The following is a 43,010-nucleotide window of genomic DNA, read 5'->3' as shown; positions in this document are numbered from 1 at the left end:
ATATAACTCATTGAGATGTGTCATAGTATTCGTCGTTAGAAAACAATTATTGTGACATTATTTCAATGAGTTATCTATTTTTGTCGTGTACAGAGATTAAAATTATAAGAGTTTTAGGTTTTAGACAGCCACTCTTTAATCAAGTGTTTGTACACCACCACCATTTACAAATAAGGTTTGTCCAGAAATCCATGATGAAATAGGTGAGGCAAAGAATAGCACAGCTCTCGCAATATCTTCCGGTTCACCTAATCGTTGTAATGGTGTATGGGAGAGCATTGTTTTTTCAATCTCAGGCTTCAGTACTTTTTCTAATGCTGCGGTACGAATCGCTCCAGGTCCTACAGCATTAATACGTATATTCGGACCAAAATCATGTGCCAAATTAGCGACCATATGATTTAACGCTGCTTTTGATGATGCATATCCGCTCATAGCAGGGCTTTTGTTAATTGAACTCATAGAGCTGATATTTATGATTGAGCCGTCACCAGCTTTATTCATATGCGGTGCGACGAGTTGACACAATCGCCAAGCAGCAAACACATTAAGCTGAAAATCACGTTCTATAGTATCTACGCTAATTTGATCAGGAGATTCACGGCCACCGCCACCACCACCAGCATTGTTCACTAAGATGTGAATGTGACCAAAGGTTTCGATTGTTTTATTCACTGCATTGACCAATTGATCATCTTGCAGAATATTGCATGCAACATATTCTATGTTGCGTCCAGTCAACTTCTTGATTTCTTCAGCTGTATGTTTAGCTGCGTCTAAATTTAAATCGGCAATCATAACGTCCGAGCCTGCTTGAGCAAGAATGAGAGCGCTGGCTTTCCCAATACCTGCTGCACCGCCTGTTACAAGTGCTACTTTATTCGTCAGGGATAATAAACTTTGCGGCATCATTTTGATTTATTTCCATTTATATATTAAAACTCGAAATATTTTAATCTTCTACTGTATAGCTTTATTTTGAGTTCAAAATCCTAAGCCTACCGTATCATTTTGAATTGCAGGTATTGATAGTTTTCCCTTGTTCAACTGAATTGATAAAGCTTCCAATCAGGAATTCACTTTGTCTTAAAGAGTCACGATGATCTCCATTCTTGACTGGGTGAAAGGCAATAGGTTTTTGATTCTTACATACTTGCTGATAGTAAGCATAAGTACCACGGTAATCTACAAGCTGGTCTTTATCACCTTGTACAATTAGCAGCGGCACACTAGGTGTCATATTCTCAATTGACTGTTTTTTTAAATAATTTGTCAAATGTGTCAAATCTACATTCGGTTTAAAGACTGTTTTAGGTGCTGCCTTGAGATCAGATTGTAATTCTGACAAACAGCGATTACGTGCAGAATTAAGAATTACCCCCATGTCCGGACTAACTAAATTTGCTGGAGCAAGGCCAGGATCTGCTGCTTCTGCTCCCAGAAGCACGATTGGAAAAAATGCGGCAACATCGGTAGTGATTTGCGGATTACTGGCAACATATTCAGCAATTCCCTCATATTGATACCCACCTGGTGCGAGTGCTATTGCTCCACGCAGATTAAATTCAGGTGCGTCTTTCTGACCGTCCGCTGCAACCTTCAGAGATGCTGCACCGCCTTGGCTATGCCCCATTACATACCAGTTTTTACTAAACTTATAGGGTTGTAAATGATGGGTGGCCCGGACAGCATCCACGACAGTGTGCAGCTGACTTTGTGCATTCATATATGGATGTCCACCTGGAGTACCTAACCCCTGATAATCAGGTGCGACAACTGCATATCCACGGGCTAGCCAGGCATTTAGTGCTTTCGCAGCAATTTGTTGATAGACATGGACTGGGCCACCGGCATAATCTCCGGAAGGGGCACAAGTATCTGCTACACCAGTTGTGCCATGAGCCCAAACAAGGACAGGCCAACCTCCTTGAGGAACTTTAGCTTTAGGCAGTAAAAGATATCCTGAAGTGACAATTGGTTCAGACTGTACTCCGCGACTACGATAAGTGATTAAGAACCGCTGTGAAGCATTCGTAAATAGACCGGTATTCTCTTCTTGTATAGATAAAATTGTTCCTGGCGTTTTGCTGGAGATATTAGACGTTTGGACTTTATTGTTATTTGGAAATACAGGAGAGGCTATTACGCATGTTGAAGTTAAGCCAAGGCAGCTTAGGACCAATTTTAAAATGGGATGTTTAATTTTCATTACTGGCACCATCTTTTTTATAATATCATTTTTAATGTATCAGCTTTATCTAGCTTTCTAAACAAAGTATTAAAAATTCGGTATGAGCCTAAGTTTTATAGTGATGATTTAAGGCTTATTTTATTATGTTACTTTCATAAAGATCATAAAATTTTCCTAAAATTAACATAATACACCTTATACGAAATACTTGATATTTATCATTAAATTTCAGTATATTAGATCAAGCCGTTGTGGGGCATAGGGTACCAGAGCGGCTTTTTATTGATTATTTATGTTCCACGCTTAAAATTCGAACAATGTTTCATGATTTTTATAAGTTAAACTAAATTTAGTTGCCAATCCCAATAAGCTATTCACTAACTTGTAAATATCGGTATACCGCCTGACGACTAATCCCAAAAGCTTTTCCTAATGCCATTTTTGATGGATACTTCCCTTCCCTCCATGCTTGTCGTAAAGCTTCAGCTTGGTCAGGCTTTAGTTTATGCACCCGACCTTTGTACTTCCCCTGAGCAGAGGCGAGTTTTATTCCTTCCTTTTGCCGCTCTAAAATGATCTCACGTTCGAACTGTGCAAAAGCACCCATCAATTGCAGCATCAAATTATCCATCGGGGTGGATTCGGCCGTAAAAGTAATATTTTCTTTTACAAACTGGATGGCAATCCCTCGTTTGACCAGTTTATCTACTTCAGTGACCAAATCTTTCAGGCTTCGCGCAAAACGATCCATGGAATGTACAATCACCCTGTCCCCTTCCCGGACATAGTTCAACATTTCCTGAAATTTAGGTCGGTCAGTATTTTTACCTGAAGCACGGTCAACAAAAATCCGGTCGACTTCAATTCCCTCAAGTTGACGTCCAGTGTTTTGCTCGACAGAACTTACCCGGATATACCCTACTTTTTGGCCTTTCAATTTTTCACGCCCCAATTGGATAAAAATGAACAATTTCGTAAATTATAAATCTTTAATACTAAAGTTACATGTTATTTATGATTAAAAATCATTTAAATGATACATAATTTCATGAACTTTCAGATTGTAACTTTAGGGTATACTCTAAAGATACAGATAGTGAATTAATTTCTTCGTAGTTATCCAGTGAAAAGACGGTAACCGTTGACAAATTTTAAGTTACATTGATTTTTTATTTGAAATACAATGGAATAGTCAGTAAATTAAGCCCTGATAAGATGTTGAAATGTTTTTAAGGATAGCGTGATGAATTGGGTTACTGAACAAGAGTGTCTATCATTTCTGAAATTCTTAGAAATCTCACCCATGCTAAATAATCATGGTAACTTAAAAACACATTTTTTTTGTTTTTATATATCAGAATGGCTTTGTTGCACAAAGATTTGAAATGCAAAGCGCCCCTAATTGAGCCAAATTTAAGGCGTAATTTGGGTAAGTGGTCGACCTAATTCCGTAAATCTGTTGAGGACTGCTACACGTGCATGAATTTCATTCACCTGACTAGGAAAGCTTCTTGCCATTAATTTATCTCCTAATAATTTGATGCAATGCATCTTGGTTTCCACCAAACTGCGGCGATGATAGCCTGACCATTTTTTCCATAATGTCCTGCCTAAACGTTTAACTGTTCGAAGTAATTCATTTCGCTCTAGCGAGCTACTCTTTGTATCTTTCCATGGTTTCGCATTTTTTCTAGGTGGAATCACCGCATGTGCTTGCCGATCTGCAATGACCTGACGGCATTGCTTGGTGTCGTAAGCTCCATCGGTATAAACACAGTTAATCTGCTCATCTTGTGGAATCTGATTAAGTAAATCACCAAGCACCTGTGAATCACTGACATTATTGGTTGTGAGCTGAATAGCGCGTATTTGTAGGGTTTTGGCATCTATACCAATATGTAGTTTACGCCATTGGCGACGATGTTCAGCTCCATGTTTCTTGCGTTTCCATTCGCCCTCACCTAGAAACTTCATGCCTGTAGAGTCTACGAGTAGATGCAGCCCATCGCTACTTTTTTGGTAGCTGATTGCAATATCAATATGCTTTTGTCTTCTACAAAGCGTACTGTAATCTGGTGCGGTCCAATTTAATCCGCAAAGTTCAATCAGACTTTGCACAAAGCCAGTGACCATACGTAAAGATAGACGGAATAAGGATTTAATCATTAAGCAGCATTGGATAGCTAAGTCGGAGTAGGTTTGATTTCGCCCTTGTTTGCCTTTTGATGGAGCATACCATTGCGTAGCAGGATCAAACCAAATGGCAATATTTCCGCGATTCATGAGTGCTCGGTTATATGCGGGCCAATTGGTTGTGCGGTAGATTTTGTGTGTAGGCTTCTTCATTTGAAAATTATATCGCTGAAAAACCCTTTACAGATAGGTTTGTGCAACAAAGCCGCTCGACAATAGAAAGATCCTGATTTTTCATTCTATGATTCCTAGTAGCTTGTGCAATACTGCATTTCCCTATAACCATGTAGCATATTCACCAGAACCATGAGTTGATTAAGGTACGTACTAGGTAGCCCTTCTAGCTCAGGGAATTTTTCCCACATTAGATATTTATCTTTGTAAAGAAAGCAATTTTTCTTAAATTTCTCTTGGCCTGATAACTCAATTTTCATTTGTTCAAGCTGCTTAAAATGCTCAACCACATCATCTGGAATCGGCATATTGAGAGCTACACTTTTACCATTTAACCAATATTGGATTGGTCGGACGTTAATAGATTCATTAAAGCCTATAGCTTTGAAATAATCGCGTATCGCTTCAGGGTTGTAAAATCCCAATGATTCAACTAGCAGTTTAAAATCTGCATTTGTCATTCTTTACCGTCCTTAATCAGATTAAATTTGATTATATAGTCCACAGGTGGACAATACAAGCAATATCCCAAGTTTAACCTTCTATTGGTTTTAGTAGATTATGGACTGCCAATATTATTGTCTGGTCCATAATCTCTAAAACGTCTAATCCCGATGCTTGGATAAATGCTGCAAGCTGCAGCGTATATCCAGGCATCTATATTACCTATCTAATCTGGATCCATAGCAGATATATCAGAGCAAAGTGTCTACTTTGCGAACTGACGCAATCAGTTAAATTGTCCCTTCCCTGATTACCGTTGATTTTCAAGTGAGCTTTAAAAAGCTGTGCTTTTTAAATGGCGACCGCAGAAAATAAACTGCTCCTATTTGCCCTAGTAGCGGGATATAAAAAACACCCTTAATGGGTGTTTTCGTGGCCAAGATTATCGGGATATATCTCTATTTTTATTTCTCTCTTGAATTTTAACTTGTGGCTGCTGTACTGGCTGTTGTTTTGGAGCATTGGCATCATAAGCCGTTAATTTTGGCTTATGAAATTTCTGATTTTGAATGTCGGCATTATGTTGAATCTGAAGCTTAGTTTTATCATTTTTGGTTAAAGCTTTTTCAGTTGTTTCTTTCAATTTACTCAAGCTTTGAGCTTCCCACTTCCCTTTATTTGCCAATGTTTGAGCTATTGTACCTGTTGGCAGTCCAGTTTTAGGATCAATTTCTTTAGTATTCACTTCGACTTTGTTAGACCCTTTATAGGACAGGACAATATCATCATTCTTAATGATATTTTGCTCTTTCAAAGTACGTTCCAGATCCTTCGCCCAGATTGTATTTTTTTCACCTTTACTATTTTCAATAGTGGCGTAGTAGCTGCTGTTATTTTTAGGATCATGCTTATAAGGTGCTGCACCATGATCTACTAATTTTCCAACGTGCATTTTTTTCTGATTAAGCTGTTCAACCGCAACGTCTATACTGGCTGTACGCTGCTTTTCTGTGAAACCGTCAGCTTTCATCTTTTTATCAAAAACTGTCAGTAAAGCTTTTTCCTGTTCTGACAGGTTATTAATTTTTTCCTTCCGTTCCTGTGCTGTATCTACTTTTTCCTTCTCATTTAAAGGCTTCTCTTTCTGGCGTTCATTACCCTTTTCAATAGTATTGTGAACTACCTCTTTACCTTGTTCTTTTTTCATATCATTGAGCAAGGCTAGATCAATATCACGAGGTTCATAACCCTTTACTGTCATGCCCTTCATTGAAGCTTCAAGCCATACATTCCGTTTAAATTCTTCAGAGCCTTTAACCAGTATTGTTTCCCATTTTTTAGCTTTTGCTACCTCCACCATTGAAGCAGCAATATGTTTATCATCAATTGTGGTTTTTAAAGCTTTTCCAGAATCTTCAAAAGCTACTTTTTCAGGATTACCTTTAAAGTGATATTTGTCATCTACCACATAATATTTATTGAGCAATGCTTTAGGTATGCCTTCTTCACTCGATTCTTTACTGTCATCAGCTTTTAGCTTTTTGGTATCAGTTACCTTAGTTTCTTCAGGATCTTGATTAATACCTTTTGTGCTTTTTGAAATATCTATATTTTCAGCTTTTTCAATCGAATTGACTTCAGCTTGATTTGTTTCAAACGTCTGGCCAAGTTTGGTATGGCCTGTTTGTTCTTTATTAAAACTAGGTTTATCGACCTTGTTTGCTTCAGTCATGATCAAGTCCTTATTGATTAGAAATATTTTGGCGACGTGCTGCTTCGTCAATAATCATTTTGGTTTGAATATATTTGTCTGTTAGAAGTGCAATTTGTCTTTCAGTTTCAGTGCTTAAATCTTTATTTTGCTGATATACAGCTATGCTTTGCATATAGTTTTTTACAGTGTCGGGCTGATTAACCGCTTTAGATGAAAAGCCATTAGGACTGGTCACGGCTTTATTTGAAGTACAGCCCACAACTGAAAAAGATAGGGCAAGGCTGATTAATGTAAGAGAGATTTTTTTCATGATAGTTTCCTTATTTAGAATTAACTTGGTCTGAAAACGCCTGATAAACGTCATCAATATCTGAATTTTCTATAGATCCGTTTTGACCTTCATCGACTGCAACTAGATTTTCCACTTGTTCTGGTTCATTGACTGCAACCAGATTTTCCATTTCTGCAATCATGGCAAGAGGATCTGATTCATCGGCTGCAACTAGATTTTCCGCTTGTTCTGGTTCATCTACTGCAATCAGATTTTCCGTTTGTTCTGGTTCATCTACTGCAATTAGGTTTTCTATTTCTGCAATCATGGCCAGAGGATCTGATTCATCGACTACAACTAGATTTTCCACTTGTTCTGGTTCATCTACTGCAATTAGGTTTTCTATTGGATTTTCAGCACTAGCTTCCACCTGGCTAAAGAAGTCATCGACAATATTTTGCGCTTCAGTATCTTCTTCCCATTCAACAGCCCCAAAGAATTGATCGATCACTTGTAGACATTCTTCAGGTTGTGGATTTTCAGGATCTTCAAAAACTGTTTTATCTAACTTAAATTCAGGGATAACTAAGCTAGAAATATCTATCTGTTCAGCCTGTTCTACTGTAGTAATTTCAGTTATACGTTTTTCAATTTTTGCCTTATGCAGCTTTACGTCTAAATCAGGAATAGGAATTGAAAGTTCCAGATCCTCAAAGGCAATTTTTTCTAATTGCTTGTGAGTTGGAAAACCTTTAATTGCTTTCATGCTAGGAGAAACGGACTTTAGGCGATCCACAAAAGCACTGTCATTAAAATACTTAGCCTTTTCACACATGATAGGTTTTGTATTTTCCATAAAGATAATTTCTTTATCTTGTGACAATTCTTTTAACTCTTGAGGGAGCATTAAAGCTCGTCTTTGATCTGATTCATTTTCTGAATTAGAGCCACCTTGCCCCCATGCCATAGAACGGCTTTGGCCTTTAGATTTTGCTTTAAAAGTGAAATAGCCAAGCATTTCACTATATTCATTAGCATCTCGTTGTTCTCTAGGCGGGTAAACGATCTGCAAAGCATGGTTAGTTACAAGCCCCCTAGTTTGAGTTTTATAAACGTCCTCTAACTGACCAATAGACTGAATAATTGTTAATAAACGAATGTTATAACCCGCAATAAATGAGTTAGCGTCTGCAATTTTCGCTACTTTACCGACAGCCGTTGCTTCATCATTCACGACTAGGCACTGGTATTTCAAAGATGAATCTTGTTGTGGCAGTGTTTTTAGATTCACATCAATTAAGAGTGAATAAAACAGATTAATTAAGTTCTTAGCATCCCCTAAGCGGTTAGGTTGAACACCAAAATAAATAGACATTCTTTGTCTGCGTACATCTTCAAGTTTAAAGTCACTTGATGAAGTTGCAGCGTCCACAATCGGGTTCGCAAAAATCGTTAAAGGTGAGGTAAAAGTAGAAATGATGTTACCGAGCGTATTGTCTGGTGAACTTAAAAAACGGTTTAAAGCATCTAGGCAAGTATCACTAAGCGGTTTATCACTTTGCGCTCTTTCATCAATAATAGATCTAATATGATCCTGAATTGGCTTACCTTTACCTGAACTCTGTCTTAAAACCTCGCCCATAGTTACAGGCAGATCTTCAGTTTCAAATAGATATAGGGCTAGGCCAAGAAATAAGTTATTAGCATTGTCATTCCAGAAGTCGGTTTTAGCATCACCAGTCACAGGGTAGAAACTTCGGCCAATAGCAAGAATTTCACCTACTCTAAAATTTTCGTCATGACTAACGGTATCAAATGGATTCCATTTGTGAGATTTTAGATCTTCAGAAAATGGGCTGAATAGATAAACTTTCTGGCCATTCTTAGCACGAAATTTAGAAGTTAATAGGAAGTTTTCAAGCTTCAAATCCAGTACAACTACACTATCCGAATAGTTTAGAAGGTTAGGAATAACAATCGCTACACCTTTACCGCTTCGCGTCGGAGCAGCCAGAAGTACAAATTGCTGACCGCCAAGCATTAAATATTTATTATGATATTTCCCTACTAAAATTCCCTTATTTCCCATCAATCCAGATTTCTGAATTTCTTTTGTTGTGGCAAATCTGGCATCACCGTGTAACGACTGTTTTTTATTAAACAGACTAGCAATGACTAAAGCAGGGAGAATAAAAGTGATAAATAGTGCAGCGATCAAGGCACCTTGCAGCTTTTTCTTTTGTGCAGGTACATTGTGTGCATATAAATCCCAATAATACCCCCACGTTGTCAGATTCACTTCAGGAAATGGATTGGTCTTATTAGCTAAGTAATAAAGAACACCGGCCAGATATTTAGTAATAAAGAAACCAACGACCGCTAGAAAAATTGCAAGGAGTAGGATCAGGATTTTTTTATTCACGCCCTATCCCCTACAATAATTTCAGCATCACCAAATTGAGCCTTAACTTTAGAAACAGGATCAAATTTGATTTCAGAAATAAAGCGTTCTTTACCTATTAAATTACTTTCATCATCGTATTTTTTCTTCACTTCAACATGAACAATAATATCAATGGTTAAAGCAACTAATTCCTTTAGTGTAGTGGCATCGTAGATATTTGCTTGTTCATGTTCTTTGCACATAAAGACGTAGCGATCATAAGCTAGTGAACAGCTTTCAGCGTGATAACTTGTAATAGATCCACTGTGACCAGTTGTAAGCAGTTTCAGAAAGTCAAAAGCTTCTCCACCACGTAATTCAGCAAGTAATACACGGTCTGGCTTCATACGCATATTACTAGCGATCAGATCAGATGGAGTTACCTTAGCTTTACCTTGACCACCTTTAGAATAAAGTAGGTGAACCTTGTTTTCATGTGGAACAAAAAGTTCACGTACATCTTCAATAGTGACAAGACGTTCATCTTTAGGAATGTACTGACAAATTGCCTTCATGAAAGTGGTTTTACCCGAACCAGTATCACCAACAACTGCAATATTTTTCTTACATTGAACAGCGAATTTAAAAAATCCCTCAAGATCTTTGTTTTCTAAAAACTGGACTAGCTTAATATCTTCAGTACGTAATACAGGTTTAAAATGCTCAAACTCTTTAGATTTCCCATATCTGAAGTGGTCAAAAAAGCCTTGATCTTTATATTCCTGAAATGATCGGTTTGACTCGTCAGGAATACGGATTGTCATTGATACCGTTCCATTTTCAATGGCTGGCGGTAGAACAATCTGAATACGCTCTCCATCAGGCAATTGAGCAGATAATATAGGGTTTTCTTGGCCAATCCGTTGATTGGTATAGGTAGCAATAACATTAGCTAAAGCTGTTATTTGCGCCATTTCCAGATTTATAGAATGCTTTTCCCATCCTTTATTAGATTCCGTCCAAACTTCGTTAGGTGCGTTAATTGCAATTTCAGTCACCCCTTTAGTTTTTAAGAATTTTTCTAATGGAAGTAATAGCTGTCTAACCATTACATCCTTGCTTAAAACATTATTTTGCGCGGAGTTCATACACACCTCTGAAATCAATATCTTTTGCCACGTAAATTGAAGCTACATCACCCTGATTTTTATAAATTGTTGGCTTGATATTGATTGTTTCATTCAACACTGTTTCAGCCATTGATTTACCCATGTCTGAAGTGTTTTGAAGCATATAAGGAGTGCTATTGTTCCCGCCTGTTTCTTTAGAAATACCGTAAGCAATAGCGTCTTGAACTAAAGAAAGCATAAACGCCGCACCGATACGTGCGCCCCAACGGTTATCTACTCGACCACTTAAACCACCTGTTCCTAAATGGTCTGCTGCGGGAGAATCAATATCGACAATAACACCATGCGGAGTTTTTAAGCGTGACCAGATGATACCTAAACGTCTTTGACCTTGTGCTGCAATACTTTTGTATTCTCCAATGACTTCAGATCCCGCTTCAGCAAGGACTACACGACCATTATCAGAATAAACAGGTTGTGGAAGGACACATGAAGCCATACCGCCAATTTCTGAAACGACTTTAACTGACAGGTTGCAACGGATTACACGACCTTTAGCAATTAAGTAATTTCGATCCCCAATAAACCTAGCCTGGACTTTATTAGAGGAATGACTAGCCGTGTTAGTTGTAGCTTGTTGTGGCTGATGCTGCTGCATAGGTTCATCATCATGCGCTAAAGACATCAAACCAGATCCAGAGAAATTACCAGAACGGCTATTACTATTCTGATCCTGTTCAAACTGTTTCATCATGCCTGTTACTTGGTTATAAGCTGCTTGATGATTCATGCTTGACGGCTGGCCAACCGCCCCGCCTTGTTGTGAAGGATTAACAAAGATCCCGCCACCGTAACGGCTTCCATTATTTAAAGGTACATATTGAGCTTGTTGTTGTGGCTGTGGCTGTGGCTGAATTACTACAGGTTGTTGATTTGCTGCTTGCTGTTCAACTACTGGCGCAGCTTCAGGCTGTCTTAAAATCTGCTGACCATTTTGGCATTGAAAAACCAACATGCCGTTATAAGTTAAAGCATTGCCATTATTGTCTGTTAGCTGTCTAGGAATACTTTGATCCTGACAGGCATCTAGGCTTTGAAATTGAGCATTTTGACCCGCATCCATTGGCATAGGATCAGTATTAGTAAAATCTCTTCTTTTAGCTGAAGCATCTAGGCTTGGATCTATCTGATTTTCTTTTAATTGGGCTGCTTCTTCAGCATCACTACTATCTGAAAAGAAGTTATAGGCAAAGACCGCTATAACAGTAAAAAGTACCGCCATAACTGCAATAAACGCTATTTTTTTACCTTTTCCATCTTCCTGATCCCCACGTTCATTGACAGACACAATGCCATTTTCTGATTCGTTAAATTCTTCATCAGGAGCTTGTTGATCATCTAATGGTTTTTGATCATTAATATTCATTAGTTCATATCCCCAGTAATGACACGTTTAACACCCTCTACAGTAGTGCCATCTTGAGGAGCAACACCGACAGGATCATAAGATTCATTGAAAATGCTCACTACGCCTTTTCCTTGACGTAAAACAAATTTTTTAGCTAGAGCTTCAACAATTAAAAGTTTTGGATCTTCTTTACTGATATGGAAATTAACTTTTTCTTCCCCTTCCGTACCTTCAATAAATACGACTGGAATATCAGTATTTCCTTTAAATCGCATATAGGTAAAACGACCGTCATCAAATAGCATTTCAGGAACAAAATGCTTCCCTTTGCTGTTTGCAGCTTGACGATAATTCCAGTTTTTAGGGATAGGCGCAGCATTGGCTAAACGATGCTGTAAAACCAAAAATTCAGTAAGTTGGCTTTCTTCTTTTAATTGTGCTGCATAAGCGTTATAGCGTTGAGCTTCTTCCTGCTTCCGTTTTTCTTCTTCTTCTTGTGGGTATTTAAAGACAACACGATACATCGGTTTTTCTTTGGCATTATTTAGAACTTGAAAATCAAAACTATAGTCACGCTTATTAGTGCGTAACTCTAAGTTATTCCGAGTAGCCTTATCCTTTGGCTTCACCCATACTAAATTTGATCCAGTATCCGCAAAAATACACCAATTGGTATCATCCTTTTCACAGTCTGAAGGGTATCCAGTAGCAGCACCACGCTCTAAAATTCTTTCACCTTCACCTAATACAATGCGGGTTACAGTGCCTTTTTTGACAGTAATTCGATAAACATCATTAGGAACATAATTGATTGTTCTAATACGTGAATCGGTAGGCAAAGCTTTAGGCGTAATTGCTGCATAAGAGATCCCATGCACCGCCAAACCCAAAGCAAGAATTAATTTTTTCATGTAATGATCCTTTACATTCCTTGTTGAGCTTGTGGCTGAACAGCAGCCCCGCCTTGTTGAATCGGAACATAGACTTGCTGACTAGGTTCAACAACAGCAGCTTGCGCTACAGGTCTGTTAGGAGATAGTTCAGGATCGACACGATAGCCCACGACCTTAAAGCCGAATGGATTTTTAATTAGATCTTTTTCTACCAGTTTATTTAGATTGTTCGGAGCATATTCATATCGAATACTTGCAATATAATATTGTGGCTGTTCATCACGATTAGCTTCGACTGAATGCAAAGTCTTAGTGAAGCGGACACTAGCAGTAAAACCTGTTTCATCCTGATTAGTCTGGACAGAAATCACATCAACTTTTAATTCATATTTTTTGCCGTATTTTTTATCTCTTGCACTATCACCTTCATAGAGTGAAGCAAAGTCATTACCGACCTGATTACTACTCATAGTCATGACTAAATCATAATCTGGCTGTAATAACGGATAGAAATAACTCTCACGGGCGGTTACATAACGAGTAATGTTATTTTTATCAATTAATTCTTGTTTACCTTTTACTTGCTGATCATCAACAACGCCCACGTATTCAACATTTCCTTGAGCTTTATCTACTGTGAAAACAACAGGAACAGTCTGGCGCATTGGAGCTAATGTCACTAATCCAATGGCTTCTAAGACGGCCACGCCCACCGCTACTTTTGCAATAGTCCAAGCTTTACGTTCTGACTTAGCCCGCATCGCAATAAGATCTGCTTCCCAATCCATAGCTTTTTCATAGCTTTTAGCTTCTTCAGCCGCAGATACTTTTTTAAGTTTGTTCATGATAGACCCGATAGACCCTATTAGAGTTATTTCTCTAAGTATGCCAAAAAATATAAAGATCTTAAACCAAAATAATATATTTTGGTTTTATAAATTCAATGTTTTATAAAAAATTGCAAAAAAAAATACCCATTTCAAAAGAAATGGGCTTTTTTTTAAAAGTTTAGTTACCAGAGTAGCCGTCAAGAATGTTGCCTTTTTGGGCAGCACGTTTTAATCGGCCTTCAATTTCAAGCTGTTGTGCTGCATCTTTTTGAGCTTGCGCTTGCGCCTGCATCAAAGCAATTCGGTTTGCATCATTAGCAACTTGTGACTGTTCCGTTTGAATCCTAGCCTGTAACTCAGCGATAGCTTTAGCATCAGTAGTGTTATTAATCTGTTTACGCAGATTATCAATCTGTTCAGTACGCAGATCCGCAACGCCTAACGCTTGCTGATTTAAAGCCTGTGTTTGTGCATTGTTATTTAATGCAGCTTGACAGGCTTTATAGTTCTGGCCAGTTCTTGAAGCACAGTCATAAACCATTGTGGCATCACGAATGTTTCTAGCTGCTGAAGTCATACCATTGACACCGCCTTGTTGGATGCCTTTATAAATGTCAGCAACATCACTTGGAATCACGTCTTTAAGATATGGATTATTGACAGCATCACCGAAACCACGAATACCAGTAATGGAATCGTATTGCTGTTTTGCCTGTTGGATCTGGTTCACCATCTGATTGTATTGCTCACCCCAAGCCACCATATTTTGAACAGCTTGAACAAGGTTAGCACCGTCAATGACAGGAATACCTGTAGCATTGGCTTGACCACTAATAAACAAAGATGAACCTAAACCCAAAGCTAACAATTGTTTTTTCATTAGAAAAATTCCTATTTGTTTCTTTTGAGGTTAGAGAGAGTGTGTCGTTGATATAACGGCTTAGATCCTCCTGTATTCGAGCTATTGGAATTATTAGAGCTGCTAGAATTCCCTTGAACACTTCCCCCAGTGGTAGGAGTAGCTGAAGCACTATCAGATTTTGAATTATTACCGCCACGACCTTTAGTAATTGCTTGAGCTACAGCACGACCGACACCTTGAACACCCGCCCCACCTGTTATGGCTGAAGCCATCGTTGGAATGTTCCACATGATCAGTACAATAGTTCCCGCAACAATACAGAGGGAAACTACAGAAGTAAGAATGTCACCCGCATCAAAGTTATTAGCGATTTGCGTACACATGCCTGAAACGAAAGCAAAGAGCATACTGATAATTGCTGTGATAAAGCCTATGGTGAAAACATAGCTCAATGTTTGAGAAAGCCAACTTTCAAAATATTTTTGTGTAGCTGGGAACATTGCACACAGAATGAATATGGGACCAACGCCTAAACAAAGTTGCAGACTGATTTTTGCCAGTAAATATAGGCCAGTACCAATGAAGAACAATAGGAATTGAGCGACAGAAACAACAGCAGCAGATAAATACAAACCAATATCAGGGAAAACGCCAGAAGCTGATTCAGCTTCCTCACCTAATTTTTGGATTAATTCACCCCACGGAACGCTCACTTGATCCAGTAAAGCACCTAATGAAGTTTCACCACCTGGACTAACAATCTGAATTAAACCGATAGCTAATCCATTAATAGCTTCAACAACAAAGGATTGATAGACTCCAGCACTTAAAGCAATTCCACCAACAAAAGCGATCTTAAAAAACTTCCATAAAGCGGTATAAATAGAATCTTCTTGTGCACCAGTCGCAATATTGTAGCCAATGATCAGGATATAAATTGTTGCAGCAGTCAAAGCTATAGGAACAATTGCAGAAGCGATATTACTACTAACACCTGTCACGTAACTTGCTAATAGAGAATCAATTTTTGTTTCTAATGTAGTAATAATTGCCATTGCAATCCCCTATAAATCCTTAATTATTTTGAATCTGGGTTATATCCATCAAGGATGTTTCCAGAGCCTTTTTTGGTTTCTGCTTTTACTGGTTTTTGAGGTGCAGAAGGATCATATTCATCAAGAATATTGCCCTTTTGGGATGCTCTAGCCTTGCGTTGCTTCAGTTCTTCTTGCTGCTCAGCAGTTAAGTCTTGAGGTTTTAATTGTTGTGCAGCCTTCACTTCTTCTTTTAACTGCTTAACCTGTCCCTTATCATCTGAACATGCAGTTGTTAAAGTAGAAATAACCAACAAACTTGATAGTGCTAAATACTTAGTCATGACTAAGCAACTCCTTTTTCTGAAATTAATTTTTTACGTTCTGCGATCCGTTGTAAGAAAAGTTCGCCCCAATCGTTAGGATCTTCACCAACTTCATTCATGAGATTTTCGAGAAGTTCTACATTGTCCTTAGAGCCTGAAATAATCTGTAAAACGTCACGCATTTCGCCTAGATCCATTTTGCAGAGTGCGGAACGGCTACCCTGCTTAACTAAGAACATGCGTGAGTTTTCTTCTAGCTCTTTAATAATTTCAAATTCTTGCGGAGTGACCTTAAAGCCGTTTACATAGTCATCGTAATCAGCACGAGGATTAGGTAAAAAGATTTGAGTAACGCTTTGTTCAACCATTGTTTTACCAATGTCAGAATCTAAAACGTCACTTGGGGATTGCGTCATAAAGACACCTAGACCATTCAATTTACGAATAGTTTTCTGCTTATCTTTGGCAAAATCTTTGAAATATTCATCTGTTAATGGCTTCCAAAACTCGTCCATCCAGTAAATAAACGGACTACCATCAATCAATGAATCTGTGATGTGTAATAGATAAGCCATGATTGGTGTACGGACTTCAGGATCATCTAAAAATTCCGTGTAGTCATAACCAAAGATTGGCATTTTGGCTTTAGAAAAGTCTTGAGTATCGTATGGATTATCAAAGACCCAAGATAAATTTCCGTCATGATCAGCAGTGTTACACCACTTAGCTAAACGATCCTGAAGCGAATCGCCCCCGCCATTTACTTTCAGATTCATATATAAAGCTGAAAGTCTGCGGAGTTCTAACGGCATATCATCACGCATAATGGTACGAACAGCCTGACTGATTTCCAGATCTTCGGCAGCATTACGAACGCCACCTACCAGAATTTTTACAAGCTTTTCTACAAACTGAATATTTGTTTCAGTCGGTGGTAGCTGCAACGGATTAAAGCCAGTTGGTACACCACGCTCTAAGGCATAGTATTGACCCCCAATCCGTCTAATCCCAATTTCTGCGCCCCTATCTTTATCAAAGAAAACACCCTTCAGATTTTTATACTTACAAGCAAACATCATCATGGCCATGACTAGGGTTGTTTTCCCCACACCAGTTGTTCCAATGACACACGTATTACCTGGCATCTTGTCATCTGTAGAATCTTGCTTATCAGGGCTGACATGATGATTAAAGTAAAATGGTTGGCCACTTGGAGTTTTAAATAAAGCTAGTGCTTCACCCCAAGGATTGCCGTCACGCTTACCTCTTGCGAAGTTATGAAAAGGGCTTAAAGCAGAAAAATTTAGGCTTGTGAGATATGCTTCTCTTGGACGCATATTAAAGTTACCCGCTAATTGCGAGAACCATGCACATTCAGGAACAGTATCAATTACAGCCATTTTGAACCCTGCTTCATCTGATAAAGCAGTTCTGGCACTCGAAACATTCAGAGCAACTTGATTTGGTGAATCACCAAAAATCGCAAGCGTATAGTGATATTCGCCTAACTGGAAATTCCCGCTATTAGCTTCACTCATAGCCAGATCAATATCACGAATCTCTTGATCTGAAACGTCCTCTACAGAATTTAGCTGTCCTTTAATTGTTTTTAATTTATCTACAGCATCACGCTTGCCATAAACCGTGAAACTTTGAGTTTCAATGTATTCATAGTTTCCATACAGGATGGAATTGCACATTCCTGATTCTGATAAACGTGGAAATTCTTGAATATCCAGAAAGCCTACATATTTTTGCGCTTCAGGATGTTTGATCTGTAAATAGCCGTTTTTGTCACCAAAGAACAAGCGACTACTTGGAATATATTGATCAAGATTAGCTTGTCTTAAAGGGATTTCTTCCCAAACTCCATTAGTTAAGAAACCAAGCAGATTACACATTTCGGAGTAGACAAAACCTTTCTTGGTATAGGTCGCCAGACGTTCTGGATTGTAGTGATATAGACTTGCTTCAACCTGTTTGGCTACATCATCCAAAATATCCAGATCCCGCTTAATCTGCTTTTTCAGGGCTACTGGATCACGACTAGCTTTACTCTTAAAAATCTTTGTTAATCTGGAAATTTCAGGACGATAAAGAATTGTTAAATACAATTCAGTAGCCATCTGTTTATTCTTTTCACCCTGAAACTGCTGATAATATCTTTCATTAAAATCAGCAATAAAATCATTTTCATAAACGCCATTTAGACGTTCATTAACTCCCCTACGAATCTTATGCGTCCAAACAGCAAAGTGACCGCCACCTAAAGCACGATAAAAATTATTTAATCCTTCTTTACGGATTCTAATAATATCGGCTTCAACTGTTTCAAACGAAATGCCTTCTAATTTCCATGTAGCAATGTATTCACCATTTTTAAGCTTAATAACATTGTTGGAAACATGATTACCAAACGGCAGATAGTCTGAAATTGCGACTTCAGCATTTGCGCTATCTTTAACTTGCTGTTTTGAACGCATGATATTGTTATTTCCTTTTCTTTAATTTAAGTGGCGAAAATGAGATTGCTCCCCATTTTTGATGGTTCTGGATCTGTTTCCCTCTTATGCGCCACCGCATCAATACTTGCTTTAATCGTTGGTCATCTACTTTTGTTATTGCCCGCATCCAGAAGTAAATAGGCACATAAATAGCTGCTATAAATAAAGTCACATAGGCACTAAGTAGATAAAAAGACCAACCCGCTAAAAGAATTGCTACCCCCGTCACCAACAAAAAAGGCAACATTGGAACGCCAAAAAGCATGGCAGGACGAGTGCAACCCCTGAAAATTGGATCAGAAAAATTCGACATTAGTTAATCAGCCAAGCAGCGATACCCGCAGCACCACCTACCAAAATCCCCCCGATAACGATATTAGAAATGTCTGACCACTTCGCTTGTTGCCAAGCCAATTTAAAGCCAGCCCACATGATAGTGATGGTAAATACAGTTACAGCCACACCCGCTAAGACTGACTGAACATTAGCCATAACCGTATTAACTTTTGAGATTTGAGCAAAAGCAGGGCTTGAGATTAACGTCATGAACAACATCAATACGCTTGCTTTGATACCAGTCGTTTTAGTCGTTGTTATTTGCGTTTGATTTGCTTTCATTATTTTCTCCAAGTGAAGCAATTAAGACCTAGCGCATTAAGTACCAAGAACAATATTTTTGGAAAATCAAATATTATTCATTGGTACTGTATATTTAATATATTACACTAAGTTTTAAACTTTTTGAAAATATCTTAAAAGATCATAGAAGATTTTAAACTTTTTTCTTTTTCTTTAATATTTGTGCCGTTAGTTAAGAAAAATGAAGGTCGTTTCTCCACTACTGGAAGGCTTTGAAGTTCTGTATTTTCGGTATATCCATTGGAGTTAGGCATATCTGCATTAGTAGCAAAATATGCAAGCTGTTCTGAGCTATTCATAGGAGGTGAGGGAGGATTGAATTTTACAGGCATGGTATTGAGTGAACCATTAGCAAAATAATTCAAATTTCTTGATACTTTCGCTACATACCCATTTCTAAATCCTGATGAATGGTTGCCAGTGTTATAGCAAGACATAGCTTTATAAATATCTTTGCCTTTTGCCCTATTTCGGCAGTCATTAAAGATAAATTGCATTGCGCTTAGATTAGTGCAGGGATCAAAAACTTGCTCGACACTAAGATTTAATCTTTTGAAATTAGCACTATTAATTTGAGCAAAACCAACATCAATATTTCGTCCCTGGCTAATTAATCTTTTGGCCACAGATACAGCTTCTTCATAGCTAGTCGGCTGTTTTTTAAGACCTGCGGCACGATTAACCCCTATCGCAAAAGGATTAAATGAGGATTCAGATTTAACAATTGCAGACGCAATATTTACATCAACTTGTGGCGCACATTGTTGTGCCAAAACTACGAAATCAATCATTACTTTTTCACCTCAAATTTTGGCTTACCTTTTTGATCTGGATAAGTAGCGGAGCACCCATTTTTATAGTTGGTACACCCCCAAAAATAGCCATTTGCCCCATTGATCCGTCTTAAATCACTGGCACATTGAGGACATGAATAGACTTCAAGAAGTGGCTTTTTATTAACTTCAGGCAAAAAGACTTTGCAATCTGTTTCCCGATTAGGACAGAACCAGATCGGATCTTTACCTTCTTTTTTGGATCTGAATAATGGCGTTGAGCATTTAGGGCAAGGATATTTGATTTTCTCTACTGGCTGACCTTTCTTGTCATCCATCGAGTGCTTACATTCCTGATCATTGCAGATCCAAAAAAATTCTTTAGTTTGCGAATTTTGGAATTTATTTAAGCGACCTGTTTTACATTTAGGGCATGAATGAATAACTTTTTCGACTGGTTTACCCTTGTCGTCATTCATCGAGTGCTTACAGTCCTCATTGCTACAAATCCAAAAAAATTGATTGGTTTTAGTATTCTTAAATTTTTTTAACTGGCTTTTACACTTTGGACAAGGTATTGCGTTTATAGCTGTCAGTTTTGAAGCTGTACTTAGCTCTTGAGCAAGTTGAGTGTATAAGGCAGAAACAACCGAATTATATGAAGTTTCACCAGATGCAATTTTATCTAGCTGCAACTCCATCTCTTTTGAATAGTGCAGATCCAGAAAGCTAAACTTAGCTTTTAACAGACTACCAATTAGATCATTCCCTAATTTAGTTGGTTTTAAGACTTTCTTTTCTACCTCCAGAAAGCCCTTATTCAGAATATTGGCCATAATTGATGAATAAGTAGAAGGGCGACCAATCCCGCAGCTTTCCAATTTTTTAATTAGTGAAGCTTCTGTATAGCGTTTTGGTGGCTTAGTTTGTTTTGCAATAACTTCACCGCTTTCAACATCAACTACAGAACCAACTTCTAAGACCGGCACCACGCCTGAAGGCTCGTTTTCATCTTCATTCAGGCAGTCTTTACCAAAAACCATCCACCCTTTTTTTATTAGCTCACGGCTTTTAGCATGGAACTTATATTTTCCATCTTCAGACAGTAATTCCAAAGTAACGGCTTTATATTCAGCTTTGGCCAATTGACTTGAAATAGTACGTTCCCAAATCAATTGATATAAAGCTTTTTGTTCTGGTGACTTTCCTAGATCTTTATCAGTTATGTGAACAGGTCGGATTGCTTCATGGGCGTTTTGCGCCCCATCTTTTTCCTTAAACTTATTAGGCTTTTCAGGTAAAGAAAATTGATGTTCATTAGCATAAGCAAAGATTTCTTCTACACTTTCATCAGCTATGTTTAGGCCGTCAGTCCGAATGTAAGTAATTGCCCCTTGTTCAAATAATGCCTGTGCTGCTTTGGTTGTTTGTTGAGGGCTAAAGCCTAACGCTACACTAGCAGCTTGTAAAAGTAGGGCTGTAGAGAAAGGAGAAGGAGCATTTGAATACTCTGTTTTTTCAGTGCAGTTTAAAACTTTAACTTTCTTAGTTTTTGCAACTTCTTCAGCTAAGGAACGATCTAAAACATAAGGCTGATCCTCAGTTACAAATTCCGTTGTAACCCATTGCGAGATCCATTTTTTAGGCTCTTTATCAAAACTCAAATTAACGCCAAAGTGGTTAGTAACTTTGAATTTCTGGATTTCGATTTCTCTAAGGACAACGATTAAAACAGCAGGAGATTGTACCCGCCCCGCAGATGAAGGCTGACCCATAAGATTAGATGCAATAGGGGAAACTAGATAGCCCACCAGACGATCTAAAGCCCTACGTGCTTCTTGAGCATATACAAGCTGATAATCTAAACCACGCCCATTATTAATGGCTTCTTTAATAGCTTTTTCTGAAATTTCATTAAATTCTATTCGTTCAAATTGACCATCTTCCAGACCTAAACATTCTTTTAAATGCCATGAAATAGCTTCACCTTCCCTGTCTGGATCGGTAGCTAAATAAATCTTGTTTGCTTTATTCAAAAAGGCTTTTATTTTTTCAATACGTTTTTCGCCACCGTCAAAAGTTCTGTCATTAACTTTGGCATCAGGAATAAATGAATATTCCATTGCAAAATCATTGGCTATATCAATACCTAAGCCTTTTCTTGGTAGATCCCGAACATGGCCAACACTGGCCACAACTTTAAAATCAGATCCTAAAAAACTTCCAATTTTTGAACATTTGTTAGGAGATTCAACGATTACAAGATTCATGGGTTATTTCCAAATTGTGAAATTTAGGAAACTCGAAAGCCCACAAAGAAAAGATGAATATAAGAAAGCAACTACTTGAAATTTAGTGAAATCTACAAGGATTTCTAAAAGCAGTGCATCTTGTGGCATGAAGCACACAAGATAAACACATGAAATAACTAGAAAAAATTTTAAAATATTTCCATATTTATTTAAACTTATAGCCATTTTCTTAAATACCGTCTTATAGCCTTAAAGAATACAATCCAAAATATAACATATTGGAAAGGGATTTTGTATTTTTTACTTGATTCTTATTATTTTTACTTCTTCTGTATAAATTTTTTCTTTCAAGAAATCATTAAGCCTAGTCAGATCCTTAAAGATCCTAGCTTTATCTTTTTCTCGTCTTGTTGTTAAAGTCCAAACCTTTTGGCCTGACCATGCCAGTTTTGCTGTGATAAAAAATCCACCCTCAAATTCATTAATAATTAACTCTTTAATAAATCCTTGTTTATTAGATTCCTCTAGCACCACCTCTGAAATAGAAAAATCAGGATCAATATTTATAAAATCAGTCATCCATAAAACCTTTTAAAGCACCCATAACAAAGGTGCATTATCATCAATTTAGGTAATCTTGGTAAAGTTTTTTTAAATAATTTAAAGAAATTTTAAATGTTTTAGCTAAATTCTGCTTTAGTCATGACTAAAAACCTCGATGCTTGGATAAAAGCTGCAAGCTGCAGCGTTTATCCAGGCATCTATATTACCTATCTAATCTGGATCCATAGCACATATATCAGAGCAAAGTGTCTACTTTGCGAACTGACGCAATCAGTTAAATTTTCCCTTCCCTGATTACCGTTGATTTTCAAGTGAGCTTTAAAAAGCTGTGCTTTTTAAATGGCGACCGCAGAAAATAAACTGCTCCCTTTTGATTTAGTAGCGGGAGTTAAATAGTACATAGTATAAGGTTATTAAAAGGCTTATAACCTCACCTTAAAACATACTATTGCAATGCTACTTCTCATAAATGGCGACCCGATATAAGTAGTAAATTATTTAAAAAGGACTTAATATCCACCTGTGGACATTTATTAAATGGGATAAGTTATGACTGAAGAACTAGGAACAGAAACAGAAACAGAAACAGAAGGAAAGGTATTAGATCGCAGAAAAAGATATAGAAAAAAGCCTACTACCAAAACTCCACTTTCAGTTTATTTCAATATGGATGTTCCTGAAGATGTTGAAGCACTGGAAGCCTTAGAATATTTAAAAGATATTTATGGCGGGGAAAAACACGGAAAAAGTGTAGCAGTCAAAGAAGTTTTAAGAATTTTCTATAAACAATTACAAGAAAAAAAAGCCTGATTAAATCAGGCTTTTTTCTTGCAAAACTTAGGACTTTTTAACTGTAGTGACTAACTTGTCATCTACATACAGATAAACTCTTTTATTATGTGTATAAGATGAAATTTTAGGTTGTCCTTCTCCACCTCCAACAGATCCGTCTTGATTACTGCTGACGAATGAACAGTGAGGAAAGCCTTTACCTTTAGCCAGATCTTTTTTTACGTCACTAATTGTAGACTGACATTCAGAAACATTAAGACCGCCAGCAAAGCACATAAAAGCACGACAGCCATAATTTTCATCTTTAGCTGCAACTAAGGCAGATGCACTAGCTAAAGTTAAACCTAAAATAAATTTTTTATACACAAGTAGTCACTCTATTTAGATGAGTTTTCCATTACGAATAACTTGCCTTCAAAGTTTAGAGATATTGTTTTGGCATTGCTGCACATTGAACAAATCTCTTGAATCAAGAAGGGTAAATTCCGTGTGAATCGAATTTTTCCTGATGCGGTATGAATGATGTGATCAACATCATTTACTTTAACAGTCACAAAATATTGGAACTGCTCGTTCATACCAATTTCAACACCATAGTTATTGGCGTTGAAGTCATCGACTGTTTTCAAATCATTCATCGTTAAAGCCATTTCTGCAAGATCCTTAGTTTTTAAAAGTGAAGTGCGGATTCTTACAAAATATAATTAATTTAAAAATGTAACTGAAGTGTAACTGTGTGTAAAAGACACAAAAACATCAATTATTTTTAAACGCTTTTAATATATATCAAAAAATTTTAAAACTTTAATGAATAATTTAAAACATTTGTAAAAAGTTTGTATATATCAAAGCTCATATTTTTTTTAGATCCCTTCCCTTTTTGTCATGTAAATATTACTTTAATAATCTTCTAAACATTTCTAAAAACTTTTTTAAAAAAACTAGAATCGGGTTTAAAAAGAGTTTAAATAGAGTTTAGGAGTGTTTAGAACAGTTTAGGAGCCTTAATTTCTTTTTGTAAAACATAAGTTTACAAGCCTATAACTATACGTTTTGTCGCTATAACTATACGTTTTGTCGCTATAACTATACGTTTTGTCGCTATAACTATACGTTTTGTCGCTATAACTATACGTTTTGTCACATACCTATACGTTTTGTCGCAAATAGTCCACAGACTTATCAACAGCATACAAAAAATGGCTAAATTATTCTTAAAAATCAGTAATTAATTAGGTGTTTAGCTCTAAATTATTAAATTTTTGCGTATTTTTTAGCCTTAATCTATGCTGAAATCTCAAAACTATACGTTTTGTCGCAACCTCCCGCATAACTATACGTTTTGTCGCAAACCTGCGATTATGCGTACTGGATACGATTATATATATTTTTCAGGAATTAACTAGATTCTTAATAATCTGATAAGTTATTGTTTTATATAAATAATTATATTGATGAACGATTTTTATTTTTTGGTGCTAAAAAAGATATTTGTATAGGCTTAAAATCATAACTATACGTTTTGTCGCAGCGTAAGTTATTGATATTTATATAATAGTTATAAATATTCAAAATTGAATATTTTTTAACTGGTTTTTGTGTTAAAAATAGCCATACGTTTTGTCGCAGCGTAACTAATTGAAATAAAAGAAAATACTTAAACAGGAAAAACATTTATTTTATTTATACTACTACAGGGTTATAAAGTAATTTTACTGATTTTTAATAAATATATATTTTAAAAACAATATCTTATAAAATTAATTAATAACTATACTTGATAAATATACCTGTATAGTTATAATGATTTCAAATGGAATAACGGATTTACAAAAAAATGCAGACAATTATTGGCTCACAAGGCTTAGAGGACTATACACAATCTAATACAAGGGCAAAATTGACCGATTTAGTTGTGACCCGCAATGATTTTCCTACTGCCAGATATAGCATTGATCTCAATCTTGAGAAGCTTATGTACTGTGCAATGATCATCGTGAGAAAGAATGAGCTTAAAAATAAGACCTCAATTACTCATGACGACTTCATTTATGTGAGCAGCGAAAACTTTGGAGAATTGACCTCCCCAATGGCTAGAAAGGAAGTGCTTACTGCAACAGATAAACGTGAAATTCAGCGAAATGCTGAAACTGCTTTAAAACGTATTTATACAAAATTTGATAACCCAACTATGTTGGTTAAAGATGGGGAATCTGACGAACCTGCTAAAGTTCCGATGATGACTTATTGCCATTATGACAAAGCAACTAAATGTATTAAGGTTAGATTCGCAAAAGAATTTTTTGAGTATTTCTATGATCTAGTTAAGAAAGTAGATGAAAAAACTAAGTCATTTAGTAGCCATGAACTGAAGCATATTATCTTATTTAATTCGAGCTATTCCCTTCGTTTGTATCGGATCTTAATGAGCTATATGTGGCGTACATCAGAGGTCACTATTGATCTGGAAGAATTAAGATGGATGCTTGAATGTGAGGATAAATATAAAGAGTTGGCCAATTTTAAAAGCCGTGTTTTGAATGTGGCTCAGGATGAAATTAACGAACTTAGCAATATTAATGTCAGTTTTGAGAACGTAAAAAACGGAAAGGAAGTAGTTGCTATTAAGTTCATTTTTAACTTGAAAACTGAATATAAAGAGCAAGGACACATCAAATTTATAGATAAAATGAAAAAGGGCTATCTGGCTGCTGCAATTCCATTTAATGATGGTGGATCACACTTTAAAGCACCTGATCGTATTAAGCATTTCAAACCACCAGTAAAGGTATCACCAAAACAAATCAGCACCTTAGTAAATTGCAAAGAATTTTTAAATGATTACGGATATTTCTTAGGTAATTTAGACGAGGATACTTCTAAGGTAATTATGAGAACTCTATTAACTGAAAAGTTAGATAAGCTTAATGCTCATAAGCCGATAGATATGGATTATTACTTCTGGTTACAGGCAAAACGAGGGATTATCACTAATAGCAATAATGATAAGAAGGACGATCAGGATTAATATCTAAAAAGCATACCCACCATATTGTCTTAAACAGACTTCGCTAATTTAAGACAATATGGTGGTTCAATTTAAAACCTTCAAAAATTCTTATTAATCTATATAAAAAGTATCTTTTCTGTTCGCATCCAAATAGTAAAATTTAATAATTAGCCAGTTAATACCTTAGTCATGACTAAATATATACGTTTAGCCTAAGTGGAATATTTTGCCAATTTTAAAAAAGTGTCTATCTAATAAAAACAATAACTTAATGTTATGTGGGAACTGGCCACCTTGCTGTGGTCAATGTTATATTTTCCAATAAAATTTAATTTAACTGTTGTTTAAGTATTAAGTTTATTTCTTATTAACCTCTATTTTTTTAAATCTTTATGCTATCTGGTCGCTACCCTGCGAGATAGCTTTGTATATCCCGCTACTGGAACAAATGGGAGCAGTTGCGTTGCTGCGGTCAGCTCGACAAAATCACAGATTTTGTCGGCTTCACTTGCCCCTTGCAACGGTAATCAGGGAAGGGAAAATTTAACTGATTGCGCCAGTTCGCAAAGTAGACACTTTGCTCTGATCTACCTTCTAGGGATTAACTAAACATTGTTTTATTTCTTAGTCATGACTAAGTTTTTGCTTGAATGTCCACAGGTGGACTGATATAATGATTTTTATCAGGACGCATCGGGCGACCTGAAATAAAACAGGTATTTAGTTATGAATCAGGATTTAGTTTTAGTATATACATTAAAGAAATCTGAAGTTGAATCAGTCCATTTTTTTGGTTACTTAGACAATCTTAATGATCAATATGTTTGCTGTCTTACTAAAAAGAATGTAGGTCAATTAATACTAGAATTACAAAACAGTTATAGAGAAAGCTTTGCTGCTGCTTCAGTTATGACTGAAAAAGATTTCTTTCAGAAAGAGAATAACTATTTAGAACCGATTGAAATTTCACTAACTGAATATGATGAAATGTTTAATATCATTCCCCCTACCCGCACGTATGGAGGTTTTAACTTTGAAATGTTCATGCTGCTTGAACAGTTGGGAGGTGGGCTATTCTCACACTTTTTAGTGACCTTTGAGCCATACACTAAAAAACGCCTTAAAGCGTATAGAGTGACGGCTTATAGGAATGATCCATTCCATAAAATTTTTAATTCTTGTCCAATTTAAAAGAGATCCCCGAAAAGGGGATTTTTTTATACTTTCTTAGTCATGACTAAGGGAAAAACGATTGTTCATCTTGTGTGTTTTAAGCTCATTTTAGCGTGTTTGTGAGTTTGATGTGGGGTAGTTAGACATAAGGTGGAGAAAGGCTATCAGCAGCCTAAGAAACGCAAATATAAGCATTAGAAAAGCAGACCAGACAGAATACTTAACTAGCTATTTTTTATAGATTTATATCATTTAAAAAATTAGTCATGACTAATTTTTTGCTTGAATGTCCACAGGTGGACTGATATAATGATTTTATCAGGACGCATCGGGCGACCTGAAATAAAACAGGTATTTAAACATGAAACATTTTTCATCAGTTACATCATTAGACGAGTTAAAACTTCAATACAAAAAACTAGCTTTCAAAAATCATCCTGATCGTGGCGGTAAAACCGAAGTTATGCAGGAGATTAATAGCGAATATGAACAGCTTTTAAATCGCATTATTAATGAAGCATCAAAAGATCAGTATCAAGATAGTTCCGAAAATGGGCGTGGTTTCTGGTCAAGCCGTTCAGAACACTCTGAAGTTGAGAAAAAAGTAAAACAGGCTATTGATGCAATTATTAATCTGGATGGTTTAGATATTGAAATTATTGGCGTTTGGGTTTGGGTTTCTGGTGATACTAAGCAGCACAAAGACAAATTAAAAGAAGCGGGTTTTGTCTGGAATCGAGTGCAATGTAAATGGGTTTTCATTGGTAAAAAATCAAATGGTCGAGGCAGAATGACCTTAGATCAAATGCGAGAGTTACACGGCAGCCAGAAAGTTAAAAAAACCAGAATGTCAGAAGAAAGACAACTTTTAACCGCTTAATGAATGAGTCCCCGAAAGGGGGCTTTTTTTTATCAATATTTTTAGTCATAACCAAGCCTTATTATTCTTAGTCATGACTAATCTTTTGCTTGAATGTCCACAGGTGGACTGATATAATAATTTTTATCAGGACGCATCGGGCGACCTGAAATAAAACAGGTTAAAAATCATGGAACAATACATTTCAGTTTATACACGTCAGCAAGCCATTGAAGATGGTTTTCTAGTTGCAATCAATTCTCTTAGTTCTAAATTAGATGGACTTGCAAAAGAACATTATAAGCATCCTATCTGCTTCACTTCTGCGCTTTGGACGGTAGTTGATAAGGCTGTAAAAAATGAAAAATGGCTTAATGACTTAGAGGGCGTTATTCATGACATATTATGGATGAGCCGAGCATATAAGACACACCTAAGCCCAAGTACGGTACGTTTTACTGTGATTATCACAGGCGCAGGTCGCAAGAGAAATCATATTTTAGAATTGCACGTACATGGTGGAGATCAAGGAGAGCCAGTCATAACAATCGGTTATCCTGAAGATTTTTAATTTACGTCCTCCCTTTATGGGAGGATTTTTTTATGATAAAAAACTTAGTCATGACTAAGAAAATGCTTGCAATGTCCACAGGTGGACGTTAGAATATACAGCATAAGGACGCAATAGGGCGACCCTTAATAAGCCATTAAACTAGGTGAAATATGAAAAAAGTTGTTGCTTCAAATCAAAAGGGCGGTGTGGGTAAATCTGCAATCATTTGCCAGTATGCACACTATTTAAATTCTTTGGGCTTGCGTGTATTAGTCATTGATCTAGACCACCAGAAAAACACTACAAAAGCATTGATTACTGGCGGGGCTGTGACTGTAGCTAATGTATCTGCTTTCGACATGCTGACCAAAGAAGATCAAACTATTTCAAATCCTGAAGCCTTTACTTTGGTACAAGCAACACCAGAATTAACAGCTATTGAAAAAAATGGCACTTTGCATAACAACTTTGCCACCAATTACCAGAAGTTTTTAAAATCAGTTGATTCTTTATTTGATGTTTGCCTGATTGATACCAATCCAAATCCCGACATTCGCCAAGTAGCTTCATTAATTGTTAGTGACTATGTTTTAAGTCCAATTCAGTTGAATCAGGAAGCTATTGACGGCATCGGTGGATTACTCAAGCAGATCCAAGCGATTAATCAAAAGCTAAACCCAAATTTAAAATTAATCGGCATCCTTCCGAATATTGTTGAACCAACTCCATTCCAGAAAGACAACCTAAAAGCTATTGTTCAGCATTTTTCAAAGTACCTGATCAAAAACTCAGACGGTAGCTATGCTTTCGTTAAAAAAACGACTGCAATCGCTGAAGCGCAAGCGCAAGGCATACCTACAAATAAATTGGGTAAAACTAGCGGTTTTACCGCATGGGCTGAATTAAAAACAGTTTTTGAAAGCATTAACAAGTTTATGGAGATTTAAGGAATGTTAGATTTATCAGCTTTGGAAGGTATTGATCTAGGTAATCCTGCACCAGTTGCAGACGGAACACCTAAACAGATTCCACTTACAGATATTCTTGAAGATCCAGATCAGCCGCGTGTTGAGTTTCCAGAAGATCAGATGCAAAAAATGGTCGAATCAATCAAGGCTCGTGGAGTTAAAACACCAATTAGTGTTAAACCCCACCCAACAGAACAAGGCAAGTGGATCATCAATTATGGAGCTAGACGTTTTAGAGCTTCAGTGATGGCTGGCAAGGAAACTATCCCTGCTTTTGTTGATAATGATCATGATGATTATGATCAAGTCATGGAGAATAAAGAACGCCTTAACCATTCACCTATTGAGCTTGCACTTTTCATCCAAAAGAAAATTAAGCAAGGTGAGAAGAAAAACGTAATCGCTAAGAAGTTAAATGAAGATCCTGTTTTTATTTCAACTCACTTAGCTTTAGTAGATATGCCAGAGTGCTTATCTAAGGCTTATGATGCAGGTTTTAAATCTCCAAAGACTTTGTATGACTTACGCAAACTTTGGGAATCCTTCCCTGAAGAAGTAAACGCTTGGGTGGATGAATCTTTAGAGAATGGTCAAGACATTATCAGATCGAGAGTACAGGCTCTATCTAAAAAGTTAAAAGAACCTAAGCAAGCTGAAACGACTGAAGCAGATCCAGAATCAGAACCACAGGCGCAAGAAAGCCAAGAGCAAACCGCCATTATTGATGATAATGAATCTTTCAATTTTGATGGGGATGATCAAGCTGAAGCGACTGAAGAACCTGAAGTTAAAAAACTGATGGATCAATCGAACCAGAAAGAGCAGCCAGAAGCTAAAGAAGCAGATCCAGACAAAATCAAAAAACCGCTTTTAGTTGTTATTCATGACGGCCGACAAGCGAACCTGATGCTTAATAAAAAGCCTTCTTCTTTGGGTTTTGCATGGATCAAATACGAAGATGGAACAGAGGTATCTGTAGATTGCAGCAGCCTTGAAATCGAGTATTTACAAGAAGCCTAAACCTACCAATGGAAAAAGACCTTGCTTATGCAAGGTTTTTTTTGGGGCGGGTTATCCCGACCACCTAGCTTGATTACCCTTAGTCATGACTAAGGAGAAAAGAGGGAAAAATGGAGGTATATAATCTAAGGCAGGATAGGCAACAGCCGTTAAAAAACTTAATTTGTGACACAAATTAAGGTTATACTATTCTTTCAGAATAGCTATCGAAAATATTAGTTTCGATAAAGGTACTGGAATCATGACGAAATCAAACTTGGATCAAGTTTTAAAATTTAGGGTTAGCAATGCCGTTTATGACTGGTGGCAAGCTAAGTGTGAGAAGCAAGGAATCAAGAAAGGTGAGCCTTTCCAGAAGGCTTTAGACAATGCCTATAAAAAAGAAAATGATCCTGATTATTCAGGACAAGATTTTTCCTTGAATCTGGAAAAGGACATAGCCGAAAAAATCTTTCAGTTAGCTAAGTTTGAAGAAGTAGATCCAGACGACCTGATCAAAAAAATGATCAAGGAAAAGTTATCTGAAATAGAAAAAACGCAAGACGTTATAGATGTATTTGAAAAAACATCACGCAAAGAATTACGGCTTAAACCAAGTTTGATGAAAGCCATTAATGAGAAAGCAGCACAGATCGGCATGAAACCGAATCAATATATCATTTCGGTTTTAACAGCTAATGTCACAAAAGATTCAATATTCTTTAGCCAGGAAGAAGCTCTTAAACTTGGCGAATCAAATAGTCAGCTTTTGGCGATTGGTAGAAACCTAAACCAAATGGCTAAGAATATGAATCAGGGTATTTATGAATCTTACGATAGAGAATTTGTCGAGCGAGTACATCAGCTAGTAAAAGCTCAAGTTAGGCATGTTTTCACTCTATTAGAGCGCAATAAAAAGAGGTGGGAATAATGGCTAACGGAAGCAGTAAGACTACCAGAGAAGTGCAAAGCACCTTGCTTGCTCATGGTGAGCAACTACTTAATGGATCTAAAGTTAGGCGTGTTAATCAGACCCAAAGTTTAGATACTTTTTTAAATGACCTGTCTAAGCCTAAAAATGGATCTGGCCATTCAGCTACATCAGCCCCTAAATCATCTCCAAATAGCGTTAAAGCAACTTTAGATAGAATTAGTAAAAAGACCCCTGAAGTAATGGTCAAGGTTACTGGTGGAGGTAATTCTATGGGGAAGGTGAAAGCTCACATGGGATATATCACTCGGAATGGACAATTAGAGGGAATTGATCAGGACGGAAATAAAGTTAATGGTAAGGATGATATAGAAGATGCTGCTGAAGATTGGCAAATGTCAGGTACACCTATTTCTGATGAAGAGTCTAAATATAAGCAGGCTTTTAATATTGTGTTATCTATGCCGAAAGGTACGGATGAAAAAGGCGTTTATGATGCTGCAAAAGAATTTGCAGAGGAACATTTTAAAGACCATAAATATATGATGGTGCAGCATACCTTTACCAATGACCCTTCAAAAGATCCAAGTGAAAACCCGCATGTGCATGTTGTTGTTAAAGCTGTTTCTGAAAAAGGTGATCGGTTAAATATTAGGAAGGCTGACCTTCAGGAATGGCGAGAAAGTTTTGCTGAAAAACTAAGATCCAGAGGGATTGAAGCGAATGCGACAAAACGGATAGCTAGGCTGCAAAAAAACAGAAGTGATAAACAGTCAGTTAAACAAATGAAAGAGCAAGGCAAATCGTTTAAGCGATATGGTAAAAATAAGGCCAGTCCTGAACGTGTCCAGAAAGCTAAACAGCAAGAAAAAGAAGCATTGACGCATTACAAGGAAATTACTAAAGCTCTATCACAGTCACCAGATCCGCAAGATAGAAAACTAGCAGTTGATCTAGTGGACTATTTAAGGACACAGGTAGAAGTGAAAAAACCACAGCCACAGATTCAACCTAATAAGCCAGATCCACAACAAAGATTGAACAAAGGGAAGGAACAAGAACGCTAACGAGATAGTTATCGTACTGAATTGCTCTTACAATTCTAGATACATATAATGATCTTTCGATCAGGTTTATCTAGAATTGTGATTTATTTTCAATACTTAGGATTGGTTTATAGCGTTGGATATATTCAACTAAATCGCGGCTATCCCACACCTCTATAGTATGGCCATAACCTGCGGGTAATGGAGAACCATCATTAAAAAATAAGCTAGCAATATAAAGATCTTTAGTATATTCGCATGCTGAAATAGAGATACTCATTAGGTGACCTTTTATATTTAGTTGTTCTACTATCGGCCTGTAGTCAATCAAACTATTTGATTCAAATCCTAGATATGAGATCAAGAAGGACTTTAATTCATCCATTGTAATTCGGTAAGGTAACTCATCATCACTAAAAATTTTTACTTGATCTTGCCTAAGTGCATGATGAGATAAATATCTATCAAAATTTTCTATCTGTGAGTTAATCGAATTACAGGAATCTTTAAGTTGTTTGTAAGTATCATAAAACATTCGAGATAATTCTGAATATTGATTGATAACTACTTGGTATTTGCGTTCTAAAGCCTTGTGCTTTAATACTAAAACATCATCAGGTGGTGTCTGCGGTAATTGAAGGAAGGGCTTAGGGCGAATTTTTGGCAATTTGTCGTATTGTTTCAAGTACTCTTTATAATGACGCGCGGAATTTTCACCTACATATTTGGCAAAAATTTTTAGTGGTACTCCACTAAAGAAAGGATGTTTTCCAATCGAAACAATATCATTAATATCAACAGCCATCTTTTTTCCTAAAAATAGTTCGTCACTTTATTAAATATTTATAATCGTAGTAGAAAGTCTATATTTAAACTATAGAATTTATTGCTCTCTCACAATTTCTAGTGCATATACTATCTTTTCATTAGGGCAATACTGCTTTTGGGAAAACTTTTCCATGACAGCCGATCCAATAATTTCTTTATCTGCATTAAAGAAAAATATATCTAAGTCATAAGGTACATTGACCATATTAAAACAGGTATAAATTGGCTTTTTCCATGTGAAAACTAATGGTTTTAATAAAGGATTTTCTTTAAATCCTATTTCTTGATCATGTTCCCTATACAGATAAAGAGCCGTTAATTTTTTTCCATTAAAGTTAAAAGTCTTTAGTTCTTTTTCTTGATCAAAGTAAGGGTTATAAACCTGTTTAAAGGCCATAACAGACACTACTATTAAAAGAGCTATAAACGCTGCATATTTTAATTTCAATTCCTGTTATTCCTTTTAGCCAGGTGGCAAGTTACATGCAAAGAAATTGTCTTAGTCATGACTAATTATTTAACACTCATAAGTTGATCCCATTTAAAGTAATTGGGAGACAGCTTATTACGTGACATATTCCAATTTCTATCAGGTAGCATACTGGCACCTAATCCTATTTTTCTCTTACCAAATTTATTCTGTATATCATCGAGTGAATCCATAAGCTTATTACTTGATTCTATCTTATTCATGTCCGTGAATAGGTCATAAATATGAGTAGTTTTAGGTTCAAGACAAGTGAGGATAACTCCACATTTTTTAAATCCAATATTCTTCTGGTATAGCTGATCAATCATTGAGGTAGCAATTTTAGAAAGTAATAAACTATTGTCTGATGGATCGGGTAAAGCGTAAAACAAAGATTTATTATAAAAAGGCTCAGAACTATCAAATGGATTAGATTGCACAAAACTAATAATACAGCCACATAGTAAATTTTCACTTCTTAGACGGCTTACGGCATCTTGAACATAAAGAGTAATCGCTTCTTTAAGATCGTCACAGCTATAAACTTTCTGGCCAAAGGAACGGCTTGCTATTATTTGTTTTTTTGCTTTAGGACTTTGCTCAATTTCAATGCAAGAGATTCCCTGTAATTCTAATATTGTTCTGTGCATGACTACAGAGAATTGATCTCTAATCATTAAGGGGGAAGCACAGACGAAATCTAGAACTGTATTAATGCTTAGGCTATTCAGCTTTTTAGTATGCTTTCTACCAATCCCCCATACTTCACTAACTTCTATAGATTGATATAAGCCCTCAATCGAACAATAGTCCATTGAAACAAGGTTACATACACCTTTTAAATAACTATTCTTTTTAGCGATATGATTAGCCATTTTTGCTTCTGTTTTAGTCCGTCCAATTCCAATACAGGCCGGCAAACCTAGCCAACGTGAGAGCCGATCCAGAATTAAATGAGTATAAGCAGTTAGATCATAATTTGAAGCATAAGCAGTTAGATCTAAAAAGCATTCATCAATCGAATAAATTTCTTGTTCTTGAGGTGTAACAAATTCAGCCACACTATGACCTTTCTCAGTGACTTGTTTTACTGCTTCAATTTTGAATTCTTCAGGGTATCGTTTACTGCTCATAAGCACCTCGTTAATTAGCCATTTTATCTAACTAAAAGGTGTCTACAAAATCGGTGGCTATTCACCTGAAGGTCTTCTATAGCTAATTTTTAAAGCTTACTTATTTGGAATTATCCCTTTTATTCTTTATGGCTAACATTCAAAATCGGCAATGCAATTCTTTCCATTGCGAATATCGATGCATTCATCTATATCAAATTCAAATGAGTCAAAAAATTACATTTATTTCATGATTTTAAAGAAAAAACCTTATCTGCGATCCGCGGTTAATTAATATGATGAAAACCAAAACTAAAAAATTCGAAAATGATTCACAATTGTACTAGGTGTTTAGTCCCGGCATTTGATGGATCGGATCAATCTTAAAAAGTTCAGGTTCATCTGTCCACTGTTTGCAGATGAATTCGTAGGGAGTCAGGCCCCTGAGTGTTTTGAGTCTGCGGCCGAAGTTGTATGCAGCAATAAAATCAGCAAGGTGAATGCATAGCTGAGTGTGATCGTCGTAATGGAACCGTTTGACAGTAGCTTCTTTAATCGTTCGGTTCATCCTCTCGACCTGTCCATTGGTCCATGGATGCTTAACCTTGGTAAGACGATGTTCAATGCCACATTCAGTACAAACCCGATCAAAGATGTGCTCAGAGGCGTAGCGATCACAGGTGCGGTTCGTGAACTGGATGCCGTTATCTGTTAGCACCGTATGGATTCTATAGGGCACAGCCTTAACCAGATTGCGCATGAACTCCGCGGCTGCCATCTTACTGGCTTTGGTATGCAATTCAGTGAACGCAAACTTGGAAGTGCGATCAATGGCAACGAAGAGATAAAGCTTACCCTGTGCTGTTTGCATCTCAGCGATGTCGATATGAAAGTAACCAATGGGGTAGCTCTTGAAGCGCTTCCTGACAGGGCGATCACCTTGTACCTCAGGCAGTCGTGAAATACCATGCCGCTGCAAGCAGCGGTGTAACGACGAGCGTGTCAGATAAAGAATACTCGGCTGCAATGCATAAAGGCAATCGTCTAACGGCAACAAAGTGCGTTTTCGAAAAGCAACAATTGCCACCTCATCTTCAGGCGATAACACGCTTGAGCGAGGATTCTTTGGGCCGGTTGTAAGATCATCTACTGAAGTACGTTTCTTCCATTTTGCGACGGTCTTTTGATTGATGCCGTAACGCTTGGCTAGCGTTCTTAAGCTCTCTTGACTATTTTGTATTGCTCGACGCACTGCCTGTGTCGTTGTGGCGCTGCTGTGTAGAACTTGTCCCATAGTGCTTCCTTCCATTTATCTGAGAATCTTGCACCATTAAAATCTGGGACTAAACACCTAAAAGGTAAATTATTTGGTCTTTTACAATACCCTTTTTATACTCATAATGACATAATAGTTGCAGTGGATTTATCCACTTAATAGTTATTCAAGTTAAGAATGACTAATAATCTATAAAAAGGTGTAAGATGATTCAAAATATTATTCGTGGCGCTATTTTTACTTGCGCACTAGGTATGTCTATTAATGCTGTTGCGGCTCAACATACAGTTTCTGTTGGCTATGCGCAAACAAAAGCGGAAGACTTTAAAGATTTAAAAGGTGTGAATGCACAATATCGCTTTGAAAGCGAATCTCCTGTAGGCGTGGTGGTTTCAACATCATATGTATCTGGTGATGACAAATCTAATTATGGTTTTGGCGAAGAAAAAGCTGAAGTTAAATCTTTTTCACTTTTAGCTGGTCCAGCATACCGCTTTAATGAGTATGTAAGTGCATATGCTTTGGCAGGATTTGCTAATGTTAAGGGCGATTACAGTGAACGTGAATTTGATGGAAGTTACAGCTATTCAGAAAGCATTACTAAAACATCATTTGCATATGGTGTGGGCGTAGCTGTTAATCCTGTGCAAAATGTATCTGTACATGTAGGTTATGAAGGTACGAAGGTTAAATTTAATGGAGAAAGCGCTAAGTTAAACGGATTTAACATTGGTGTAGGTTACCGTTTCTAAAATAATTTAGTTTTAATGGTCTCCAAGACAACTCAAAAGCCCTCAAAAATTAATCTGCACCCAAAAAATTGGACACACAGTCTGATTTGAAGGGTGCATTTTTATGTCAAGACAAAGAAGAACACTAGAGTTCAAGTTGGAAGTAGTACAGCATTTTATATCTACTTCTGATGGACAAAAAAGAACTGGAGCACGTTTCGGTATTGATGAAAGTCATGTAAGAAATCGGGCTAACTTATATAAATTACATGGTTTAGATGGTCTTAGAACCTCCAGAAGAACCTACACTCCTAAAGAAAAAGAATCTATTTTGTTGTACCGTATTAAGAAACACAGGTTTGGTTGTGAACCATAAGTGTGTACAGCGTCTTATGCAATCTATGAAGCTTAAATCGCGGATTAGAGCTGTGAAATATCGTTCCTATAAAGGTGAGATTGGTAAAATTGCTAACAATATATTACAGCGACAATTCAAGGCAGATAAACCTAATCAGAAGTGGGTTACTGATGTGACTGAGTTTAATGTTCAGAGTGATAAACTTTATCTTTCACCGATTATGGACCTATTTAATATTCCAAACTCAGCACAGACCAACCTTTTCGATAATCAGTATGATGCTACAGGATGCTCTCAGTAAACATAAACCAAACGATACCCTAATTTTACATTCTGATCAGGGCTGGCAATATCAAATGTTTCTCTATCAACAACAAGTTAACCAGCAAGGCCTAATTCAAAGTATGTCACGTAAAGGTAATTGCCTAGATAATGCAGCAATGGAAAGCTTCTTTGGAATTATAAAATCAGAGTGCTTCCATGGAGAGCAATTTAAATCAGTTGATGGGCTGGAACAAAAGGTGAAAGAATATATACACTATTACAACCATGAAAGAATCAAGGTTAAATTAAAAGGACTGAGTCCTGTACAGTACAGAATTCAGTCCTTAAAAGTCTCTTAATATCTTGTCCAGCTTTTTGGGGTCAGATCACTTTGAGGGCTTTTTTTAGGTAATCTTCCTTAGGGTGACGGAATAATAGTGAACTGCTGGCCACGATTATTACTACAGGTATACATCTTCATTTTTCCATTATAAATATCTAGACATTTACCACTATCTTGACTACGAATACGATAACCATCAAAAAACCATTTTTGATTGGCTTGGTTATTACACTGATATGCAATAACCTGAGCGCCATCATTTTTATTTGCTCCAGATACGTCTAAGCATTTTCCTTGCACAGTTATGCTTTTATCTTGATTGTAATTAAATTTTTGATGGGACGTACTTTGACAACGTGATGCCAAAAGTTCTTTTTGATTGAAGGGGCTCAATTCGACACAACGATTATCATGAGTACGAATTTGCAATGTTCTTAAACTATTAAGAGCAGGTATCGATGGGTTATCTATAGTAGTAGTTATTTCTTTATTTACAACTACTGGTACAGGAGATTCAACAACGATACATGCAGTTAAAAGTACACTTGAACTAACTAGAAGTATAAATTTTAACATTTTATTTAAAATATAAATTAAAGATAACATATAATATAATTCAAAATTGTGTATTAATAATGAATTAATAGATCTCTTTCATAACTCATTTTTCATTCAATTCTAAGTTGTAAATTCCAGCAATTAAATTGAATCTTAAACCGAGCCTTTTCCCTCTATTTCGATAGCGCTCTGAAAGTATTTTGAAGGTCTTGAGTACACCAAATACATGCTCAATTCCTATTCTTCTTTTATTGATTTCACGGTTGTGTTGTTTTAATACAGGATCTAATTTACATCCTCGTTTTGCTTTTATTGGTATTAAACTTTTTTCATAAATCGCATAGATCCCTTGATAACCTTTATCCGCTAATACAAATGATTCTTTTGGAATTAAATGCTGATTTCTTTTAAATAATTCAAAGTCGTGTACTGCACCTTTGCACATACATAAACTTAGGATTTGCTGTGTTTTATAGTGAATGATCGCTTGTACTTTAAACGTATGGGCCTTTTGCTTGCCGCTATAGCTTTTCTTCTGTTTTTTTAGGACGTTGTACGACTATTTCTGTTGCATCTACGATAACAACATCCCAATCTAAACCTCCACCAACAGGTAATTTTTTCGGTAAATTAAATTTCTTAGAGCGGATTATAGATATGCGCTTTTTTATATTGTATCTTCTGAATCAGAATTCAGATTTATTTAACATAAACCTCTTATACACAGCCCAGGTTAGTCCTGGGCTTTTTGTTCGATCTGATCATTGGAAGCAAACATGCCAGGATTCGTGAACCGGATATTATTCTGACAGCTTTCGCAGAGCATCAATCCTGCAATTTTTTGAACATTTCCCCTTGATTCACATAAGATACAAGGCTGAGGAAAAGAAACAAGATTGGCCGAATTAACAACAAATTCGCTCATAATTAAAAATTCCTAGTGAGAACTCACTATTTTCAAATAAATTTCATACACTTAATATTAAAAATTGGTAATTTTGAGAACTTTTGTCGAAAATAATTTGAGAACTCATATATTTTATTTATTTTTCAATAGTTTGAGTGGTATTTAGCCTCATAGTTGAGAACTATGGTGAGTTCTCACTATAATTTTTAAAAAACATATATTTATTACAAATATGACCGTTTTTTGAGAACTCATTTTTAGAGCACATAAATAGCCAATTCATTTGCCACTTTTCATATCCAAACGACTGGTAAAAGTGACAAAATCATTACTCATTTATTATAAAAATATTTTGATACCACTTAAGATATTGATAATTAATATTAAAATAGCTAATGTTGGTATCATTCCAACAATACAAGTGATACCAAAAAAACTATTTATTAAACAATAGTTTAAGGTGTAAAAAGTGCCTTTTGTTGGTATCATAAGCGGTATCATTAAATTTATATATAAACCAATAATTTAACTACTTTTCTTTCTATTTTTTGGTATCAGATTCTTCATCATAATTAATCGTCTGCACCCTTTATAAATCGTGGATTTTGAGCTTTTATCTTTAGATGCGTGGTGTGTGAACCAAAAATTGCCGGTATGTACCGGCTCCCAATCCATTTCATTGACTGAACTGACAGTAAAGATAGTGCTTGGCCAAAAGAGATCCTGGCTATTGTGTTTCTAAGAGAAAAATCTATAACCGCAAACTCTAGCCTACAGATCAAAAATAAAACCCAAGTTAAAACGCTCTTACACGCGATTTCAGCCACATTTTTACTTAAGACATAGAATCCACTATTGAAATGAGTAATCAGGTCAAAAAACGCAAATGAGCGCCAAATAGAGGCTATTTTTATCCTAATCGGGATGAATAGAGCGAGTGTCTACGAGCGAAGCAACAAAATTCGCACCTCGACTCTCTGAAAAACAGCTTTTTAGGCTGTGAAGCCTAAATAAGCGTAAATCACATGCAGAAAATTGAGCCTAGATTGAGCGTAGCGAGTAAAAAAGCTTTATGAGCGAAGCGAATTCCGAGTTGCTTTTGCTCTTGCCTTTGCTTTTTCTCAAAGTCACAACCGGATGATCTAAAAAATTGCCCCACGAATCGAGCGAAAGCGAGATTCAATAGAGTTTGAGCGTAGCGAAAACCAAGGGCAATTTTCCCTCCTAAGGCTTTTAATAATTTTTAAGTTTTTAAACGCTTTTAGATCTGCTGTAAGCCTTTATTTATAGTATATACAAGAGATATACCACACCAAAAAGTCACCTATTTACACCACTGATTAATGATGGTGTAATAACACCACGTATAATAAAGGTGTAGCAAATGCCTACCAGTGAATTAATAGTAAAAGATAATGCTTTAATTAATGCGAGTTATAATTTAGATACCGTAGAACAACGGTTAATTCTACTGGCTATCTTACAAGCAAGAGAAACAAAAACAGGGATTGATTCAAACACTAGGTTACGGATCCATGCCAGTGACTATATGAGCAGATTTAATGTTAGTAAGCATGCCGCCTACAAAGCCCTAAAAACAGCAGTTACTAATCTTTTTGGTAGACAGTTTAGCTACCAAACAATTGATGAAAAAACAGGAAAATCAAAGAAAGTAATTTCTCGATGGGTTCAAAATATTTCTTATATTGATGATGCTGCAACCTTAGAGGTTACTTTTACAATGGATGTAGTCCCTTTAATTACACGTTTAGAAAAACAATTTACAAGTTATCAGTTAAAACAAGTTACCCAATTAACAGGAAAATATGCCATTCGACTCTATGAGTTGCTTATAGCATGGCGTGAAGTCGGTAACACTCCTATATTTGAAGTTTCTGACTTTCGTTCGAAGCTTGGCTTAACTTCAGATGATTACCCAAGACTAGATACATTTAAACGACGTGTACTTGAATCAGCAGTCAAACAAATAAATGAACATACAGATATCATCGTTAAAGTTGAACAGCATAAAGAAGGTCGCTCTATTTCTGGGTTCTCTTTTAGCTTCAAACAAAAAAGAAATCAGAACAAAGCAATAGAACGTAAGAAAGATCCCAATACATTAGATATTTTTTCCAGAATAACAGATGCTCAACGCCACTTATTTGCTAACAAGCTTTCGGAATTACCTGAAATTGGGAAATACTCTCAGGGCACTGAAAGCTATCAACAGTTTGCAATAAGAATTGCTGAAATGCTTCAAGATCCTACTAAGTTTCAAGAATTACATACTTATCTTGAAAAAGTTGGCTATCGTTAAAATACTGATGTAACGTTACATGATTAATTATTGTCTACAAGCATACAGATTTTTACTTGGGTTACATAATGAAAGCACTATCTGTTATTGAGTTATCACAACTTTATGGGATGAATCGACAAAGTATTTATAAGCGTATTCCCGTGCCGGAGCAGGTTGAACAGGAACCGGAGAAAAGGGGCTTTTGGAGCCGTTTTTTTAGACCCTATGATTAACCACGATTGTTTAACTGATATGAACAAAGTCGTGAAACTTTGATTAAATAACAATCGTGGAACGTGAAAAATCATAAAAAAAGCCCATTCGGTGGCGATTGGGCTATAAACTAGAAACTACAGCATTGATTTCTATAGATAATTATAACGCATTTCGTATAAGGCGTATTATGTTAATTTTAGAAAATCTTAATTAAAGTGAAATATATAGCTCAAATCATAGAATGTAATGAGGATCTCGAATTTATTCTAAAAATTAAGATTCGTAATGAAATTCTAGAGGTATTTAGTTCTTCAATACCCTCATTTATTGATCTCAAAAAAAATTACCTTATAGCTTTAGAAGCTACTATTCTTGATGATTACATTATTGAAGAAGTGAATTGTCCCCATCAAGTTAAGCAAATAGATAATAGTCTAAGATATGAAATTATTGGACATTTAAAAGAAGGAAAGCTAGATAGTAATGGCTTAATTTTTGAAGATTATATTTTAAATAGAGATTTTTTTTACTTAGATAACACTACAGTAAAATGGACTGTAGACAGAATTAATGCCACTTTTGATGACAGTAATTGAGTTTATTTAACATAATAGAGCTTATACGAAACGTAATTGTAACTCCAAAATAGAAATGTCCGGTTTCTCCAAAGTAAAAATGTCCGCTTTTAGAATATGCACTTTTGCAATTTCGTTAGCGGACGGTTTGATAT

Annotated in this window: 42 protein-coding genes and 4 pseudogenes; 16 read left to right on the top strand and 30 right to left on the bottom strand. The window is 36.3% G+C overall.

The window, feature by feature from the left end; translation table 11 throughout:
• Positions 1-135: 135 nt before the first annotated feature.
• The 21 genes from ACG9ZB_RS14325 to ACG9ZB_RS14225 form a co-directional block, all read right to left on the bottom strand.
• Positions 136-909: a glucose 1-dehydrogenase gene (locus tag ACG9ZB_RS14325; RefSeq protein ID WP_225554389.1), complete on the bottom strand. Its 774-nt coding sequence runs from the start codon at positions 907-909 to the stop codon at positions 136-138.
• 97 nt (positions 910-1,006) lie between these two features.
• On the bottom strand, positions 1,007-2,221 hold the full coding sequence (locus tag ACG9ZB_RS14320; RefSeq protein ID WP_410553244.1) for an alpha/beta hydrolase family protein: 1,215 nt from the start codon (positions 2,219-2,221) through the stop codon (positions 1,007-1,009).
• Positions 2,222-2,561: 340 nt separating this feature from the next.
• Positions 2,562-3,128 carry a recombinase family protein gene (locus tag ACG9ZB_RS14315; RefSeq protein ID WP_004282172.1) on the bottom strand — a complete coding sequence of 189 codons (567 nt, stop codon included), beginning with the start codon at positions 3,126-3,128 and terminating at the stop codon, positions 2,562-2,564.
• Between the two features lie 476 nt (positions 3,129-3,604).
• Entirely contained in the window at positions 3,605-4,537 is a 933-nt protein-coding gene (locus ACG9ZB_RS14310; protein ID WP_419326427.1) for an IS5 family transposase, read from the bottom strand.
• A gap of 95 nt (positions 4,538-4,632) precedes the next feature.
• A complete protein-coding gene (locus tag ACG9ZB_RS14305; RefSeq protein ID WP_005248689.1) occupies positions 4,633-5,019 on the bottom strand; it encodes a hypothetical protein in 387 nt (128 codons plus the stop codon).
• A 425-nt stretch (positions 5,020-5,444) separates the two neighbouring features.
• Entirely contained in the window at positions 5,445-6,734 is a 1,290-nt protein-coding gene (locus ACG9ZB_RS14300; protein WP_419326425.1) for an LPD7 domain-containing protein, read from the bottom strand.
• A gap of 10 nt (positions 6,735-6,744) precedes the next feature.
• Complete coding sequence (locus ACG9ZB_RS14295; RefSeq protein WP_005248700.1) at positions 6,745-7,026, bottom strand: hypothetical protein; 282 nt, start codon at positions 7,024-7,026, stop codon at positions 6,745-6,747.
• 10 nt (positions 7,027-7,036) lie between these two features.
• Positions 7,037-9,409, bottom strand: coding sequence for a type IV secretory system conjugative DNA transfer family protein (locus tag ACG9ZB_RS14290; RefSeq protein ID WP_419326423.1), 2,373 nt, complete (start codon positions 9,407-9,409; stop codon positions 7,037-7,039).
• Positions 9,406-10,518: a P-type DNA transfer ATPase VirB11 gene (virB11, locus tag ACG9ZB_RS14285; RefSeq protein ID WP_419326421.1), complete on the bottom strand. Its 1,113-nt coding sequence runs from the start codon at positions 10,516-10,518 to the stop codon at positions 9,406-9,408. The genes ACG9ZB_RS14290 and virB11 overlap by 4 nt, the downstream gene beginning before the upstream one ends.
• Complete coding sequence (gene virB10 / locus ACG9ZB_RS14280) at positions 10,499-11,926, bottom strand: type IV secretion system protein VirB10 (protein ID WP_419326419.1); 1,428 nt, start codon at positions 11,924-11,926, stop codon at positions 10,499-10,501. The genes virB11 and virB10 overlap by 20 nt, the downstream gene beginning before the upstream one ends.
• Positions 11,926-12,819 carry a TrbG/VirB9 family P-type conjugative transfer protein gene (locus tag ACG9ZB_RS14275; protein WP_026444408.1) on the bottom strand — a complete coding sequence of 298 codons (894 nt, stop codon included), beginning with the start codon at positions 12,817-12,819 and terminating at the stop codon, positions 11,926-11,928. The genes virB10 and ACG9ZB_RS14275 overlap by 1 nt, the downstream gene beginning before the upstream one ends.
• An 11-nt stretch (positions 12,820-12,830) precedes the next feature.
• Positions 12,831-13,646, bottom strand: coding sequence for a virB8 family protein (locus ACG9ZB_RS14270; RefSeq protein ID WP_004644763.1), 816 nt, complete (start codon positions 13,644-13,646; stop codon positions 12,831-12,833).
• A gap of 163 nt (positions 13,647-13,809) precedes the next feature.
• A complete protein-coding gene (virB5, locus tag ACG9ZB_RS14265) occupies positions 13,810-14,511 on the bottom strand; it encodes a P-type DNA transfer protein VirB5 (RefSeq protein ID WP_111818452.1) in 702 nt (233 codons plus the stop codon).
• An 11-nt stretch (positions 14,512-14,522) separates the two neighbouring features.
• On the bottom strand, positions 14,523-15,548 hold the full coding sequence (locus tag ACG9ZB_RS14260) for a type IV secretion system protein (RefSeq protein WP_419326417.1): 1,026 nt from the start codon (positions 15,546-15,548) through the stop codon (positions 14,523-14,525).
• Between the two features lie 23 nt (positions 15,549-15,571).
• Positions 15,572-15,871 (bottom strand): hypothetical protein, encoded by a 300-nt coding sequence (locus ACG9ZB_RS14255; RefSeq protein WP_419326415.1) that lies wholly within the window; start codon positions 15,869-15,871, stop codon positions 15,572-15,574.
• A 2-nt stretch (positions 15,872-15,873) separates the two neighbouring features.
• On the bottom strand, positions 15,874-18,336 hold the full coding sequence (locus ACG9ZB_RS14250) for a VirB4 family type IV secretion/conjugal transfer ATPase (RefSeq protein WP_005248723.1): 2,463 nt from the start codon (positions 18,334-18,336) through the stop codon (positions 15,874-15,876).
• A 7-nt stretch (positions 18,337-18,343) separates the two neighbouring features.
• Positions 18,344-18,670 (bottom strand): type IV secretion system protein VirB3, encoded by a 327-nt coding sequence (locus tag ACG9ZB_RS14245; protein ID WP_005407440.1) that lies wholly within the window; start codon positions 18,668-18,670, stop codon positions 18,344-18,346.
• Complete coding sequence (locus ACG9ZB_RS14240; RefSeq protein WP_004644768.1) at positions 18,670-18,975, bottom strand: TrbC/VirB2 family protein; 306 nt, start codon at positions 18,973-18,975, stop codon at positions 18,670-18,672. The genes ACG9ZB_RS14245 and ACG9ZB_RS14240 overlap by 1 nt, the downstream gene beginning before the upstream one ends.
• A gap of 134 nt (positions 18,976-19,109) precedes the next feature.
• On the bottom strand, positions 19,110-19,787 hold the full coding sequence (locus ACG9ZB_RS14235; protein ID WP_068550239.1) for a lytic transglycosylase domain-containing protein: 678 nt from the start codon (positions 19,785-19,787) through the stop codon (positions 19,110-19,112).
• Entirely contained in the window at positions 19,787-22,039 is a 2,253-nt protein-coding gene (gene topA, locus ACG9ZB_RS14230) for a type I DNA topoisomerase (RefSeq protein ID WP_068550237.1), read from the bottom strand. Before topA ends, ACG9ZB_RS14235 begins: the two co-directional genes overlap by 1 nt.
• A 282-nt stretch (positions 22,040-22,321) precedes the next feature.
• Positions 22,322-22,600 carry a hypothetical protein gene (locus ACG9ZB_RS14225; RefSeq protein ID WP_005248732.1) on the bottom strand — a complete coding sequence of 93 codons (279 nt, stop codon included), beginning with the start codon at positions 22,598-22,600 and terminating at the stop codon, positions 22,322-22,324.
• 534 nt (positions 22,601-23,134) lie between these two features.
• Here ACG9ZB_RS14225 and ACG9ZB_RS14220 point away from each other — a divergent pair.
• Positions 23,135-23,395 (top strand): hypothetical protein, encoded by a 261-nt coding sequence (locus tag ACG9ZB_RS14220; RefSeq protein WP_034686387.1) that lies wholly within the window; start codon positions 23,135-23,137, stop codon positions 23,393-23,395.
• A gap of 27 nt (positions 23,396-23,422) precedes the next feature.
• Here the strand turns inward: ACG9ZB_RS14220 and ACG9ZB_RS14215 are convergent, their stop codons facing one another.
• Together ACG9ZB_RS14215 and ACG9ZB_RS14210 are read right to left on the bottom strand one after the other, a co-directional pair.
• A complete protein-coding gene (locus ACG9ZB_RS14215) occupies positions 23,423-23,743 on the bottom strand; it encodes a hypothetical protein (RefSeq protein WP_005248735.1) in 321 nt (106 codons plus the stop codon).
• Positions 23,744-23,754: 11 nt separating this feature from the next.
• Positions 23,755-24,027: a hypothetical protein gene (locus ACG9ZB_RS14210; RefSeq protein ID WP_034129462.1), complete on the bottom strand. Its 273-nt coding sequence runs from the start codon at positions 24,025-24,027 to the stop codon at positions 23,755-23,757.
• Between the two features lie 1,187 nt (positions 24,028-25,214).
• Between ACG9ZB_RS14210 and ACG9ZB_RS14205 the strand changes: the two genes are divergently transcribed.
• The 8 genes from ACG9ZB_RS14205 to ACG9ZB_RS14170 all read left to right on the top strand — a co-directional run bounded on the left by ACG9ZB_RS14205 (position 25,215) and on the right by ACG9ZB_RS14170 (position 32,937).
• Positions 25,215-26,405, top strand: a complete 1,191-nt coding sequence (locus ACG9ZB_RS14205; protein ID WP_419326413.1) for a replication initiation protein — start codon at positions 25,215-25,217, stop codon at positions 26,403-26,405.
• 708 nt (positions 26,406-27,113) lie between these two features.
• Positions 27,114-27,578, top strand: a complete 465-nt coding sequence (locus ACG9ZB_RS14200) for a hypothetical protein (protein ID WP_419326411.1) — start codon at positions 27,114-27,116, stop codon at positions 27,576-27,578.
• A 343-nt stretch (positions 27,579-27,921) separates the two neighbouring features.
• A complete protein-coding gene (locus ACG9ZB_RS14195) occupies positions 27,922-28,440 on the top strand; it encodes a molecular chaperone DnaJ (RefSeq protein WP_034129465.1) in 519 nt (172 codons plus the stop codon).
• Between the two features lie 169 nt (positions 28,441-28,609).
• A complete protein-coding gene (locus ACG9ZB_RS14190; RefSeq protein ID WP_419326409.1) occupies positions 28,610-28,990 on the top strand; it encodes a DUF6573 family protein in 381 nt (126 codons plus the stop codon).
• Between the two features lie 152 nt (positions 28,991-29,142).
• Entirely contained in the window at positions 29,143-29,919 is a 777-nt protein-coding gene (locus ACG9ZB_RS14185; protein WP_015060288.1) for a ParA family protein, read from the top strand.
• A 3-nt stretch (positions 29,920-29,922) separates the two neighbouring features.
• Entirely contained in the window at positions 29,923-30,960 is a 1,038-nt protein-coding gene (locus tag ACG9ZB_RS14180) for a ParB/RepB/Spo0J family partition protein (protein ID WP_034129469.1), read from the top strand.
• Between the two features lie 241 nt (positions 30,961-31,201).
• Positions 31,202-31,870, top strand: coding sequence for a plasmid mobilization relaxosome protein MobC (locus tag ACG9ZB_RS14175; protein ID WP_034129470.1), 669 nt, complete (start codon positions 31,202-31,204; stop codon positions 31,868-31,870).
• Entirely contained in the window at positions 31,870-32,937 is a 1,068-nt protein-coding gene (locus tag ACG9ZB_RS14170; RefSeq protein WP_419326408.1) for a relaxase/mobilization nuclease domain-containing protein, read from the top strand. The genes ACG9ZB_RS14175 and ACG9ZB_RS14170 overlap by 1 nt, the downstream gene beginning before the upstream one ends.
• A gap of 70 nt (positions 32,938-33,007) precedes the next feature.
• Here the strand turns inward: ACG9ZB_RS14170 and ACG9ZB_RS14165 are convergent, their stop codons facing one another.
• From ACG9ZB_RS14165 to ACG9ZB_RS14150, 4 genes are all read right to left on the bottom strand, one after another.
• Complete coding sequence (locus tag ACG9ZB_RS14165) at positions 33,008-33,721, bottom strand: hypothetical protein (RefSeq protein WP_005253322.1); 714 nt, start codon at positions 33,719-33,721, stop codon at positions 33,008-33,010.
• Positions 33,722-33,799: 78 nt separating this feature from the next.
• Positions 33,800-34,141 (bottom strand): DUF192 domain-containing protein, encoded by a 342-nt coding sequence (locus ACG9ZB_RS14160; RefSeq protein ID WP_419272462.1) that lies wholly within the window; start codon positions 34,139-34,141, stop codon positions 33,800-33,802.
• 116 nt (positions 34,142-34,257) lie between these two features.
• The gene (locus ACG9ZB_RS14155) at positions 34,258-35,346 is read right to left on the bottom strand and encodes a DUF4113 domain-containing protein (RefSeq protein WP_419326406.1); all 1,089 of its coding nucleotides are present in this window, start codon (positions 35,344-35,346) and stop codon (positions 34,258-34,260) included.
• 322 nt (positions 35,347-35,668) lie between these two features.
• Positions 35,669-36,619, bottom strand: coding sequence for an IS481 family transposase (locus ACG9ZB_RS14150; RefSeq protein ID WP_419326405.1), 951 nt, complete (start codon positions 36,617-36,619; stop codon positions 35,669-35,671).
• A gap of 188 nt (positions 36,620-36,807) precedes the next feature.
• Between ACG9ZB_RS14150 and ACG9ZB_RS14145 the strand changes: the two genes are divergently transcribed.
• The 3 genes and pseudogenes from ACG9ZB_RS14145 to ACG9ZB_RS14135 form a co-directional block, all read left to right on the top strand.
• The gene (locus ACG9ZB_RS14145) at positions 36,808-37,353 is read left to right on the top strand and encodes an Ail/Lom family outer membrane beta-barrel protein (protein WP_419326404.1); all 546 of its coding nucleotides are present in this window, start codon (positions 36,808-36,810) and stop codon (positions 37,351-37,353) included.
• Positions 37,354-37,456: 103 nt separating this feature from the next.
• On the top strand, positions 37,457-37,708 hold the full coding sequence (locus tag ACG9ZB_RS14140; protein ID WP_107681057.1) for a helix-turn-helix domain-containing protein: 252 nt from the start codon (positions 37,457-37,459) through the stop codon (positions 37,706-37,708).
• A pseudogene (locus ACG9ZB_RS14135) lies at positions 37,677-38,313 on the top strand (IS3 family transposase); the annotation flags it as partial. The gene ACG9ZB_RS14140 and the pseudogene ACG9ZB_RS14135, both read left to right, overlap by 32 nt.
• Positions 38,314-38,372: 59 nt before the next feature.
• Here the strand turns inward: ACG9ZB_RS14135 and ACG9ZB_RS14130 are convergent.
• The 3 genes and pseudogenes from ACG9ZB_RS14130 to ACG9ZB_RS14120 all read right to left on the bottom strand — a co-directional run bounded on the left by ACG9ZB_RS14130 (position 38,373) and on the right by ACG9ZB_RS14120 (position 39,780).
• Positions 38,373-38,903, bottom strand: a complete 531-nt coding sequence (locus ACG9ZB_RS14130; protein WP_228253108.1) for a ricin-type beta-trefoil lectin domain protein — start codon at positions 38,901-38,903, stop codon at positions 38,373-38,375.
• 55 nt (positions 38,904-38,958) lie between these two features.
• Positions 38,959-39,342 (bottom strand): annotated as a pseudogene (locus ACG9ZB_RS14125) (transposase); the annotation flags it as partial.
• Positions 39,343-39,588: 246 nt separating this feature from the next.
• Positions 39,589-39,780, bottom strand: coding sequence for a hypothetical protein (locus ACG9ZB_RS14120; RefSeq protein ID WP_114237925.1), 192 nt, complete (start codon positions 39,778-39,780; stop codon positions 39,589-39,591).
• A 1,366-nt stretch (positions 39,781-41,146) separates the two neighbouring features.
• Between ACG9ZB_RS14120 and repM the strand changes: the two genes are divergently transcribed.
• From repM to ACG9ZB_RS14100, 4 genes and pseudogenes are all read left to right on the top strand, one after another.
• The gene (gene repM, locus ACG9ZB_RS14115) at positions 41,147-42,082 is read left to right on the top strand and encodes a replication initiation protein RepM (protein ID WP_419326402.1); all 936 of its coding nucleotides are present in this window, start codon (positions 41,147-41,149) and stop codon (positions 42,080-42,082) included.
• A 68-nt stretch (positions 42,083-42,150) separates the two neighbouring features.
• Positions 42,151-42,222: pseudogene (locus ACG9ZB_RS14110) on the top strand (DNA-binding protein); the annotation flags it as partial.
• Positions 42,214-42,297: pseudogene (locus tag ACG9ZB_RS14105) on the top strand (DNA-binding protein); the annotation flags it as partial. The pseudogenes ACG9ZB_RS14110 and ACG9ZB_RS14105, both read left to right, overlap by 9 nt.
• A 198-nt stretch (positions 42,298-42,495) precedes the next feature.
• Positions 42,496-42,876 carry a hypothetical protein gene (locus ACG9ZB_RS14100; RefSeq protein WP_151829633.1) on the top strand — a complete coding sequence of 127 codons (381 nt, stop codon included), beginning with the start codon at positions 42,496-42,498 and terminating at the stop codon, positions 42,874-42,876.
• Positions 42,877-43,010 lie beyond the last annotated feature (134 nt).

Origin of the sequence: Acinetobacter johnsonii, assembly GCF_048551975.1 — a bacterium.
Taxonomy (GTDB): domain Bacteria; phylum Pseudomonadota; class Gammaproteobacteria; order Pseudomonadales; family Moraxellaceae; genus Acinetobacter; species Acinetobacter johnsonii_A.
This window is presented reverse-complemented; position numbering and strand designations above follow the sequence as displayed.

What these genes read in the sequence shown, in the direction of transcription:
- ACG9ZB_RS14155 (WP_419326406.1), bottom strand. Translation starts at nt 35,346, where the DNA reads ATGAGCAGTAAACGATACCCTGAAGAATTCAAAATTGAAGCAGTAAAA.
- ACG9ZB_RS14275 (WP_026444408.1), bottom strand. Translation starts at nt 12,819, where the DNA reads ATGAAAAAATTAATTCTTGCTTTGGGTTTGGCGGTGCATGGGATCTCT.
- ACG9ZB_RS14200 (WP_419326411.1), top strand. Translation starts at nt 27,114, where the DNA reads ATGAATCAGGATTTAGTTTTAGTATATACATTAAAGAAATCTGAAGTT.
- topA (WP_068550237.1), bottom strand. Translation starts at nt 22,039, where the DNA reads ATGAATCTTGTAATCGTTGAATCTCCTAACAAATGTTCAAAAATTGGA.
- ACG9ZB_RS14260 (WP_419326417.1), bottom strand. Translation starts at nt 15,548, where the DNA reads ATGGCAATTATTACTACATTAGAAACAAAAATTGATTCTCTATTAGCA.
- ACG9ZB_RS14225 (WP_005248732.1), bottom strand. Translation starts at nt 22,600, where the DNA reads ATGACTGATTTTATAAATATTGATCCTGATTTTTCTATTTCAGAGGTG.
- virB5 (WP_111818452.1), bottom strand. Translation starts at nt 14,511, where the DNA reads ATGAAAAAACAATTGTTAGCTTTGGGTTTAGGTTCATCTTTGTTTATT.
- ACG9ZB_RS14165 (WP_005253322.1), bottom strand. Translation starts at nt 33,721, where the DNA reads ATGGCTGTTGATATTAATGATATTGTTTCGATTGGAAAACATCCTTTC.
- ACG9ZB_RS14250 (WP_005248723.1), bottom strand. Translation starts at nt 18,336, where the DNA reads ATGCGTTCAAAACAGCAAGTTAAAGATAGCGCAAATGCTGAAGTCGCA.
- ACG9ZB_RS14270 (WP_004644763.1), bottom strand. Translation starts at nt 13,646, where the DNA reads ATGAACAAACTTAAAAAAGTATCTGCGGCTGAAGAAGCTAAAAGCTAT.
- ACG9ZB_RS14235 (WP_068550239.1), bottom strand. Translation starts at nt 19,787, where the DNA reads ATGATTGATTTCGTAGTTTTGGCACAACAATGTGCGCCACAAGTTGAT.
- ACG9ZB_RS14195 (WP_034129465.1), top strand. Translation starts at nt 27,922, where the DNA reads ATGAAACATTTTTCATCAGTTACATCATTAGACGAGTTAAAACTTCAA.
- ACG9ZB_RS14220 (WP_034686387.1), top strand. Translation starts at nt 23,135, where the DNA reads ATGACTGAAGAACTAGGAACAGAAACAGAAACAGAAACAGAAGGAAAG.
- ACG9ZB_RS14255 (WP_419326415.1), bottom strand. Translation starts at nt 15,871, where the DNA reads ATGACTAAGTATTTAGCACTATCAAGTTTGTTGGTTATTTCTACTTTA.
- ACG9ZB_RS14185 (WP_015060288.1), top strand. Translation starts at nt 29,143, where the DNA reads ATGAAAAAAGTTGTTGCTTCAAATCAAAAGGGCGGTGTGGGTAAATCT.
- ACG9ZB_RS14140 (WP_107681057.1), top strand. Translation starts at nt 37,457, where the DNA reads ATGTCAAGACAAAGAAGAACACTAGAGTTCAAGTTGGAAGTAGTACAG.
- ACG9ZB_RS14325 (WP_225554389.1), bottom strand. Translation starts at nt 909, where the DNA reads ATGCCGCAAAGTTTATTATCCCTGACGAATAAAGTAGCACTTGTAACA.
- virB10 (WP_419326419.1), bottom strand. Translation starts at nt 11,926, where the DNA reads ATGAATATTAATGATCAAAAACCATTAGATGATCAACAAGCTCCTGAT.
- ACG9ZB_RS14300 (WP_419326425.1), bottom strand. Translation starts at nt 6,734, where the DNA reads ATGACTGAAGCAAACAAGGTCGATAAACCTAGTTTTAATAAAGAACAA.
- ACG9ZB_RS14295 (WP_005248700.1), bottom strand. Translation starts at nt 7,026, where the DNA reads ATGAAAAAAATCTCTCTTACATTAATCAGCCTTGCCCTATCTTTTTCA.
- repM (WP_419326402.1), top strand. Translation starts at nt 41,147, where the DNA reads ATGCCTACCAGTGAATTAATAGTAAAAGATAATGCTTTAATTAATGCG.
- ACG9ZB_RS14130 (WP_228253108.1), bottom strand. Translation starts at nt 38,903, where the DNA reads ATGTTATCTTTAATTTATATTTTAAATAAAATGTTAAAATTTATACTT.
- ACG9ZB_RS14310 (WP_419326427.1), bottom strand. Translation starts at nt 4,537, where the DNA reads ATGAAGAAGCCTACACACAAAATCTACCGCACAACCAATTGGCCCGCA.
- ACG9ZB_RS14205 (WP_419326413.1), top strand. Translation starts at nt 25,215, where the DNA reads ATGCAGACAATTATTGGCTCACAAGGCTTAGAGGACTATACACAATCT.
- virB11 (WP_419326421.1), bottom strand. Translation starts at nt 10,518, where the DNA reads ATGAACTCCGCGCAAAATAATGTTTTAAGCAAGGATGTAATGGTTAGA.
- ACG9ZB_RS14245 (WP_005407440.1), bottom strand. Translation starts at nt 18,670, where the DNA reads ATGTCGAATTTTTCTGATCCAATTTTCAGGGGTTGCACTCGTCCTGCC.
- ACG9ZB_RS14150 (WP_419326405.1), bottom strand. Translation starts at nt 36,619, where the DNA reads ATGGGACAAGTTCTACACAGCAGCGCCACAACGACACAGGCAGTGCGT.
- ACG9ZB_RS14160 (WP_419272462.1), bottom strand. Translation starts at nt 34,141, where the DNA reads ATGGCCTTTAAACAGGTTTATAACCCTTACTTTGATCAAGAAAAAGAA.
- ACG9ZB_RS14210 (WP_034129462.1), bottom strand. Translation starts at nt 24,027, where the DNA reads ATGGCTTTAACGATGAATGATTTGAAAACAGTCGATGACTTCAACGCC.
- ACG9ZB_RS14145 (WP_419326404.1), top strand. Translation starts at nt 36,808, where the DNA reads ATGATTCAAAATATTATTCGTGGCGCTATTTTTACTTGCGCACTAGGT.
- ACG9ZB_RS14175 (WP_034129470.1), top strand. Translation starts at nt 31,202, where the DNA reads ATGACGAAATCAAACTTGGATCAAGTTTTAAAATTTAGGGTTAGCAAT.
- ACG9ZB_RS14240 (WP_004644768.1), bottom strand. Translation starts at nt 18,975, where the DNA reads ATGAAAGCAAATCAAACGCAAATAACAACGACTAAAACGACTGGTATC.
- ACG9ZB_RS14180 (WP_034129469.1), top strand. Translation starts at nt 29,923, where the DNA reads ATGTTAGATTTATCAGCTTTGGAAGGTATTGATCTAGGTAATCCTGCA.
- ACG9ZB_RS14190 (WP_419326409.1), top strand. Translation starts at nt 28,610, where the DNA reads ATGGAACAATACATTTCAGTTTATACACGTCAGCAAGCCATTGAAGAT.
- ACG9ZB_RS14120 (WP_114237925.1), bottom strand. Translation starts at nt 39,780, where the DNA reads ATGAGCGAATTTGTTGTTAATTCGGCCAATCTTGTTTCTTTTCCTCAG.
- ACG9ZB_RS14320 (WP_410553244.1), bottom strand. Translation starts at nt 2,221, where the DNA reads ATGGTGCCAGTAATGAAAATTAAACATCCCATTTTAAAATTGGTCCTA.
- ACG9ZB_RS14305 (WP_005248689.1), bottom strand. Translation starts at nt 5,019, where the DNA reads ATGACAAATGCAGATTTTAAACTGCTAGTTGAATCATTGGGATTTTAC.
- ACG9ZB_RS14170 (WP_419326408.1), top strand. Translation starts at nt 31,870, where the DNA reads ATGGCTAACGGAAGCAGTAAGACTACCAGAGAAGTGCAAAGCACCTTG.